Source organism: Xenorhabdus doucetiae, assembly GCF_000968195.1.
Lineage (GTDB): Bacteria > Pseudomonadota > Gammaproteobacteria > Enterobacterales > Enterobacteriaceae > Xenorhabdus > Xenorhabdus doucetiae.
The window spans coordinates 1,211,099-1,268,769 of record NZ_FO704550.1 but is presented as its reverse complement, the minus strand read 5'-3'; the positions used below and the strand labels follow the sequence as shown (position 1 = coordinate 1,268,769).

At 44.9% G+C, this 57,671-nt stretch carries 43 protein-coding genes, 1 tRNA gene, 3 rRNA genes and 2 pseudogenes (2 of these 49 running past the window's edge); 27 read left to right on the top strand and 22 right to left on the bottom strand.

Features of this window, described 5'->3' with window-relative positions; translation table 11 throughout:
• From leuS to ybeD, 11 genes and pseudogenes are all read left to right on the top strand, one after another.
• Positions 1–1,050, top strand: the final stretch of a protein-coding gene (gene leuS / locus XDD1_RS05925; RefSeq protein ID WP_045969538.1) for a leucine--tRNA ligase. The gene continues 1,533 nt to the left of window position 1, outside the view; 1,050 of the gene's 2,583 nt are visible here — the last part of the coding sequence; its start codon lies beyond the left edge, outside the window; it ends in the stop codon at positions 1,048–1,050.
• Positions 1,051–1,082: 32 nt separating this feature from the next.
• The gene (gene lptE / locus XDD1_RS05920) at positions 1,083–1,667 is read left to right on the top strand and encodes an LPS assembly lipoprotein LptE (protein WP_045969536.1); all 585 of its coding nucleotides are present in this window, start codon (positions 1,083–1,085) and stop codon (positions 1,665–1,667) included.
• Positions 1,664–2,695, top strand: coding sequence for a DNA polymerase III subunit delta (holA, locus tag XDD1_RS05915; RefSeq protein ID WP_045969534.1), 1,032 nt, complete (start codon positions 1,664–1,666; stop codon positions 2,693–2,695). The genes lptE and holA overlap by 4 nt, the downstream gene beginning before the upstream one ends.
• A complete protein-coding gene (gene nadD / locus XDD1_RS05910; protein ID WP_045969532.1) occupies positions 2,688–3,395 on the top strand; it encodes a nicotinate-nucleotide adenylyltransferase in 708 nt (235 codons plus the stop codon). Before holA ends, nadD begins: the two co-directional genes overlap by 8 nt.
• 95 nt (positions 3,396–3,490) lie before the next feature.
• A complete protein-coding gene (gene rsfS / locus XDD1_RS05905; RefSeq protein ID WP_084720958.1) occupies positions 3,491–3,817 on the top strand; it encodes a ribosome silencing factor in 327 nt (108 codons plus the stop codon).
• A gap of 2 nt (positions 3,818–3,819) precedes the next feature.
• The gene (gene rlmH, locus XDD1_RS05900; RefSeq protein WP_045969528.1) at positions 3,820–4,290 is read left to right on the top strand and encodes a 23S rRNA (pseudouridine(1915)-N(3))-methyltransferase RlmH; all 471 of its coding nucleotides are present in this window, start codon (positions 3,820–3,822) and stop codon (positions 4,288–4,290) included.
• Between the two features lie 36 nt (positions 4,291–4,326).
• Positions 4,327–6,186, top strand: coding sequence for a peptidoglycan DD-transpeptidase MrdA (gene mrdA / locus XDD1_RS05895; protein ID WP_045969526.1), 1,860 nt, complete (start codon positions 4,327–4,329; stop codon positions 6,184–6,186).
• A gap of 8 nt (positions 6,187–6,194) precedes the next feature.
• The gene (mrdB, locus tag XDD1_RS05890) at positions 6,195–7,307 is read left to right on the top strand and encodes a peptidoglycan glycosyltransferase MrdB (RefSeq protein WP_045969524.1); all 1,113 of its coding nucleotides are present in this window, start codon (positions 6,195–6,197) and stop codon (positions 7,305–7,307) included.
• A 12-nt stretch (positions 7,308–7,319) separates the two neighbouring features.
• Positions 7,320–8,278: pseudogene (gene rlpA, locus XDD1_RS05885) on the top strand (endolytic peptidoglycan transglycosylase RlpA).
• A 102-nt stretch (positions 8,279–8,380) separates the two neighbouring features.
• On the top strand, positions 8,381–9,589 hold the full coding sequence (gene dacA, locus XDD1_RS05880; protein WP_045969522.1) for a D-alanyl-D-alanine carboxypeptidase DacA: 1,209 nt from the start codon (positions 8,381–8,383) through the stop codon (positions 9,587–9,589).
• A gap of 110 nt (positions 9,590–9,699) precedes the next feature.
• Positions 9,700–9,963, top strand: coding sequence for a DUF493 family protein YbeD (ybeD, locus tag XDD1_RS05875; protein WP_012989589.1), 264 nt, complete (start codon positions 9,700–9,702; stop codon positions 9,961–9,963).
• Positions 9,964–10,096: 133 nt separating this feature from the next.
• On the opposite strand, the gene XDD1_RS05870 is transcribed toward ybeD, so the two are convergent.
• Positions 10,097–11,557, bottom strand: a complete 1,461-nt coding sequence (locus tag XDD1_RS05870; protein ID WP_045969520.1) for a TrkH family potassium uptake protein — start codon at positions 11,555–11,557, stop codon at positions 10,097–10,099.
• A 170-nt stretch (positions 11,558–11,727) separates the two neighbouring features.
• On the opposite strand from XDD1_RS05870, the gene lipB reads away from it, so the two are divergent.
• From lipB to crcB, 3 genes are all read left to right on the top strand, one after another.
• Positions 11,728–12,402: a lipoyl(octanoyl) transferase LipB gene (gene lipB / locus XDD1_RS05860; RefSeq protein ID WP_408068288.1), complete on the top strand. Its 675-nt coding sequence runs from the start codon at positions 11,728–11,730 to the stop codon at positions 12,400–12,402.
• A 104-nt stretch (positions 12,403–12,506) separates the two neighbouring features.
• Entirely contained in the window at positions 12,507–13,472 is a 966-nt protein-coding gene (gene lipA / locus XDD1_RS05855) for a lipoyl synthase (protein ID WP_045973358.1), read from the top strand.
• A gap of 15 nt (positions 13,473–13,487) precedes the next feature.
• A complete protein-coding gene (gene crcB / locus XDD1_RS05850; protein WP_045969516.1) occupies positions 13,488–13,859 on the top strand; it encodes a fluoride efflux transporter CrcB in 372 nt (123 codons plus the stop codon).
• An 80-nt stretch (positions 13,860–13,939) separates the two neighbouring features.
• Here the strand turns inward: crcB and cspE are convergent, their stop codons facing one another.
• From cspE to XDD1_RS05835, 3 genes and pseudogenes are all read right to left on the bottom strand, one after another.
• Positions 13,940–14,149, bottom strand: a complete 210-nt coding sequence (cspE, locus tag XDD1_RS05845) for a transcription antiterminator/RNA stability regulator CspE (protein WP_045969514.1) — start codon at positions 14,147–14,149, stop codon at positions 13,940–13,942.
• 188 nt (positions 14,150–14,337) lie between these two features.
• The gene (locus XDD1_RS05840) at positions 14,338–14,823 is read right to left on the bottom strand and encodes a methylated-DNA--[protein]-cysteine S-methyltransferase (RefSeq protein WP_045969512.1); all 486 of its coding nucleotides are present in this window, start codon (positions 14,821–14,823) and stop codon (positions 14,338–14,340) included.
• 1,041 nt (positions 14,824–15,864) lie between these two features.
• Positions 15,865–16,908: pseudogene (locus tag XDD1_RS05835) on the bottom strand (IS630 family transposase).
• 181 nt (positions 16,909–17,089) lie between these two features.
• Here XDD1_RS05835 and proV point away from each other — a divergent pair.
• From proV to emrB, 8 genes are all read left to right on the top strand, one after another.
• A complete protein-coding gene (gene proV, locus XDD1_RS05830; RefSeq protein ID WP_045969510.1) occupies positions 17,090–18,292 on the top strand; it encodes a glycine betaine/L-proline ABC transporter ATP-binding protein ProV in 1,203 nt (400 codons plus the stop codon).
• On the top strand, positions 18,282–19,430 hold the full coding sequence (gene proW / locus XDD1_RS05825; RefSeq protein WP_084720956.1) for a glycine betaine/L-proline ABC transporter permease ProW: 1,149 nt from the start codon (positions 18,282–18,284) through the stop codon (positions 19,428–19,430). Before proV ends, proW begins: the two co-directional genes overlap by 11 nt.
• 34 nt (positions 19,431–19,464) lie before the next feature.
• Complete coding sequence (gene proX / locus XDD1_RS05820; protein WP_408068280.1) at positions 19,465–20,427, top strand: glycine betaine/L-proline ABC transporter substrate-binding protein ProX; 963 nt, start codon at positions 19,465–19,467, stop codon at positions 20,425–20,427.
• Positions 20,428–20,633: 206 nt separating this feature from the next.
• On the top strand, positions 20,634–21,425 hold the full coding sequence (locus XDD1_RS05815) for an AzlC family ABC transporter permease (RefSeq protein WP_084720952.1): 792 nt from the start codon (positions 20,634–20,636) through the stop codon (positions 21,423–21,425).
• Positions 21,426–21,432: 7 nt separating this feature from the next.
• Entirely contained in the window at positions 21,433–21,768 is a 336-nt protein-coding gene (ygaH, locus tag XDD1_RS05810; RefSeq protein ID WP_045969507.1) for an L-valine transporter subunit YgaH, read from the top strand.
• 129 nt (positions 21,769–21,897) lie between these two features.
• Entirely contained in the window at positions 21,898–22,413 is a 516-nt protein-coding gene (gene mprA, locus XDD1_RS05805; protein ID WP_045969505.1) for a transcriptional repressor MprA, read from the top strand.
• Between the two features lie 242 nt (positions 22,414–22,655).
• Complete coding sequence (gene emrA, locus XDD1_RS05800) at positions 22,656–23,927, top strand: multidrug efflux MFS transporter periplasmic adaptor subunit EmrA (protein ID WP_045969503.1); 1,272 nt, start codon at positions 22,656–22,658, stop codon at positions 23,925–23,927.
• A gap of 9 nt (positions 23,928–23,936) precedes the next feature.
• Positions 23,937–25,478, top strand: coding sequence for a multidrug efflux MFS transporter permease subunit EmrB (emrB, locus tag XDD1_RS05795; RefSeq protein WP_045969501.1), 1,542 nt, complete (start codon positions 23,937–23,939; stop codon positions 25,476–25,478).
• A 190-nt stretch (positions 25,479–25,668) separates the two neighbouring features.
• Here emrB and XDD1_RS05790 read toward each other — a convergent pair whose 3' ends face one another.
• From XDD1_RS05790 to XDD1_RS05740, 11 genes are all read right to left on the bottom strand, one after another.
• Entirely contained in the window at positions 25,669–28,080 is a 2,412-nt protein-coding gene (locus tag XDD1_RS05790; RefSeq protein ID WP_045969499.1) for a GNAT family N-acetyltransferase, read from the bottom strand.
• Positions 28,080–29,393 (bottom strand): lysine N(6)-hydroxylase/L-ornithine N(5)-oxygenase family protein, encoded by a 1,314-nt coding sequence (locus tag XDD1_RS05785; protein WP_045969497.1) that lies wholly within the window; start codon positions 29,391–29,393, stop codon positions 28,080–28,082. Before XDD1_RS05785 ends, XDD1_RS05790 begins: the two co-directional genes overlap by 1 nt.
• A gap of 57 nt (positions 29,394–29,450) precedes the next feature.
• Positions 29,451–30,983 (bottom strand): pyridoxal phosphate-dependent decarboxylase family protein, encoded by a 1,533-nt coding sequence (locus tag XDD1_RS05780; protein ID WP_408068287.1) that lies wholly within the window; start codon positions 30,981–30,983, stop codon positions 29,451–29,453.
• Between the two features lie 261 nt (positions 30,984–31,244).
• The gene (gene fhuF / locus XDD1_RS05775; RefSeq protein WP_045969493.1) at positions 31,245–32,012 is read right to left on the bottom strand and encodes a siderophore-iron reductase FhuF; all 768 of its coding nucleotides are present in this window, start codon (positions 32,010–32,012) and stop codon (positions 31,245–31,247) included.
• Between the two features lie 89 nt (positions 32,013–32,101).
• Positions 32,102–32,917: an ABC transporter ATP-binding protein gene (locus tag XDD1_RS05770; RefSeq protein WP_045969491.1), complete on the bottom strand. Its 816-nt coding sequence runs from the start codon at positions 32,915–32,917 to the stop codon at positions 32,102–32,104.
• On the bottom strand, positions 32,917–33,912 hold the full coding sequence (locus XDD1_RS05765; protein WP_231854465.1) for a FecCD family ABC transporter permease: 996 nt from the start codon (positions 33,910–33,912) through the stop codon (positions 32,917–32,919). Before XDD1_RS05765 ends, XDD1_RS05770 begins: the two co-directional genes overlap by 1 nt.
• Before the next feature lie 42 nt (positions 33,913–33,954).
• The gene (locus XDD1_RS05760; RefSeq protein ID WP_045969489.1) at positions 33,955–34,965 is read right to left on the bottom strand and encodes a FecCD family ABC transporter permease; all 1,011 of its coding nucleotides are present in this window, start codon (positions 34,963–34,965) and stop codon (positions 33,955–33,957) included.
• Complete coding sequence (locus tag XDD1_RS05755; RefSeq protein WP_231854464.1) at positions 34,952–36,037, bottom strand: iron-siderophore ABC transporter substrate-binding protein; 1,086 nt, start codon at positions 36,035–36,037, stop codon at positions 34,952–34,954. Before XDD1_RS05755 ends, XDD1_RS05760 begins: the two co-directional genes overlap by 14 nt.
• Before the next feature lie 20 nt (positions 36,038–36,057).
• Positions 36,058–38,235, bottom strand: coding sequence for a TonB-dependent siderophore receptor (locus XDD1_RS05750; protein WP_197541004.1), 2,178 nt, complete (start codon positions 38,233–38,235; stop codon positions 36,058–36,060).
• 100 nt (positions 38,236–38,335) lie between these two features.
• Positions 38,336–40,156, bottom strand: coding sequence for an IucA/IucC family protein (locus XDD1_RS05745; protein WP_045969486.1), 1,821 nt, complete (start codon positions 40,154–40,156; stop codon positions 38,336–38,338).
• A gap of 651 nt (positions 40,157–40,807) precedes the next feature.
• Entirely contained in the window at positions 40,808–41,848 is a 1,041-nt protein-coding gene (locus XDD1_RS05740; RefSeq protein WP_045969484.1) for a tRNA/rRNA methyltransferase, read from the bottom strand.
• A gap of 134 nt (positions 41,849–41,982) precedes the next feature.
• On the opposite strand from XDD1_RS05740, the gene XDD1_RS05735 reads away from it, so the two are divergent.
• From XDD1_RS05735 to XDD1_RS05720, 4 genes are all read left to right on the top strand, one after another.
• Positions 41,983–42,654 carry a tRNA-uridine aminocarboxypropyltransferase gene (locus XDD1_RS05735; protein ID WP_045969482.1) on the top strand — a complete coding sequence of 224 codons (672 nt, stop codon included), beginning with the start codon at positions 41,983–41,985 and terminating at the stop codon, positions 42,652–42,654.
• Positions 42,655–42,781: 127 nt separating this feature from the next.
• Positions 42,782–45,424, top strand: coding sequence for a bifunctional acetate--CoA ligase family protein/GNAT family N-acetyltransferase (locus XDD1_RS05730; protein WP_045969479.1), 2,643 nt, complete (start codon positions 42,782–42,784; stop codon positions 45,422–45,424).
• A gap of 204 nt (positions 45,425–45,628) precedes the next feature.
• Complete coding sequence (pssA, locus tag XDD1_RS05725; protein WP_045969477.1) at positions 45,629–46,987, top strand: CDP-diacylglycerol--serine O-phosphatidyltransferase; 1,359 nt, start codon at positions 45,629–45,631, stop codon at positions 46,985–46,987.
• Between the two features lie 117 nt (positions 46,988–47,104).
• On the top strand, positions 47,105–47,458 hold the full coding sequence (locus XDD1_RS05720) for a YfiM family lipoprotein (RefSeq protein WP_045969475.1): 354 nt from the start codon (positions 47,105–47,107) through the stop codon (positions 47,456–47,458).
• 71 nt (positions 47,459–47,529) lie between these two features.
• Here the strand turns inward: XDD1_RS05720 and rrf are convergent.
• From rrf to rluD, 7 genes are all read right to left on the bottom strand, one after another.
• Positions 47,530–47,645: ribosomal RNA gene (gene rrf, locus XDD1_RS05715) — 5S ribosomal RNA — on the bottom strand.
• Positions 47,646–47,742: 97 nt separating this feature from the next.
• Positions 47,743–50,653: ribosomal RNA gene (locus XDD1_RS05710) — 23S ribosomal RNA — on the bottom strand.
• A gap of 192 nt (positions 50,654–50,845) precedes the next feature.
• A tRNA-Glu gene (locus XDD1_RS05705) sits at positions 50,846–50,921 on the bottom strand.
• Between the two features lie 82 nt (positions 50,922–51,003).
• Positions 51,004–52,546 (bottom strand): 16S ribosomal RNA (locus XDD1_RS05700).
• The 16S, 23S and 5S rRNA genes sit together here with 1 tRNA gene alongside, the layout of an rRNA operon.
• A gap of 491 nt (positions 52,547–53,037) precedes the next feature.
• Positions 53,038–55,611: an ATP-dependent chaperone ClpB gene (gene clpB / locus XDD1_RS05695; RefSeq protein ID WP_045969473.1), complete on the bottom strand. Its 2,574-nt coding sequence runs from the start codon at positions 55,609–55,611 to the stop codon at positions 53,038–53,040.
• 129 nt (positions 55,612–55,740) lie between these two features.
• On the bottom strand, positions 55,741–56,472 hold the full coding sequence (gene yfiH / locus XDD1_RS05690) for a purine nucleoside phosphorylase YfiH (protein WP_045969471.1): 732 nt from the start codon (positions 56,470–56,472) through the stop codon (positions 55,741–55,743).
• A 4-nt stretch (positions 56,473–56,476) separates the two neighbouring features.
• Positions 56,477–57,454, bottom strand: a complete 978-nt coding sequence (gene rluD / locus XDD1_RS05685; RefSeq protein ID WP_045969469.1) for a 23S rRNA pseudouridine(1911/1915/1917) synthase RluD — start codon at positions 57,452–57,454, stop codon at positions 56,477–56,479.
• A 147-nt stretch (positions 57,455–57,601) separates the two neighbouring features.
• Here rluD and bamD point away from each other — a divergent pair, with 147 nt between their 5' ends.
• Positions 57,602–57,671, top strand: the beginning of a protein-coding gene (gene bamD, locus XDD1_RS05680; protein ID WP_197541018.1) for an outer membrane protein assembly factor BamD. The gene runs 653 nt beyond the window's last position; only the first 70 of its 723 coding nucleotides appear in the window; it begins with the start codon at positions 57,602–57,604; its stop codon lies off the right edge, out of view.

Here is a 57,671-nt window from a genome sequence, read left to right as displayed (position 1 = left end):
ATGCTGGACCCGGCGGCGGCTAACTATTGGTTGCCCGTGGATCAATACATTGGTGGTATTGAACACGCCATCATGCACCTGATGTATTTCCGTTTCTTCCATAAATTGATGCGCGATACTGGTCTGGTCAACTCGGATGAACCCGCTAAGCGCCTGCTGTGCCAAGGCATGGTTCTGGCTGAAGCCTTCTACTACACAGGTAACAGCGGCGAGAAAGTCTGGGTATCTCCGGCTGATGCCATTGTTGAGCGTGATGAGAAAGGCCGCTTTGTGAAAGCAACGGATAAAGATGGCCATGAACTGGTTTATACCGGCATGAGCAAGATGTCGAAATCCAAGAACAACGGCATCGATCCCCAAACGATGGTCGATAAATACGGCGCGGATACCGTCCGTCTGTTCATGATGTTCGCGGCACCACCAGAGCTAACGCTGGAATGGCAAGAATCTGGCGTGGAAGGGGCTAACCGCTTCCTGAAACGTGTTTGGCGTCTGGTTTACGAACACAGCAACAAAGGGGCAACTCAGCCACTGGATGTTAATAACCTGACGACAGAACAGAAAGATCTGCGCCGTGACTTGCACAAAACCATCGCGAAAGTCACTGATGATATTGGTCGCCGTCAAGCGTTCAATACCGCCGTTGCCGCCATCATGGAGCTGATGAATAAACTGACGCGTGCGCCACAGGAAACAGAGCAAGATCGCGCTCTGATGCAGGAAGCACTCATTGCGGTTGTCCGTATGCTTTCACCTATCACGCCACACGCTTGCTTTGTGATGTGGAGAGCGCTTGGCAATGAGGGCGATATTGACACGGCGGCATGGCCACAAGCTGATGAGCAGGCCATGGTAGACGATACTAAGCTGGTCATTATTCAAATTAATGGTAAGGTGCGTGGTCGCATTACTGTACCCGCAGATGCAGCAAAAGAGCACGTCCAAGAGATGGCGACACAAGAACACAGTGTGAAGAAATATCTTGAAGACGTCAGTATCCGCAAAGTCATCTATGTTCCAGGTAAATTACTGAATCTGGTTGTAGGTTGATAATTGTAGGCTGATAACAGGAGATTCTATTTGTGGTAAAACGTGTGGTAAGAAATGGTGTAGGTAATCATCTACGGCATCATATTTTCACGTTGTTGCTCGGGTTGGCGGTGCTGGTCACCGCTGGCTGTGGTTTTCATCTTCGGGGCACAACACAAGTACCAAAAGAGCTTCAAACATTGCAATTAAGTTCTGGTGACCCTTACGGGCCTCTGGCACGAGCAGTGCGTCAGCAACTTCGTCTTAATGATGTCAAAATTATTGAAAATGGCGATGCTTCACTACCTATCCTGAAACTGGTTGGCTCTAATGAAAATAAAGAGACAGTTTCTGTCTTTCAGGATGGCAAATCGGCAGAACGTCTGTTGGTACTGAGTGTTGATGCTCAGGTTCTGATGCCGGATGGCAGCATCTATCCATTGCGGGCAAAGGTTGATCGTTCTTTCTTCGATAACCCGTTGGAAGCGCTGGCAAAAGATGCAGAAAATGAACTGGTTCAACAGGAAATGCGCGAACAGGCTGCCCGTCAGCTAATGCGCCAATTATTGACCGTTCATAGTGCTGAGCTGCTGAAAGCCGAAGAAAAACAGAAAGCGGTGGCTACACAGAAACCATGATCCGACTTTATCCTGAACAACTTTTCTCGCAGCTCAATGAAGGGCTGCGAGGCAGCTACCTGTTGTGGGGCAACGAACCCTTACTCTTGCAGGAAAGTCAGGACAACATCCGCAAAGTGGCTGAACAGCATGGATTTATGGAGCATTTCACCTTCGCATTGGATAACCATACCGATTGGGATGAAATTTTCAGTCTCTGTCAGTCACTTAGCCTGTTTGCCAACCGTCAGTCCCTTAACCTGCTGCTGCCGGAAAATGGTCCTAATGCCGCAATGGCAGAACGGCTGACCAAACTGTCGGGGCTGCTGCATGCTGATATCTTGCTGATATTGCGTGGACACAAGCTCACCAAGGCGCAAGAAAACAGCCCGTGGTTCAAGGCGATTGGGCAAAATGGCGTATACGTCAGTTGCCTGACACCTGAGCAGAATCGCCTGCCACAATGGGTGGCACAACGCGCCAAAAACAAGGGGCTCTTACTGGAAAATGAAGCCAATCAGCTACTGTGCTATTGCTATGAAGGAAACTTATTGGCACTGGCTCAGGCTCTGGAACGTCTTTCCCTGCTCTATCCTGATAATCGATTGACACTTCCTCGTGTAGAAGAAGCCGTCAGTGATGCGGCTCACTTTTCCCCCTATCATTGGGTTGATGCTTTGCTGGCCGGAAAAATAAAACGGGCATGGCATATATTGAAACAACTTCGGCAAGAAGATACTGAGGCGGTTATTTTGCTGCGTACTGTACAGCGGGAGCTCATGCTACTTCTGGTACTTAAACGTCAATATACCACTACTCCGTTGAAGGCTTTGTTTGATCAACACAAGGTTTGGCAAAATCGCCGGGCATTGCTGTCAACCGCATTACAGCGTCTGTCACAACGAGAACTGCAATCTGCCATCCATTTGTTGACCCAGATGGAACTGCGTGTCAAACAGGATTATAGCCAATCCATTTGGGCTGACCTGGAAACGCTTTCTATGTTGTTATGCGGAAAACCATTACCAGAGAACTTCCTGAATGCCTGACTCTATTGATTCCATCAAGACCGACGCTCAAAATATTAACTCAGCAAATACGGCCTCTCCGGTAATTCAGGCGCTATTCGGGGGTACGTTCGATCCCATCCATTATGGTCATTTGCGGCCTGTGGAAGCCTTGGCTCAATTAGTGGGACTCAAACAGGTTATCTTATTACCTAATCACGTTCCCCCACACCGCCCTCAACCAGAAGCAACGGCCCAACAACGGCTGGAAATGGTTCGTCTGGCCGTGCGGGATAACCCGCTGTTTACGGTGGACACCCGTGAGCTGGAACGACAATCGCCCTCTTACACCATAGAAACGCTGAAATCCTTTCGTCAGGAAATCGGTGAACAACACCCACTGGCATTCATTATTGGGCAAGACTCATTACAAACTCTCCATACCTGGTATAAGTGGGAAGAACTGCTCGATATTTGTCATCTGTTGGTCTGCTCCCGCCCCGGTTATCAAAGCCAACTTTCGGCTCCGGGCATGCAATCATGGCTTGAAAAGCACCAAATAAGTTCTCCACTCCCATTAAGCCAAAAACCACACGGTTATATTTACCCGGCCACCACTCCGTTATTAAACATTTCAGCAACGGATATTCGCCAACGTCATCAGCAAGGGATAAGCTGTGATGATTTGCTTCCTCCATCGATACAAAATTATATCGATGCACAGGGGCTATATAAGAAATAACAAGACTATGCGGTGACTTGCAGCTAACTCGCTTACTTTTATAGAGATTGGCATGCTATTATTCTGCGTTACTTAACCAATTTGATGAAATAAAGGTGATCCTTTTGCAAGGCACAGAACTACAACAATTTGTTATTGATAAGCTTGAAGATTCCAAAGCACAAGATATTGTTTCTATAGATGTTCGCGGAAAATCCAGCATTACTGACTGTATGATCATCTGCACCGGAACATCAAACCGCCACCTGATGTCTGTGGCTGATAATCTGGTGGATGACTGCCGCGAAGCTGGCATCATGCCGTTAGGTGTTGAAGGACAAGGCATTTCAGACTGGATAGTCGTCGATCTTGGCGAAATCATGGTCCATGTGATGCAGGAAGACAGCCGCCGTATGTACGAATTGGAAAAACTCTGGAGCTGAGTTTGAAGTTACAACTGGTCGCTGTAGGAACAAAAATGCCGGACTGGGTACAGACCGGCTTCATGGATTATTTGCATCGTTTTCCCAAGGATATGCCTTTTGAGCTGATTGAAATCCCCGCGGGAAAACGGGGCAAAAATGCGGATATCAAGCGCATTCTGGAAAAAGAAGGCGAACAGATGCTGGCCGCTGTTGGTAAAGGCAACCGTATTGTGACACTGGATATTCCAGGCGCTCGCTGGGATACCCCACAATTAGCACAGCAGCTTGAACGCTGGAAGCTGGATGGCAGAAATGTCAGTCTGTTGATTGGTGGCCCTGAAGGTTTGGCGCCAGCCTGCAAAGCCGCCGCGGAACAAAGCTGGTCACTTTCTCCCTTAACCCTGCCACATCCTCTTGTACGGGTTCTGGTTGCGGAAAGCCTTTATCGAGCGTGGAGCATCACGACTAACCACCCTTATCATCGGGAATAAATTGGGTAATCTAACACCGTGAATTCTGGCAATGGGATGAAGAATCAACGAACCCCTTTTCGCGATCACTCGGCTGAATCGGCCTTATTCATACGCCGCGCACTCGTGGCGTTTGTCGGCGTTATCATTTTAACGGGCATCCTGATTGCCAATCTCTATCATCTCCAGATTACACGCCATGAAGATTACCAAACCCGCTCGAATGGCAATCGGATTAAGCTCGTTCCCATCGCGCCAAGCAGGGGCATTATTTATGACCGTAATGGCACACCGCTGGCAACTAACCGAACCATTTATCAGCTAGAAATCGTGCCACAAAAAGTCGCTGATCTTGATAAGACACTCAATGAGCTGCGCTCTGTCGTTGGGCTTACCGATGAAGATATCGAGACCTTCCAAAAAGAGCGTCAACGTGCACGTCGTTTTACTGCCATTCCCCTGAAAACATCATTGAACTCAGTTCAGGTTGCCCGGTTCTCCGTCAATCAATATCGTTTTACCGGGCTGGAAATCAAGGGCTACCAACGTCGTTATTATCCTTATGGCTCCGCCCTCACCCATGTGATCGGCTATGTTGCCAAAATCAACGATAAGGATGTCGAACGGCTGGAAAAAGAAGGTATTCTGCCAGACTACTCCGCTACCCATGATATCGGGAAACTGGGCATTGAACGTTATTATGAATCCATCTTGCATGGCAAACCCGGTTATGAAGAAGTCGAAGTCAACAATCGGGGGAAAGTGATCCGCCAACTGCATGAACAGCCGCCACAGGCTGGCAAAGATATTTACCTGTCAATCGATTTAGAACTGCAAACCTATATTGAAGAGATACTGACAACCAGCCGTGCTGGTGTCGTGGTTACCGATCCCCGTACCGGGGAAGTGTTAGCGATGGTGTCCAACCCCAGCTACGATCCGAATCTGTTTGTCGATGGCATTTCGAGCAAGGACTACAAATCCCTGCTCAATGACCCCAATCGCCCCTTAATTAACCGGGCCACACAAGGGGCTTACCCACCCGCATCAACGGTAAAACCGTTTATTGCCGTTGCCGCCCTCAGCAGTGATGTGATTACCAAGAACACCACGACCAATAATCCCGGTTGGTGGCAACTGCCAGGCTCAGACAAACGTTACCGTGACTGGAAACGCTGGGGGCATGGCAAGCTGAATGTCCATAAAGCCATTGTCGAATCAGCGGATACTTTTTTCTATCAACTCGCCTATGATATGGGTATCGATAGACTGTCTGAATGGATGACAAAATTTGGCTATGGCGAATTTACGGGCATTGATTTGAAAGAAGAAAATCCCGGCAATATGCCTAACCGTGAATGGAAACTCAAACGCTATAAAAAGCCGTGGTATCAAGGCGATACGATTTCCGTAGGTATCGGCCAGGGATACTGGACGGCAACGCCTATGCAGATGGTTAAGGCCCTGATGATCTTGATTAATGATGGTGAAGTGAAAACACCGCATTTCCTGATGAATACTCGCGTCAATGGCGAAATGCAACCTTACCAGCCCCCAGTCCAAGAGCCTATTGGGGATATTCATTCTGGCTATTGGGAAATCGCCAAAGATGGCATGTATGGTGTTGCCAATGCCCCAAATGGCACAGCCCGCCGATCCTTTGCCGGTACGCCCTATAAAGCGGCTGTTAAATCAGGGACGGCTCAGGTTTTCAGTTATGAAACCTACAATGCCAGCAAACTGGCTGAACATCTGCGTGATCACAAGTTGATGATTGCCTTTGCACCCTATGACAATCCAACGGTTGCCGTTTCCATCATCCTTGAAAATGGGGGATCTGGACCGCCTGTCGGCACGATCGTTCGTCAAATTCTGGATCATATTTTACTTAGGTCTACCAAAAAAGATGCTAATTGAGTAATACCATGACAGACTCATCAAACAAGGTTCCTTTCTGGACCCGGCTACATATCGATATTCCATTACTGTTATGCGTAATGGCATTGCTGGCCTACAGTCTTTTCATTATGTGGAGTGCCAGTGGGCAAGACGTTGATATGATGGAGCGTAAAATAGGGCAGGTCATCATGGGGCTTATCGTGATGATCGTCTTCGCTCAGATCCCGCCACGCATATACGAAAATTGGGCACCTTATCTCTATATTGCCTGTGTCATTCTGCTGATCTTTGTTGATGTTTTTGGCCAGATTAGTAAGGGAGCGCAGCGTTGGCTGGATCTGGGTATTGTGCGTTTCCAACCATCAGAAATTGCCAAAATCGCCGTCCCCCTGATGGTCGCTCGCTTTATGAATCGGGATCTCTGCCCACCCACACTGAAAAACACCGGCATTGCACTGGTTTTGACCTTTGTCCCTACCCTATTGGTCGCAGCGCAACCCGATTTAGGCACCTCGATTCTGATTGCCGCTTCCGGGGTCTTTATCCTGTTTTTAGCGGGAATGAATTGGAAGCTCATCGGCGTTGCCGTGTTACTGCTGGCCTGTTTTATTCCCATATTGTGGTTTTTCCTGATGCACGATTACCAGCGTGCCCGCGTGATGATGTTATTGGACCCAGAAAGTGATCCCTTGGGCAAAGGCTATCATATCATTCAGTCCAAAATTGCCATTGGCTCAGGGGGAATATTTGGCAAAGGTTGGCTACAAGGCACCCAATCACAGTTGGAATTCCTGCCGGAACGACATACCGATTTTATTTTCGCGGTTCTGTCTGAAGAGTTGGGGTTGATTGGCGTGCTTATTTTGCTCGGCCTCTACTTGCTGGTGATTGTGCGTGGTTTGTTTATTGCCACCAAAGCACAGAATACCTTTGGCCGGGTGATGGTCGGCGGGTTGATACTGATTTTCTTTGTCTATGTTTTTGTCAATATCGGCATGGTAAGCGGTATCCTGCCGGTCGTCGGTGTTCCCCTGCCGTTGATCAGTTATGGGGGATCAGCATTAATTGTCCTGATGGCGGGGTTCGGCATTATCATGTCGATACATACGCATCGTAAGTTATTGTCCAAAAGTTTATGAGGAAGAAGTTTCATGCGTCAACAGTGGCTTATACTTAGCGTCGTAGCAGTATTGATGTCAGGCTGTACTATCACCGATAACGATCGGACCTCTTCCCTTCCCCCCATTCCAACGCGGGATGTTTTGGGTGCTGAACCCCAATATGAGCCTTATCACCCCAGCGCGAATCAAGACTATCAGCGGGATGGGCAAACCTATCACATCGTGCAAGACCTTGCTCACTTTAGCCAAACCGGTTATGCCAGTAAGTTCGGTGAAGAATCCACTGGAAAACTCACTGCCATTGGTGAACGCGCCAGCCCCTACGCTTTAACGGCAGCACACCCGACACTGCCTATTCCAAGTTATGTTCGTGTCACTAACTTAAGCAACGGACGCATGATGATTGTTAGGGTCAATGATCGAGGCCCTTACAATAAGCCGGGAAAAATCATTGAATTATCTTATGCCGCAGCAGAACGTCTCAATTTGATGCCGCAAAGCAAAGTGAAATTGGAGGGTATTCTCGTTTCACCTGATGGTTCGCTTTCCGGGCTGGGAACAAAAGGATCAACGATTGTTAAGCAGAGCTTTGCATTACCTGAAAGGCCTAATCTTACTTCCCAAATATCAACTCCTCCTGAGATGACAGACAATTCTGCCGGCGAAAATACCGTAAAGCAGCCACCAGCCGAACAAAACTTGACTGAAAGTACAACACGCCAGCCTGTTACACCTCCTGCAACGACATCACCTGCCCCTGAATCAACAAACGGTTACATGGTGCAAGTCGGCGCTGTCAGCGTTGAACAAAAAGCCAAAGATGGCAACAATCATTGAGCCAGCGCTTTAATGTACAAGGGCGCATTACCCAATTTGGTAACGTCTATCGTGTTCAATTGGGGCCGTTCAATAACCGTCAGCAAGCGCAGGAACTACAGAAAAAATTAACCGATCAGATGCAGCAATCCTCTTTTATTGTTGCTCCTTGATTGATGAAACTTAATCGCGATAATAAAATGTCAGCTTTTTTTTCATTTGTTATTATATCGCCTACTATCAATCCTTCTCTCACGGATGTTATCTAATCAATCATGAAATACCTAGTTACTTCCCGTTTTATCAAAAGTGCCACTTTTGGCATTGCCCTGGCTGCCAGCATTTCTGCATCTGCCAACGCGGATGATAATTTCAAGACCATGATCCCCGGTGTACCAGAACTGGATTCAGAAGCCTATATTCTGATTGATTACAACTCAGGAAAGGTATTAGCTGAAAAGAATGCGGATATCCGCCGCGATCCCGCCAGTTTGACCAAAATGATGACCAGCTATGTTATTGGTCAGGCCATCAAATCAGGAAAAATCGGCCCGAATGATATCGTTACAGTAGGTAAAGATGCTTGGGCAACGGGTAATCCGATCTTTAAAGGCTCATCCTTAATGTTTTTAAAACCGGGTGACCAAGTTTCTGTCGCGATGCTCTCCCGCGGTATCAACTTGCAATCTGGCAACGACGCCTGTGTCGCTATGGCAGATTATGTGGCAGGCAGCCAAGATGCCTTCGTCAACCTGATGAATCAATATGTGCAAAGTCTGGGGCTGAAAAACACCCATTTTCAAACTGTTCACGGTCTGGATGCTAACGGTCAATATAGCTCTGCCCATGATATGGCACTGATTGGGCAGGCTCTCATCCGCGATGTACCGGATGAATATTCTATTTACAAAGAAAAAGAGTTTACTTACAACAATATCCGTCAGCCTAATCGTAATGGCTTACTCTGGGATCAGAGCCTGAATGTTGACGGTATTAAAACAGGCCACACCAGCGGCGCAGGATATAACCTGGTTGCTTCTGCTACCGAAGGCAATATGCGCCTGATTTCTGCGGTGATGGGCAGTCCAACCTTCAAGGGACGTGAAACCGACAGCAAAAAATTACTGACATGGGGCTTCCGTTTCTTCGAAACAGTTTCACCACTGCAAGTTGGTAAAGAATTCGCCTCAGAACCCATTTGGTTTGGTGATACAGATAAGGTTCAACTGGGTGTTGACAAAGATGTTTACCTAACGATCCCTCGTGGCCGCTTAAAAGACCTGAAAGCCAGCTATGTATTGGATAATACCGAACTACATGCACCACTGGCTAAAAATCAAGTTGTTGGCACGATCAACTTCCAGCTTGATGGCAAAACCATCGAACAACGTCCATTGGTCGTGATGCAGGAAGTCCAAGAAGGTGGTTTTTTCAGCCGCATCATCGACTATATCCGACTGATGTTCCATCACTGGTTCGGTTAATTGCTTGAAAGACAAGGATTAAACCTTATATTCATTCAATATCGTTAGAAAATTATCACGCCACGGCAAATCCATCGTTATGCCGTGGCAAATCTATTTTAGGAGCGCCCATGAAAACAAAATTAAATGAACTCCTTGAGTTCCCCTGCTCATTCACCTACAAAGTGATGGGCTTGGCTCAACCTGAGCTGGTGGATCAAGTTATTGAAGTCGTTCAGCGCCATGCACCGGGCGACTATTCTCCAGTGGTGAAACCAAGCAGCAAAGGTAACTACCATTCCGTATCCATTACCATTAATGCAACGCATATTGAGCAAGTTGAAACGTTGTATGAAGAGTTGGGTAATCTGGAACTGGTGCGTGTTGTACTGTAATTGCGTTTCCTGTCTGAACACGCTTTACTCTCTTAACATCATATGCTGATGTACAAATCAGCAAAGTTTGATGTCTCTAATGCCAATGGCAGGAAAATAGCCGAATATAGGGAAACCATATTCGGCTATCTGTTTAAAAACGCCAAAACGCTTTTGAGCATAAAATCAATATGGGATAAATTTCAAGTCTTCCCAATAACATAGCTGCGCACATCATCCATTTTGCTATCGGGTCAAGCGCACCGAAACCTTGTGCCGTCACACCCCACCCTATTCCCATGTTATTGATACACGCCGCAGCGGTGGCAAATGACGTCATAAAATCATAACCGAGCAGGTTCAAAGCCCAGATAAAGAAACAGCTAAAAAAGACATAGAGAAAGAAGAAGCCCCAGACAGAGCGCAGCACCCTTTCCTGAACCACCGATTTGCCCACTTTAATCGTTGAGATGGCATTTGGGTGAATGAGCTGGTTAATTTCACTGACACTCTGTTTTGTCAGGATCATAAAACGCAGGGCTTTAATGCCTCCACACGTTGACCCCACGCAGCCACCAAAAAAGCTCACGGCCAACAGCAGCAATACCGTATGCGGGGGCCATTGGGCGTAATCAGAGATCGACAAGCCGTTATCCGTCATCATGGAACTGGTCATGAAAAAACCGTGAACAAAGGCTTCTTTCACGCCATACATGCCTGAACGGTATAATTCTATCCAGATAATGGCGACGATCGCCGCCAGTACCAGTAAGAAAAATTGCAGTTCCGCATTCTTTAGCAAGGGTTTTAAACTTCTGCGCGTTAAAGCAACAAAATAGAGTGCAAAGTTAACCGCTGACAATACTGAGAAAATGCCCCCTACCATTTCAATGGCAGCGCTGTCGTAATAACCGAGGCTTTCATTACGGGTAGAAAATCCCCCCAAGGAAACCGTCGAAATCCCATGACAGACAGCATCAAACCACGACATTCCTGCCGCCCAGAAACTGGCTGAACATAGCCCTCCCAACAACAGGTACACGACCCACAGGCTCTTGGCACTGTCTGCAAGCCGTGGGGTTAATCGCTCTTCTTTGAAGGGGCCCGGCATTTCTGATTGGTACAGTTTGGCGCCACCAATCCCCAGTAAAGGCAAGATAGCAACGGCAAGCACGATGACGCCCAATCCGCCGATAAAATTGAGTTGAGCACGATAATAGAGCACGGAATTCGGCAAGGCTGAAACATCATTCAATACCGTGGCACCGGTGGTCGTGATACCCGAAATACCTTCAAACATCGCATCCACCAGATTGATGTTTAAACTTTTATCGAGCACAAAAGGCAAGGCACTGAGCAACGAGAACAACAACCAGAAGAGTACAATAATAAGAAATCCATCTTGCGTACTGGGTTGTGCCTTGGTTTTACGAGTAAAGTACCAGCCTATTCCTCCCGTAACCAAGCCAATGATAAATGTCTCAAAAAAGGCAAAAACGCTTTTTTCTTTATAAAACAAAGCCACAAAAATAGGCAGCAACATGGAGAGGCTGTAAAGGAGCACCAAAAAACTACAAAGATGCCCAACAATGAGAAGTTGGTTTTTTTTGACCATCTGTTAGCTCAAACAGAGATTAAAGGGAAAATCATCAAAATATATGACCATGATAATATAAAATTAAAACATATTCGTCTAATTAACAATATTATCGCATTAAGGCATTCTCAAACTGGTGGGAATCCTCTTACGGCGTTATACTGGCGGGCACTTTTTGTTAACGAATGATGAAATTCCCATTGCAACATAACACCGTTATTTTACGCCAGTTAGGTATTCAACCTTACGAACCGGTTTCTGATGCTATGCACCAGTTCACCGAGCAGCGTACTGCGGAAACACCTGATGAAATCTGGCTTGTCCAACATGAAAAAGTCTTTACGCAAGGTCAGGCCGGCAAAGCCGAGCATATCCTTGCAGCCGGTGATATCCCTGTCATCCAGTCAGACAGGGGAGGACAGGTGACTTATCACGGCCCCGGACAGCAGGTCATGTATGTTTTGATTGACTTGAAGCGGTCAAAAATCGGGGTTCGCCAATTGGTCACTTCTATTGAAAATACGGTGATAGAAACATTGGCACATTTTGGTGTGGAAGCCTATGCCCGCCCAGATGCCCCCGGCGTTTATGTTGCAGGTAACAAAATCTGTTCCCTTGGGCTGCGTATCCGCAAAGGATGCTCTTTTCACGGTCTGGCACTGAACATTGCCATGGACTTACACCCCTTTTTACGCATAAATCCTTGTGGTTATGCCGGAATGCAAATGATCCAACTCAGTGACTTTGTTGCCGGAGTAACCATCGAAGATGTACAACCTGTTCTGGTGGAAAAATTCTGTCAGATCTTGGGATTCCAACTAATCGATACCAACTCGTCGATAAAAGATGATATAATTTTTTAACAATTTTCAAAAAAATTTGAATGGATTTATCTGCCTTGACATTTTTTCATCATTATCAGGCAGTAAATCAAAATCTGAAGAATATAACTGGAACCAGCACGATTATGAGTAAACCAATTCAGATGGAACGCGGTGTCAAATACCGCGACGCAGACAAGATGGCTTTGATCCCTGTGAAGACAATCGCCACAGAACGTGAAGCACTCTTGCGTAAACCTGAGTGGATGAAAATCAAACTTCCTGCGGATTCCAGCCGCATTCAAGGTATCAAAGCAGCAATGCGCAAAAATGGGCTGCATTCCGTCTGTGAAGAAGCCTCCTGCCCTAACCTTGCAGAGTGTTTTAACCACGGAACCGCCACCTTTATGATCCTTGGCGCCATCTGTACCCGTCGCTGCCCATTCTGTGACGTCGCCCACGGCCGCCCGAATGCACCTGATGCCAATGAACCGACTAAGCTCGCACAGACCATCCAGGATATGGGATTGCGTTATGTCGTTATTACCTCGGTTGACCGTGACGATTTACGTGACGGTGGGGCGCAACATTTTGCTGACTGTATCACGGCTATTCGTGAAAAAAATCCATCAATTAAGATCGAAACTTTAGTACCTGATTTTCGCGGCCGCATGGATCGTGCACTGGAAATTCTGACCGCAACACCTCCCGATGTCTTCAACCACAATCTGGAAAATGTGCCACGGGTTTATCGTCAAGTTCGTCCGGGGGCTAACTATGATTGGTCGTTGAAACTACTGGAGAAATTTAAGGAAGCGCATCCAGATATCCCAACGAAATCAGGTTTGATGGTGGGGTTGGGTGAAACCAACGAAGAAATTTTAGCGGTTATGCGCGATTTGCGCAGCCACGGGGTCACGATGCTGACCCTGGGGCAATATTTACAGCCAAGCCGCCATCACCTGCCAGTACAGCGTTATGTCAGCCCTGCTGAATTTGATGAAATGAAAGAAGCCGCATTAGAAATGGGCTTTACCCATGCGGCTTGTGGCCCGTTTGTGCGCTCTTCTTACCATGCTGACTTGCAGGCTAAGGGCGTAGAAGTCAAATAAGCTGTTGCCACCATCATGATGAATCTTATTGCCGTATTTATCGGTGGTGGCTTGGGTAGTGTACTACGCTGGCTCATCAGTCTCCGCCTGAACAATCCATCTTCCCCAATCGCCGTTGGTACGCTGACGGCGAATTGCATTGGCGCATTTATTATTGGGTTAGGTTTGGCCTATTTTAATAAAGCCACACATCTCAATCCGGTTTTGAGGCTAATGCTAATGACAGGTTTTTGCGGCGGGCTAACAACCTTTTCCACTTTTTCGGCTGAAGTCATTGACTTATTACAGACGGGAAAAACAGATTGGGCACTGTTCACTATTCTGGCAAATGTGATCGGTTCATTGCTGATGACTGCACTGGCTTTCGCGGTAATAAGCAAACTCTAATGATTTGATAAGACGCTAGAAGTTAATAAGAATAAAAAAACCCGTTATCAAAACGGGTTTTCAAAATGCGGGATTTGAAATTAGATTGCGACAACGTTCGCAGCAGATGGACCTTTCGCACCCTCAGTGATTTCAAACTCTACTTTTTGGCCTTCAGCCAGAGTCTTGAATCCGTTAGACTGAATGGCGGAAAAGTGTACGAAAACATCTTTGCTACCATCTTCTGGAGTGATAAAACCGAATCCTTTGGATTCATTAAACCACTTAACGTTACCTTTAATTTTAGACATCAAAACTTACCTTTATAAAAAAGACACGAACTCAGTGTCGCGTACAGTACAACAAATAATATCGTCCACTGTCTGCAACATAGATCACGAAATATATAACCGAATGTAAAAAAACACACTTTTTGTTTAATTACACTGATTGATTTTATACGCCAATGGTGATTTCACAAATAAATTAGCGTTTTATTTTAATTCTGTTTACTTTTCTCCTTTCTGTTTTTTTCATGATCGAGTAGCCACCCTTTGATATCCAGCCCACCGGTATAGCCAACCAATTTACCGTCATGCCCAATCACTCGATGACAAGGCACAATTAATGAAATAGGATTGCGTGAATTCGCCATACCGACTGCACGACAATAATTTACCGATCCCAACGTGAGTGCCAATTGTTTATAACTCCACATTTCGCCATAAGGAATGTGACAAAGCTGCTGCCAAACGCGCTTTTGGAATTCAGTTCCCTGCATACTTAAAGGAACGGTAAATGTGAGCCGCTTCCCTTTGAAATATTCCTGTAATTCTTTCGCGCACTGCTTGGTAATCGTACTTTTTGATTCTGATGCTTTCTTTTCGTTGACGAAATAGATACTGGTTACTCCTTCATCGTCCGCAGTGATATGTACATAAGGCTTGGGAAATCCTTCTGGAGTATTCAGGTAATGATGATACATAAACTACCTCCATTTAATTTATTATTAAAAATTTCTGTACTAGCCTAAAGCTCTCATTCATCAATTTGCAATGATGAATTCGGTTACACATCTGACAATTTGATAAAGAAACCATCGCGCCCTCTGACAATTAAAATTATGGCTCTGCCAATAAGTTATGACACTTTATTTTTAATGTCACCTGTTTAAAAAAGACTTAAACACTATATATAGACAAAATAATTAAATTCACCACTACATACAGTGTAAATTTCACAAATAAATTACCTCAATACAATACACATATATTATATTTTATTATTACTAATTAATATTATACCCAGAAATTTTACCAAAAGCGTTATCATTTATGGCAAACAGAAACAACGATCAGGGGATAATTCCCCTAAAAGAGATACACTACACTGCCGGCGATGAACACAATGGTGCGAACAAGCCCGTTATACCCAATCATTAAAAGCGTTAACGCACAAACTGTGTGAAACCCATCCGATATAATGGATTTCAATTCACAATGTGTGATTCTACATAACCATTTAACTATGTAATTATAGATAATTTCTAAAGTTTTTATCTATTTTTTCAGTTCTCTATCCATAAAGTATACCGCTTGACGCAGCAAGAAATAATTTGTAGCTTACAGTCAGTTTATCCGTTATTTCACCGACCCTTAGATATTAAACTCTGTTCTATTAACGTATTGCTTAATATCAGATATACTGATAACCTGATAATTAAAACAATTCATGATCATCTATTTTAATTTTCTGAAAAATTTTAAAATAAGCTAAAAATATAAATTAAACGCTACTGAACAATATTATAAATCCACTTCACATTACAAAAAACCTTTTATAACAAAAAGATAGAATAAATGACCCTAAAAAACCTCATATTCAAAGTTTAATTTGATAAATTAATATCAAAAAAATCACTTTCTAATTCCAATATTACGTCACGAGAAAACATCACTTTTTTATTAATGACTTTTAAATAAGGGGTTGTCAACATATTTCAATATGCTAGGGTATAAATAGGTTTTCATAATTGTGATACACCCATTTTTCTCATCCCCGGTTTCTGCTGTTGTAAGGAAGCGGTTTCCATGAAGATTTTGACATGGTGAAGCAACTGCCACATAAATTGGCAGCAGTGGTTTCGTGTCACGGTTTCATGCAAGGATTGCCATAGACGTTCCCTTTTATTCAACCACGGGGAATAGGACGGTAAAAAGAGAAGGTTAAATTGGGGATTTTTTGCCAGCCAAACCCTGACCTTCCGGCTCTTATGAATGCAATAGTTATCTAAAATTAACGTGATTGTCTTGGCACTGGTATATTGATGATTAATTTCATCTAACAATTTGATAAATAAATCTGAGTTCTTTCTCAAGCCACCGACATACGTGATTTCTTTCGTTTTCGCATTGAGGCAACCCGCAAGGTAGTGTTTTTGGTTCTTTCCGGGGGTAACAACACGCTTTTGCTGTCCTTTGAAGCACCAGTCTGCACCGATTTTCGGGTTAAGGTTGATGTCCACTTCATCCTCATATAAGACAGGATGTTTCCCTGAGGCATTGGATAACGCCTCGCTGATTTTGGCCATTTTTTCATCATACTCAGGGTCCAGGTAATTTTAAGGTGGGCGCGGCCCTTCGCCAAACAATGCCCGCCCGAACAAAGTAGCAATTGAGTGTACTTTGAGAAAGCGATATATTCAGAATCTCATTGATTTTAAGTGTAATCAGTTCAAGGCTCCATCGGAAACGGGGATAGCCAAAATTTTGGGGAAGGTGTTTAATAAGAAAGAAATGACGGAGAGAAGCGGGGCTAAATTCCAGATGGCAGGCCTTCCCGCAGGGAGGCTTTTAAGCCCTTCCAACCCGTATAATGTTAACCAATTTACCCAACGATTAACTGAAGAACGTGAACAGTGAAGCGTTCTGGAAACGTGAGAAACCGTACTCCCTTCATGCAACATCAAGAGCGCGGTGAGGCGACGTGCATAGTTCTTATCCCGGGTTTTCTGGATAGCTTTTTTCATTTGACGTCGTTCATTTCGGGGTATTGATGTTATGATTGGCATGACTCAGTCCATTTTGGGATTTGTTTTGATTTGGCGATTAATCAGATCGCGAAAATCGGACTGAGTTCCCTTCAAGTGATCTACTATTTTGAAAACCTATTTATATTGGTAAAATAGCGCTGGAGTAATTGACCGAAATATATCAACAACCTATCATCAACAACAGGAAAATATTTATTTCATGACAATTAAACTTGAAGTTAAAAATCTCTATAAAATATTTGGTGATAACCCTGAGCCGGCATTTCAGCTATTAGCGTCTGACCTCAGCAAAGAGCAAATATTTGAAAAAACAGGTCTCACCGTCGGTGTTCAAGATGTCAATCTGGCCATTGAAGAAGGCGAAATATTTGTGATCATGGGATTATCGGGTTCAGGTAAATCCACACTAGTACGTCTTCTCAATCGTCTGATTGAACCCACCAAAGGCCATGTACTTATCGACGGAGAAGATATTTCTGCCATCACAGAAACTCAGTTACGGCATGTTCGCCGTAGTAAGATCAGCATGGTTTTCCAGTCTTTTGCGCTGATGCCGCATTTGAATATTCTGGAGAATACGGCATTTGGCATGGAGCTTGCGGGCATTCCCAAAGAAGAGCGCCATCAAACAGCACTTGAAACGCTGAAACAAGTCAACTTGGAAAGCTACGCCCTATCCTATCCCGATGAACTTTCCGGTGGTATGCAGCAACGTATTGGGTTAGCCAGAGCCTTAGCCAACAATCCCGATATTCTGTTAATGGATGAAGCCTTCTCAGCCCTCGATCCGCTTATCCGTACCGAAATGCAGGATGAATTATTGCGCCTGCAAGGGGAACATCAACGTACGGTAGTTTTTATTTCCCACGATTTGGATGAAGCCATGCGTATCGGCGATCGCATTGCCATCATGCAGGGCGGTGTTGTCGTTCAGATCGGCACACCCGATGAAATCATGAATAAGCCAGCTAATGATTATGTCAAAACTTTTTTCCGTGGTGTGGATATCAGCCATGTTTTCTCAGCGAAAGATATTGCCCGCCGTCAGCCGGAGACTCTGCTTCATGTCGCAACAGGTTTTGATCCTCGTTCTGCGTTAAAAGTGCTGGATAATGAAGACAGAAACTATGGTTATTTGATCGAAAAAGGCCAGAAGTTTGTTGGCGTAGTCTCTGTCAACTCCCTGCAACAAGCATTGGCAGAAGAAAAATCCATTAAACATGCCATATTGGAAAAACCAACCGCCGTTGCGGCTGATATTCCGCTGAATGAATTGATATCCACCGTCGCACAATCTCCCTGCGCCGTTCCTGTCGTCAGTGATAATAGTCGTTATTTAGGTGTCATTTCCAAAGGAATATTACTACAGGCCTTAGATAAGGAGGCACCCAATGAGCAATAACTCACCACAGACAGTCACTGATCCCACGGCTGGCAGTGATCCCTGGATGGACAGTACCACGACTTCTCCCCCATCAAACTCTGATTGGCTAAATCCATCTGCAACCGATATCCCGCCCGAACATTTTAGCCTCATGTCACCTTTTCAGCATAAGCTCATTCCGTTTGATTCATGGGTGACCCAGATTGTTGATTGGGTTGTCGTACATTTCCGGCCTGTTTTTCAAGTCATCCGCGTTCCGGTAGATTTTGTCCTCAGTGGTTTTGAGCAATTCCTGACAACCTTGCCGCCGCCCATCACCATTTTGTTTTTTGCATTACTGGCCTGGCAGCTTGCCAGTGCAAGAATCGGCGTGATTTCCTTCATTTCACTGATCATGATCGGCGTAATTGGCGCATGGTCAGAAGCTATGATCACCATGGCTCTGGTGCTGACTGCCCTGCTGTTCTGCATTATCCTTGGGCTGCCCCTGGGCATCGGTTTAGCGCGCAATGAACGGCTAGCCAACATTGTTCGCCCCTTACTGGATGCCATGCAAACTACGCCTGCTTTTGTTTATCTGGTTCCCATCGTCATGCTGTTTGGCATAGGTAACGTTCCCGGCGTCATGGTCACAATAATTTTCGCTTTGCCACCCATTATTCGCCTGACAATTTTGGGCATAAAACAAGTTCCATCAGATTTAATTGAAGCCGCCAGATCATTTGGTGCAAGCCCACGGCAGATGTTGTTCAAAGTTCAACTTCCGCTGGCGATGCCCACGATTATGGCGGGTGTGAATCAAACATTGATGTTAGCCCTTTCTATGGTCGTCATTGCTTCCATGATTGCGGTTGGCGGCTTGGGGCAGATGGTATTGCGCGGTATTGGCCGTCTTGATATAGGATTGGCCGCCGTTGGTGGTACAGGGATCGTCATTCTTGCCATTATCCTTGATCGCCTGACCCAATCTCTGGGAAAAAACCACCGAACCCGAGGAGGACACTGGTATCACTCCGGGCCAATAGGGTTACTTAACCTGCTTTTTTTTAAAAATCATGCCAGTCAAAATAATCCCCCCAAAACGATATCCGACCTGGCAACAAAAGGAGGAAACCATCATGCGCATAATCACCTTATGCAAAAAGACCATAAATAAGAGGATAATTTTCGGCGCACTCTTAATGGCATTCATGAGTCTTTCCCTATCACCTGCGGCATCTGCGACTGAACTGCCGGGCAAAGGTATCAGTGTGCAACCGCTACAAAGTACCCTCAGCGAAGAAACATTTCAGACGTTGATTGTCTGCAAGGCCCTGGAAAAACTCGGCTATGACGTTAAACCAATCAAGGAGGTTGATTATAACGTCGCTTATACTTCCATTGCTTCTGGTGATGCCACATTCATGGCCGTCAATTGGGTGCCACTCCATAATGCCCCATATAAAGCTGCGGGAGGAGATAAAGTCTTCTATCGCAAGGGAAATTATGTCGTCAATGCGGCACAAGGATATCTGATTGATAAGAAAACAGCCGAAAAATACCACATCACCAATATCGCCCAATTAAAAGATCCTAAACTGGCCAAATTGTTTGATAGTAACGGCAATGGAAAAGCCGATTTAACCGGCTGTAATCCAGGGTGGGGATGTGAAAAAGCAATCAACCGCCAATTAGAAGCTTATGGATTGAAAAATACCGTAAAACATAATCAGGGCAATTATGCCGCCATGATGGCTGATACGATTGCCCGTTATCGGGAAGGTAAGCCGATCCTCTATTATACTTGGACACCTTACTGGGTGAGTGATGTACTGAAACCCGGAAAAGACGTTATCTGGCTCCAAGTACCTTTCTCTGCCCTCGGTGAGGGAGAAACCATCGATACGCAGTTGCCCAACGGCCGTAACTATGGCTTTCCGCCCAGTACCATGCATATCGTGGCAAACAAACTATGGGCAGAAAAGAACCCGGCTGCGGCGAAACTTTTTGCGGTGATGACCTTACCGATTGCGGATATCAATACGCAAAATCGGAATATGCATAGCGCTAAAACGTCAGAAGCTGATATTGAACGCCAGGCTGAGGGCTGGATCGAATCGCATCAGAAAACGGTGGATAGTTGGCTAAAAGCAGCCAGAAAAGCCGCGGATTAAAGTATAAATTCACTTTTCTTTCACGCTGTACAGATAGCCGTGTAAACGTTAACAAAAATTCACGGCTATTTCCCCCTACTCTTTTTTCACGGCTAATCTCTTTGTTCTCAATGATGTTATTTAAATAATTTATCTATTTCATATTTTCACTTTCACCATATTTTGTTAAGGTTGTTTTATCTGTTAACAAAAAAACAAAATATTCCATGCCAATGCCTGATAAATCTGCACCTGATATACCAGTATCTGAAGTATCAGAATCCGGAACCCCCCTACCAAACACCGTTTCTTCATTTAGAGAAGGTATTTTTGATAGTCTCCCTATCGCGATTGGCTATATTCCCATTGCTTTTGCATTTGGCTTAAGCGCCACTAAACTGGGGTTTACGCCCATAGAAGCCATATTCTTTTCATGTGTCATTTATGCCGGAGCCAGCCAGTTTGTTATCACGGCCTTACTGAGTGCAGGCATGTCATTGTGGATTTCTGCCCTGACGGTAATGGCAATGGATATTCGCCATATTTTGTATGGCCCTGCCTTGCGCTATCGCATCAAACAGCAACTGTCGAACAAGAAAACCGTGATTTGGGCTTTTGGTTTGACTGATGAGGTTTTTGCCGCAGCAACCACCAAACTGATTAAAGACCAACGGAGCTGGAGTGAAAACTGGATGGTCGCCATCGCCATATGCTCTTGGCTTTCATGGGTGTTGGGAACTGTAGCAGGCGCCATATTGGGTAATGGCTACCTGAGCTCTTACCCTGCTGTTGAGGCCGCGATGACATTTATGCTTCCGGCGCTATTTTTAAGTTTTTTATTGGCATCCTTCAAAAAACAAAATACCTACTGTGTTACCGCTTCCTTATTGGGCGCTTTAATGGGTATCACCTTTTTTTCAATACCCATCGCCATTCTTGCGGGGATCGTGGGGGGATGTCTAGCCGCTCTTCTGCAAACGAAAAACGCACAATTAAATATCAATACTTCACATGATTAGTCCATTTATGATTGATAATAAGATACTTTTTATCGGCTTGGTTGTCGGTGCCGCCAACTTTTTATTCCGCTATCTTCCCTTGCGTTTGGGAAACAACCACTCACCGACAGGAAATAAGGGGAAAATAGGGATCATCCTCGACAGCATTGGTATTGCATCGATTTGCTCGCTTCTCATCGTTTCAAGCATTCCTGACGTCATGAAAGAGCACAACAAACTTTTTCCGACACTCATTGGCTGCCTAACTATCTGCCTGTTTTTCTACAAAACACGAAGCATCATCATTTCAACACTGTCTGGTGCCGTCGTTTTTGGAGTAATATTCAAGGTATTTATGAATTAGGTATCAATATTAAAAGAAATGTGATGATAATAAATAACTATAATTGCTAAATTTAACTTTTAATATAGTATTCGTATGGTTTTTAACAGAAGTTACTTTACCGGTTGAAACTAATAAGGTATCTAAACAATGGAAAGTTCATTCACTCCCACAGAAGAGTTACTTAATTGCCGTGTAGCACAGCAAAAAAGTCTACCCTATCAAGAGATATTACTGACTCGCTTATCCATGCATGTCCAGAGTAAACTTCTGGAAAATCGCAACAACATGCTGAAAGCACAAGGAATCAATGAAACCTTGTTTATGGCTCTGATGATTCTGGATACCAAACAAAGTCGTAGCATTCAGCCATCAGAACTGAGTGCTGCATTAGGCTCTTCCCGTACAAATGCAACCCGGATTGCAGATGAATTAGAAAAGCAAGGTTGGATAGAGAGAAAAGAGAGCCAGAACGATCGTCGTTGTCTCCATCTTCATCTCACAGAGAAAGGTTCAAATTTCTTGAATAGTTTACTTCCACCTCAGCATGATTGCTTGGTTAAACTTTGGTCTATCTTGGATCTTGAGGAGAAAAAACAGTTAGAAAAATTGATGAGAAAAATCTTGGGACAATTAGATACTATTGGGGATTGTTTAAATAAGTGATTATCATTTTTCTGAACCGTTTCGCATCAAAAAAACATGTTATAGCAACATAATCTAAAAAAACTTTCCTGCTAGCCTGTATCATCAGATACTTCGTATGGCTGGCTATTATCTCCAGATAATAAATAAATCCATATCGTTCGCCCCTTCCAGTAGTGTATGCGCACACTACTGGAAGCATGTTTCGTCCTGTTGAAACCACACAATTAATAATGAGTTAAGAACAAATACGGAGAATCTCCATGAGTGTTAGTGAGAAAGCATCACTTCCGTCCAGTGAAAAAATACCATCCTCCAGCGAAGAACCGTCATCTGAAAAGCCGTCACCTGAAAAACAATCACCTTCAAAGGTGAAAAAAGGGACTAAAAATAGGACTAAGAAACAGCAACGCCGCCGTATCATGACATCATTAACGTTATTCTTCCTTCTGCTTGGGGCAGGTTATACCGTTTACTGGCTTCTCACTTTACGATACCACCAAGAAACCGATAATGCCTATGTCACAGGTAATCAGATACAAGTGATGTCACAAATTGCGGGCAGTGTTGTGACTGTCAACTTTGACAATACTGATTTTGTGAAAAGTGGTCAGTTCCTCGTCCAACTCGATCCCCGTGACGCCGAATTAGCCTTAAAAAGAGCTGAAAATGAATTAGCTAATACTGTCCGAATCACTCATCAGCAAATGATCGACAGTAAACGATATCAAGCCATCATTGAATTGAAAAAAATTGCGCTGAGAAAGGCTCAAAATGACCTTAACCGAAGGGAAATATTAGGCACTCAAGACTTGATTGGTAAAGAAGAGTTGCAACATATGCGCGAAGCTGTCTCTGCTGCCCAAGCTGATCTGGATGTCGCGATCGCCCAATACCAAAGTAATCAAGCCATTATTCTGGATACGCCGCTGGAAAAACAGCCAGCCATTGAAAAAGCCGCTTCTGGTGTTCGTGATGCCTGGCTTGCCTTGCAGAGAACCCATATTGTCAGCCCGATTGATGGTTATGTCGCTCGCCGCAGCGTTCAGGTAGGTTCCCGTATCAATTCAGGAACGCCATTGATGGCGATCGTGCCTGCCAACAATATGTGGATTGAAGCTAATTTCAAAGAAACCCAACTGGCAAACATGCAGATTGGGCAACCCGCTAAAATCATCAGCGACTTCTATGGTGATGATGTTGTCTATACTGGCAAAGTTGCAGGCATTGATATGGGAACCGGTAGCGCCTTTTCCCTATTGCCAGCGCAAAATGCCAGCGGAAACTGGATTAAGGTTGTACAACGTCTGCCAGTCCGTATTGAGCTTGATCCTGAACAATTAAAACAGCATCCCCTGCGAATTGGGCTATCAACAAAAGTCACCGTGGATACAGCAAACCGTGATGGAACTGTACTGGCGGCCACTGAACGTACCCTCCCCGCCTATCATACCAATGCCTTAACCATAGATATGGCTCCTGCAAGCAAAATAGTGACTGACATTATTAATAGTAATTCAGGGAACCAAATTTAAGGGGGAGTCATGGTAACAAGAGAACCGTTTACAGGCGCGAAACTCGCCTTTCTGACCCTTTCACTTTCCATGGCGACTTTCATGCTGGTTCTTGACTCTACCATTGCCAACGTCGCCATACCGACGATTGCGGGTAATTTAGGTGCGTCAAGCTCCCAAGGAACCTGGGTAATTACCTCTTTTGGTGTCGCAAATGCCATTTCCATTCCCATTACTGGTTGGCTGGCGAAGCGCATTGGCGAAGTGAAACTGTTCCTCTGGTCTACCGCAATTTTTACTCTGGCATCTTGGTTGTGTGGTCTTTCCAACAGCCTCAGCATGTTGATTTTTTTTCGTGTGATGCAAGGGTTGGCCGCAGGTCCCGTCCTCCCTCTTTGCCAAAGTTTGTTGCTGAATAACTATCCACTGGCGAAACGGAACATGGCATTAGCACTGTGGTCGGTAACGATTGTTGTTGCCCCCATTTGTGGACCTATCCTTGGCGGCTATATTAGTGATAACTACCATTGGGAATGGATCTTTTTTATCAATATCCCGATTGGTATTGCCATTATCTTTGTCGTCATGCAGCTATTGCGTGACCGCGAAACCAAAACCGAAATCCGCCCCATCGATATTACCGGATTGTTTTTGCTGGTAATTGGCGTAGGCAGCCTGCAAATTATGCTTGACCAGGGCAAGGAACTTGATTGGTTTAATTCCACCGAGATTATTGTCCTTGCTATTACTGCGGTTATCGCACTTATTTTCCTGATTATATGGGAACTGACTGATGATCATCCGATTATCGATCTATCCCTGTTTAAGCAACGCAATTTTTCCATTGGTACACTGAGTATTAGTCTCGGCTTCATGATGTACTTTGGTACGATTGTTTTATTGCCACAACTATTGCAAGAAGTTTTCGGTTATACCGCAACTTGGGCCGGCTTTGCGGCCGCACCTGTAGGGTTTCTGCCCCTGTTACTGTCACCCGTTATTGGCAAGTTTGGCCATAAGATAGACATGCGCTATATCGTAACATTCAGTTTCATCACTTATGCTATTTGCTTCTATTGGCGGGCTTATGCCTTTGAGCCGGGCATGGATTTTGCAGCCGTTGCATGGCCTCAGTTTATTCAGGGACTTGCCATGGCATGTTTCTTTATGCCTTTGACAACCATTACATTATCAGGGTTAACGCCGGAACGCATGGCTTCCGCTTCCAGCCTGTCAAATTTTACCCGTATATTGTCGGGTTCAATTGGAACATCCCTCACAACCACATTGTGGACACAGCGTGAATCGATGCACCACTCGCATCTGACAGAATACATCAATCCATATAACCCTAATTATCAGCAAGTACACCAGCAACTGACCCAACTGGGCATGAATAATGAACAAATATCAGTTTATCTGGCAAAACAGATTACTCATCAAGGATTAATTATCTCTGCTAATGAGATATTCTGGCTTTCAGCGGGTATATTCTTGGCCTTGACGCTATTGATCTGGCTGGCAAAACCACCTTTTTCTCCTGGCGGTAAAGATCACGGGGGAGCACATTAACTGATTACCTTGAATCTATTCAGTAAACTGACTTTAACGGGAGTATTTGCTCCCGTTATGAAACATGTGGGTTTAAACATATTAGAAGAAAAACAATTGCTCAATCACATAATCTTTCTAAATAAATTTTCATAATAGTGCGAATTTGCAATCTTGTCCCGCGCGCCGCGCGGGACAAGATTTACTCCTATCATTTTGAAACGCTATTTAGGTTCTTAGCAAATTGAGCTATTGGATTCACTAAATTATCCGCAAACTTAAAACTCTGAGCCGGATCAGACAAATCGAGCATCTGACGATTGTTAGCAATTTGCAGGCGATTCAAACAACAACGTTTAATTTCTGGAGTAAACAGATCATAACGCTCAAACTGTTGGCTAAATTCTGGATGCTGAGATTGGTAACTCAAAATACAATCCGCCACCCTCTGCCAAAATTGTTCTTGCGCATACCCTGCCTGTTCATCAAGGATTGCCGCTAGATAACGAAATACACCATCGAATACATCGGACAAAATCGTCAGTGTTTTCATTTCTTCCGGCATATTAACTTTCACGCGGCTGGCTTTTTCTGGCAATTCTGCGTCAGGGTCCATAACCAGGATCTCTTCTGCCAAATCTTTCATAAAAATATATTGTGGAATGTGGTTTTCCAACACCATAATAATATTTTCGCCGTGCGGCATAAACATCAGGTCATAAGCATATAAACAATGCAATAAGGGTAAGAAATAGCAATTTAGATAACGACGAATCCATTCGTCAACTTGCAAACCAGATGCCGATATCAAGGCGGGTAAAAAAGCCTGTCCATGTTGATCGTAATGTAATAATGCAGCCATCGTCATCACATTTTGGTTCGGCTCAATCAATTGCAATGGATTTTCTCTCCACAATGCCGCCATCATTTTCTTATAAGGCGTATCCCCCTGAATAGCTTGCTCATAATAACTATTTCTGAACCCTATACTGGCAACTTCTCGCAAAATTCGGAAGCCACATCCTTGTAAAACTTGGTCTTTTTGTACCAAATCAAATAGCCAATCGTTGATACCGGGTGTTGTCGCCATGTAATAAGGTGATAACCCCCGCATAAATCCCATATTAAGGATAGAGAGAGCCACTTTGACATAGTAACGTTGAGAATGACTACGATTAAACAGAGTTCGTATTGACTGCTGCGCCTGATAAGTATCAGTTCCCTTGCCTAAGTACACCAATTTCCGACTGGCAAGATCGTGAGCAAACACCGAGGGTAATTTATTTTGCCATTGCCACGGATGGAAAGGCATCAATAGATATTCTTCCGGGTTCAGCCCCAACAAAATAAGTTGATGGTTAAATTTATCAATCTCAGATTGCCCCAATTCCTGCTCTAGCAGTTGTTGGTAACTGAGTTGTTCAATGCAGGCAAAATGGGCTTTACTCTTATGGGCAGCCAGCCATATCAAATGCATTTCTGAAGCAGATTCAGGGCTAAAATTCTGGAAATCTTCTGCATCAAAGCCAATACGCCCATTATTGGCAACAAAAATGGGATGTCCTTCCATCATTTCAGCTTCAATCGTCTGAAAGTCCGCATTAACCAGATCTTCAACACTGATGCCATCACGACGATGCTTAAATGCGCTGCTATGCAGGGTACTGGTCAATTCTTCCAAATAAGTCGGCATCACACTATCACTGATACCCAGTTGCGTTTTGAATTCTATGACAAAAGCAATGAGATCCGGTTCAACCCAATCACCTGCTTGCATTTTTCGCAATGAATCAGCATCAATAAACCAGTGATCCAAAGCAAGTCTGCGTGCTCGAAAGTAATAGTTAACGGTGTGTTCATGGTTATCTAAACGATAACAGTGATAACCTTCTTTATCGGTTTCTTCTGTCACTTGCTCTGGAGACAATAAACATTCATGGGTAAATTCCGAAATAGCTTTGCGTAAATGCAGACGATTAACTTTCTGCCAAATAGCCGGATTTAAATGATTCACAAAGGAATGGTTTTGGTTTGTCAGTTCTGATAATACATCTGTATTTAATGCCATTTGATGCTGTTCCCTCGTGCAAAATGCCAATCCTGCCATTTTGTGTGGCAACTGTACGGCTCTTTCGTAAACAAAACCCGCTCGTAAATTAAGACGATGAATTTTTTCATTTCGGATATTTGGTTCAACGACAATTCGTTTAGTCGCAGGGTTACTGAAAATAAAAGCAATGACTGTCTGGAAAATTCCCCACGTAAACTGTCTGATTTTTCGTTCTGACGGGGCAACCAGAATATGCATCCCCATATCACCAGAACGAGCTGGGTAATATTTTCCTATCAGATCTTCTTGTGCACGGTAGCATTCCAATAAAAAAGCAGGTTGCCCTTGATATATTCCAATGAAGACAGAATTAGGCTGACGAGTCAGCAGCTCTTGATAAAAATCATTGACTTGCTGTTTAGTTTGACCCTGCATTCCCCAATAATAGGCATAATCCCGATTAACCCAATCAGTAATCACTGCAATATCATTTGCTAAAGACAGCGGACGCAAGGAAAATGTCCCCAACTCAGGAAACGTTTTTTCAAATAATACAGTAGCAACAGTAGACATCAGATAACCTCTTCACTAACAACACCAAATTGTTGGAATGCAATGCTTTTCTCTATCACATAATGTTCATTTCCCGTGATTTCTTGAATTAAACGAGAGTTTCGGTAGCTCGCCATTCCCAAATCAGGTGTCACAAAACCGTGGGTATGAAGTTCAACATTCTGTACGAAAATTTCATTGTTACGGTCAATGCTATAATTGCGTTGAACATCATAGCGCCCTTTCTCATCCCAACGGATAAGATGCCGTATATCCTCGATAAAATCAGGCGTTTGATATTGATAACCTGTAGCAAGCACGAGACCCTCTGTTGCCAAAGAAAATTCGGCTTCCTGTTCTCGCTGGAATAAATCCAGTACTAACTTTTCTGGTGTATCTGAACCTGTTGCTATATGACGTACTTGCCGTAATTCACTATTGGTATACAACGCGGCATTCAATTTCCCATTCAGCCGCTTAGTGTACATCAAATCGAAAATTTCATTGATGAGTGAGCTGTTAATACCTTTGTACAGCGATTTTTGCGTACGATTCAGCGCATCACGCTTGTTTTCTGGCAAACCATAGAAATAATCCACATATTCAGGTGACGTCATTTCCAATGTTAGCTTGGTATATTCGAGAGGGAAGAAACGCGGGGAACGCGTTACCCAATTGAGCTGATAGCCGTAAACATCAATGTCCCCAAGCAAATCATAAAAAATTTCCGCTGCACTCTGCCCACTTCCCAACACAGTGATGGATTTCTTCTTCTGTAAAGCGGATTTATTTTTCAAATAACTTCCTGATGTCGCTATCCATTGGGTAAAAGGTCTACAACATTTTGGAATATAAGAGGAAGGACCTGTCCCCAGTACTAACTTTTTGCAAAAGAATTCATGTTTTTCTCCCGTTATTGTATCTGCGCAGTGCAAAACATAATGCGAAGATGCAACGTCATGACTGATACTTTCAACACGGGTATTAAAACGCAGATTAGACAACTGCTCTGCTGCCCACTGGCAATATTGGTTATACTCTTTGCGCATCAGGAAAAAACTTTCCCGAATGTAGAATGAGTAAATACGACCTTTCTGCTTAATATAATTAAGGAAACTCAATGGATGCGTCGGAGATGCCAATGTCACCAAATCCGCCATAAAGGGCGTTTGCATTGTTGAATTTTCCAACATCATACCTGGGTGCCAATCAAAAGCAGGTTTCTGATCAATAAACAGGCTGCTAACCCCTGATATTGGCTGTACCAAACAGGCTAATCCCAGATTAAATGGGCCAATTCCAATCGCAATAAAATCATAAATTTTGGTTGTCATAATCACTCCTCATCAATGCCATTTATTTGGAAAACAACTTAATTTGAAAAATAACAATCATTGTTTTCCAACGAATTCACTACTGGAGAACACAATATCTGTCAGTAACAGATTTCCCTGAGCAACTATCTCATTCACAATTTCTTGCAAGTGCTGCTGAGTCGTTGCTGGATTAAGAAAAGTAAATTTCAGATATTGCCTCCCCTCGATTTTTGTTCCGGCAATAATGCAATTTCCTTCTCTAAGCAACGCCTTACGGATATCAGCATTGAGGCGATCAAGATGATCTTCAGAAAGTGGTTGCATTGGCATAAAGCGAAAAACCAATGTACTCAACACAGGTTGATGAACGAGTTCAAAACAAGCGTATTCTTTCATCAAACGATATGCGGTCTGCGCCGTATCCAGTACCTTGTCAAATGCCTGACCAAGTTGTTTAGCCCCCATAATTCGCAAAGTCAGCCACATTTTTAGGGCATCAAAACGACGGGTCGTCTGAATACTTTTATTCACCAGATTGGGGGTGCCTTCCTGAACTGCGCTCAGAGGATTCAAATACTCTGCGTGGTAAGTCAGATGGGAGAAATGTTGTTTATTTTTGATAAAAAAGGCACTGCAACTCACTGGCTGGAAAAAAGATTTATGGTAATCCACTGTGACAGAGTCTGCCCGTCCTATCCCCTGAAGCAAATGCGTATGGCGGGATGAAACTAATAACCCACCTCCATAAGCCGCATCAACATGCAACCATACACCATACTGTTGTGCCAGATCAGCAATCGCAGGTAATGGATCAATACTACCGAAATCAGTTGTGCCTGCCGTTGCCACAATGGCAAAAGGAATATTTCCTTCCTCAAGACACTGTTTGATACAAGCCTCCAACATCTGAGGTGACATACAAAATTCATGATCATGCGGAACCGAAATAACAGAGTGATATCCTAATCCCAGTATCGCCGCTGCTTTCTGTGTGCTGAAATGGCTAACAGATGAAGTGAATATACGCAATTTATGAAAATCAGCGGGCAAACCATGCAATTGATTTTTATGCTCTGGATTACGCTGATGACAGAACCAATCCCGTGCCAATAACATCGCCATTAGATTTGATTGGGTTCCACCACTCGTGAATATTCCATCGGCTTCTTTTCCCAACCCTAATTTCTCCAGCGTCCAATCAAGGATTTTTTGTTCTATCAATGTCCCACCAGCACTTTGATCCCATGTATCTACTGATGAATTGATAGCGCCAATTATTGTTTCCGCAATCACGGCGGGTAAGACAAGTGGACAATTCAGGTGAGCGACATATTTAGGATGATGAAAATAAACCGCATCTTTAATATAAAGATGTTCTAATTCTTCCAAAGCCAGATCCCAAGAATCCAATGGATTATCCAGATTGACACTGGAAAATAATGGTGATAATTCCTTTGGAAGGACTCCACTAAATGGTTTGTTTGTCTGTCGTAATATTCTTTTAATCTTAACAATAGCCTCATAAGCATTTTCTAAATAACGCTCGGTATTATCCCCATTAAACAAATATTGATAAAAATGGCCATCTTCCAAATAACCACTTCCCATTAAAGGTGTCTTTTTAGCCAACGGTTCGGCAATAATTTGAACTTTGTCAGGCATTATATATCCTTAATTTTTATATTCTCTATATTTCAAGTTGTCAATTTTCTGGCTGTGAACCTAAGAACATTAAATATCTTAGATAATTGCTCGACATTATTTTTAAAACATTAAGTGCCTTCATTAGCTAATGAGGGCAAAGATATATCATCAATCCATGATGATTTTTTATTTTCGTAATAAATAGATATAGATAGTTTTTACTATTTATGCCGTCGATTCAAGAGGACAGTCGTGACAATTTCCCACTCCGGGTAGTTTATTTCTTTGGCAACAACAGCGGCGTTGTATTACATTGTTTTTCATAATCACAGTTCGATAAAGCGGGTTGTCCCTGCCATCAGGCAAAGTTTGTTCAAAGAAAAGATCCTGGATTAATCTATCATATTGTTCTTTATCCATTCTTTCTTTAAAATTATTTAAGTACCAATGCATAACATAACCAATGTTATTCCACAATAAACGTCCATTTATTCCTCGATAAGATTCAATCTTCTCACACACAGGTATAATGTGCCGATCTAACATAGAATGATAACGTTCCAATAAAGAAGCAGATTCATTCAACCATGTTAATTGGTAATAAACAACATTTGGCCGGCCTGTTTCATGAAACTCAATTTGAAAGAGACTATAATCTGTATCAACAGGCTGCGGGTATTCCAATAACATGAGCATCATTGGCGGAACAATTAATCCAAAATACCACTGAGCCCATAAAGAATAAAGTCCTTTCTGATTTGGCTTTAACTCATTATGACTATAATATGAATCTTGGTAGCTTTTTATCAATAATGGGAAATTTTCATCATTCGACCATTGGTAAAACCCCATACTTTCTGACGGAATATTTTCTGAGTTTATTTTTATTGATGAATTAAAATGATCAAATGCACCACCAAATAGGTTAGTGATATCTTCAATTGTTATTTCAGATGCCACTTCAATAGAGTTCTGATTATTTTCGTTTATCATTCCATACTCTCCTATCACCTATTATCAACCTTAACCTATACCTAATAAACTTCAAGTTGCATCTTCAAGTACGCTGAGTCTATATCCCATCATTCATTGATTTTATATTTAGGGATAATCAATGGCTTATTAGATTCAGGATCACGAATAATCCGGCATGCCAAACCAAATACAGCGGCAATATTCTGTACTGTGACAATTTCCTCTGGAACACCTTCAGCATAAACCTGACCTTCTTTCATCATAATTAGGCGCGAGGCATAGCGCAGAGCCAGATTAATGTCATGTAAAACCAATACCAGCGTTTTGCCTTGTTGATGCAAACGCTGACAAAGGTCAAGCAGTTCAATCTGGTGAGAAATATCCAAATAAGTGGTTGGTTCATCTAACAAAATAATCGGCGTCTGTTGTGCCAACGTCATCGCAAACCAGGCACGCTGACGCTGGCCTCCTGACAGCTCACTCACTAAACTTTGCGACATATCCCATAAATCCACTGCTTTCAGCGCATCATTAACCACTTTCTCATCTTCTGCCGACCACTGGCGCAGGAAAGATTGATAAGGATAGCGCCCGCGAGAAACGAGATCATAAATAGTCAGTGCCTCAGTGATGGCGGTACCTTGCGTCAGCAATGATAACTCTCGCGCAACGGATTTAAGTTTATAACGGTGGATATTGGTTCCATCCAGCAAAACTTCACCACGTTGAGGCGGCATACTGCGACTGATCGCCCGCAATAGTGTTGATTTCCCACATCCATTCGGGCCAATGATGACACTGAATTCACCGTCATGAATGGCGAGGTTAACGCCATCAATAATGGTTTTTTTACCATATGCCAGTGAAAGATCATGGGCTTTTAACCGTGAAGTCACTTCTGGGGAATAAGCATCCGATGACATTATCGCGTTCTCCTTAATTCGGCATACAGTAAATACATCAAATAAACACCACCCACCACCGCCGTAATCACACCGACGGGCAAACGCGCTGTCGTTGGTAATAACAGGGTCATTAAATCAGAAACCAGCATCAACAAAGCGCCTACCAGTGCCGTGCAAAATAGTGCAGAGCCTTTATTCCGTACCAGTCGTCGGGCAATTTGCGGGGCAGATAAAGCGATAAATGCTACTGGCCCGACAACCAATACCGACATGGTGGCAAAAGTCACTGCGAGTAATATGCTGGCTATCTGGATAAAGCGCACAGGTACACCAAGGGTATTGGCGATATCATGGCCCAAATGGGTATAGTTCAATTGCCTGCCCAGCCAAAATAAAACGGGAATAAACAACACCATGCCGCTGATCAGTGCCACATTTTGCCAGTTTTGACTGGCAAGGCTGCCTCTCAATAATGCTTTCAGTTGTTGAGCTTGCTCAAGGCGAATATTCGAAGAGGCAAACTCGACAACCGCCGTGCACAGTGCAGCAATCGCAATTCCCGAAATAATAATCTTGTTAGCCTGCATATTGCCAATGCCGGCACCACTACCGAGATAGATCAACAATACGGCAATCATAGCGCCTGATAATGCCCCCACTGGAACAGGCAATACATCAGGCCAAACCACCATTGCCATGACAATACCGACTGCCGCTCCACCATTCACACCGATAATATCTGGACTACCGAGTGCATTACGGGTCGTAAGCTGAAACAGGGAGCCGGAAAGTGCCAATGTTATTCCGGCTCCGATTGCGACTAAGGCTCTCGGTAAGCGGATCTCTGTTAAGATAAACGCTTGATAAGGGGTTTCGGTCAGTAAAAAAGGATTATCCATCCCTTCCCTGCCCATCGCTAAAGAGAGATAAAAAAGCCCCACAATCAGCAACAACATGGAAAAAACGATTCTGCTGACCTGCCACTCAGGTGCGATAAAAACAGCATTTCCCATCTTGAATGTTTTCGTTTTTGGCGAATGAATCAATGTCATCATTTACTCCGCCATCATCTTTTGGGAGCGACTTTTCGCCACTAGATAAAGGAGAGGCGCCCCAATACTCGCCGTAATAATACCAACCATGATTTCTTCCGGCGCTATCAGTAATCGGGCAACGATATCGGATATCAACAACAAACAAGAGCCAGCCAGCAGGCAATAAGGCAGCAACCAGCGAAAATCATTACCCACCAGCGCCCGCATTAAATGAGGGGCCGCCAGACCAACAAAAGCAATTGGCCCCGCCATTGCCGTCGCTGCCGCCGCTAGCATGGTGGCACTGAGCAAAGACACGATTCGGGTTCTGGCAACATTAGCCCCCAATGAACCCGCGATCCCTTCGCCAAAAACCATCACATTCAGGGAAGCTCCCAAGGAAAGCGCCAATATCACGGCCAATAACAAATACGGGATCAACAAACTGGCTTCATTTAATGACATGGAGCTTAATGAACCAATCGACCAAAAACGATAGCTGTCCATTACCTGTGGAGACAGCAAGATGACGCCTTGTACCAGTGCAAACAGGCAAGTATTAATGGCGGCGCCAGTTAAAACCAATCGGACGGGGTTGGTATGACGTGATCCCCCACTAAGCAAGTAAAATAAAAGCGTGGACAGGCCTGCACCGATAAATGCTGTCCAGAATCGAGGTATGCCATCTAGAACCGGAATAAAAGAGAAACATACCACTGTTGCCGCAGCGCCCGCATTGACGCCCAACAACCCAGGATCGCCCAGTGGATTACGCAATAATCCTTGTGTGACTGCCCCCGCTAATGCCAACGCTGCACCCGCCATTAACCCAATCAGGGTGCGCGGTTCACGCGTATTGATCACTAAATCGTAATAACTGCCACTCTCTCCCCACCAGTAATGGTGCCAAACGGCCGACAGAGGCAATGATTTGGAACCCAGACTTAAGCTGGCAGCCATGCAAAAACAGGTCAACACGACCATGAATACTAACCCCAAAATAAGGGCGGTTCGCCGTTTAGGGTTCATCATGTTTGGCTATCTCCTGCTTCAATAATTCCTGTTTTAACAGCGGCATAAATTTCGGCAATCCCCAGCGTAAACTCAGCGGGGAACCATAGGACATAGACATAACAATTGATTGATCGGTCAACGGAATATATCCCCCCTGCTTAACCGCACGAATGGAACGAAATAGGGGTTGGGCTTCCGTCTCTTGACGCTCTTTTTCACTGTTATACCAAGTGACCAGAATATCTGCTCCATTCAGTAAGTCGGCGTTCTCCAAACCGATATTGGCGGCAAAATTGCCGAAAGGGGCAGTCAAAGAATCGACCAATGAAAGCAGGGATAAACCAAGGTGCACCAACGTATCAACACGGGGGTCATTTTTAACGTAGATCGATAAGGTATTACTGGTCGTTCCCGCTTTAATATAGGCAAAATGATAACGTGCAATATTCGGAATAGCGTTTCCTGTCTGAGTCAGCATACTATCCAGTTCAGCAATCAGTTTCTTACCTTGTTCTGTTTTATCCAACACTTGCGCTGCCAGCGCAATCTGCTGCCGGGGTGTTGTTTGCCACGGTTTTTCTGGATAGGCAATGACGGGGACAAAATGGGATAAGTGATCGTAATTTTCCTGCGTAATACCCGATTGTGTTGCCAGAATGAGATCCGGCTGCAAATTGATGATCTTTTCAATATCCAATTCAGGATACATTTCAATAATGGCGGGCAATGTTGCACCACGACGTTCAATTTCTTCCCTGAACCACGGCAAATAGCCGTCAAAATCTCCACCCCAGCGATGGGACTCAATACCAATGGGAACAATGCCCAAATCCAATAGGATATCTTCCGACCCCGTTCCCAATGCCACAATCCGTTGTGGCGGTTGGTTAATCACCGCCGTGCCCAGCGCAGTGGTAACGGTTTTCGGATAACCCATGGTATTCGTCGGTAATTTGTCTGGCGTTGTCGCGTTATCACAACCTGCCAGCAAACTCACCAGTAATATCAACGGTACGGCGACCCGCATTTTGCAACGCGTCAAAGCCATTGCTTGTTGTCTAACTTGTTGCCCAAATAGATAAAAATACATTGTCGCCGTCCGTGATCTCATTAGAACTTGTAACTCAAGGTTGCTTCGACATTACGTGGAGCACCATAGTAGTACTGGGTGTAACTCCCATACGAGGTATAGTATTTCTTGTCAAACAGGTTATTCAGATTCACCGTCAGGGAGAGATCCGGTGTGAATTGATAACGTCCCATCAAGTTAACGGTAGCAAAACTGCTTTGGCCATCCTGACGATTTCCTTTCGGACTGCTCAGCTCCCGGCGTGTTTTATCCTGCCAGTTAATACCGCCACCCAACGTTAAATCATTCATCATGCCCGGCAAGGTATAAGTCGTGAATAATTTGAATAAGCGATTTGGGTCCTCCGTATTAGTACGTTTACCCCCTGGCATAGTGGCACGGAATTGGGTGTAACCCGCATAAATACGCCAGTCATCGGTAAGTTGCCCGCTAACTTCCGCTTCAAAACCACGGGTTTTTACGCCATTGGTGGCATAATAGACTCTGGCATTTTTAGGAATTCCGGGCGCTAATGGTTTTCCTGAATTATCTTCCGCCGTGTAGTTATTTTGGCGGATCTCAAAAACGGCCAATGAATAATCAAGGCCGTTATCAAAAGCGACACCTTTCAGACCCAACTCATAATTTTCGCCTGAAACCGGTTTAAGCAGTTGGTTATTGCGATTAATTCGACTTTCCGGGTCAAAAATTTTGGTATAGCTGCCATAAACAGAGAAATCTGGCGTGATGTTGTAAACCAATCCACCGTATGGCACAAATTCATGTTTATAGTCTGCATTTTGCGGTGTACCAAAACTATCACCACGGGTTTTCCAAGAGGTGAGACGTCCGCCGAGGATCAATGTCACAGGTTCTGCCAGAGAGAGCTGAGTGACGGCATAACCGGCGGTTTGTTCGATATAGCCATGAGATCCAGTATTTCTCGTTTTACTCCATGTGGGTTCTGGATAACCCCAGGAAGACCGGGTAAAGTCACCTATTGGAAAATCCGGGCAACGACGTGATTTCATACATGGCGCCCAGTAATAATCATTCTGGAAATTCTGCTTTTGGTAATTCAAACCAAAGCTGGCGTGGTGGTTACGCCCCAATAACCCATAATCACCATTGAGTTGTAAATCAACATTACGCTGGCGACGAGACCCATCAATCAAGGTTATATTACCCGGATACATACCCACATTAGTGACCGGATCAGGATATCCCGTTGCCCATAATACTTTCTGATCAAGCACGTTGCTGTCATAAGTAAAGGTGCCTTTCACGCTCCAGCCATTATCAAATTTGTGCTGCAAGCTGGTAAAAGCAGAGAACGACCGTACCTTAGAGAAGGTCCAATCAGGTGCATAGCTATTACTGCGTTTGTAATCCGTTTTGCTGCCATCGTTAAAATAAATCGGCAAACCACCAGACATCCCACCACGAGTATGGTTGATTTGGTAATCAGTCCCAATAGATAACAAGGTATTCTCTGTCAGATCGGCTTCCAGGATGCCGTAGAAAGGATATTTTTCATGCTTGTCACGGTCAATAAATGAATTGGAACGCTCATAGGCGGTGACAAAACGTCCCCTGATTGTCCCGTTTTCATTTAATGGACCCGATAAATCAAGGCTAGTTCGCCACTTATCCCAAGAACCACCACCTAACGTAGCTTCACCCCGAAAATCACGGGTAGGACGTTTGCGGATCACGTTCACTGCCGCAGAAGGCGTACCTGGCCCTACCATTAAACCCGCAGCACCACGCACCACCTCAAGACGATCAATGATGGCCGTATCCAGCAGGTTATCACCATAGTTAAAACGGATGTCGTAAAAAGTCGGGACACCATCACGCAGCATATTTTTGACCGTCATTCCTCTTGAAGAGAAAGTGAAACGATCGCTGTCAGCTTGATGGACAGTCATACCTGTGATGCTGTCGATAGCACTTTTCACGCTATTCAGGTTTTCATCCAGCATACGTTGCTTGGTCATGACGCTGACGCTCTGTGGTGTTTCACGCGCAGATAAATTCAAACCTGTCGACGTTACCATAGAAGAGGTGTTATACATGCCGGTGTCTTCCGTAATACCTTCATGCCCTGACGATATGGGTGCTGCCGTTACGATAATTTTATCGTTCTTTCCTTGTGTTTCTTCTGCCATAGCCACACTATTTCCCGCCAAAATCAGCGGGATTATCAAAGAAAGCATGGTTCTTTTGGTCAAATGATTCTGTTGCAAAATTAAATTTGTCACTCTATTTATCCCGTTACCAAAATGATTTGTTGTTATGTTTACCTTGATATTTCCATCATCCATCTGCCTCAAATACGACAGAGTATTTTTCTCGCAAAGCGTGAAGCGGATTCACTAAAGTTCCAGCAAATTTTAGATTTTTCTCGCGATCATCCAGATCGATCATCTGTTGGTTATTCGCCATTTGCAGGCGATTCAGACAAGTACGTACAAAATCGTGCTTAAACAGATCAAATTTGCGGAATTTTTCTATCTGATGCAGATGTTGTGATTGATAGCGGTGAACACAGTGGGCAACCAATTCCCAGAAACGTGCTTCTGGCAAGGCGAGATGTTTTTGCAACAACGGAATCAAATAGCGGAAGAAACAGTCAAAGATATCGAGGAAGATATAGTTAATCTTCATCTCATCCTTGATAGTGACATGCAGGAAATCAATCTCTTCGGGCAATTCAAGATCGCCATTCAAAATGGCAATTTCTTCGCCAATATCTTTCATCAGCATTTTTACCGGTACATTGTTTTCCAGTACCAGCATCAAGTTTTCACCATGTGGCATAAAGACCAAATCGTAGGTGAAGAAGGAACGCAACAGTGGAGAAAGGTAAGCATCCAGATAGCGTGATACCCAATCTTCTACGGATAGACTTGAATCCTGGACTAAAGCAGCAACAACCGAACCGCCTTCTCGGTCAATATGTAACAGTGATGCCATGGTCATTAGGCGTTGATTCTCTTTCAGAATCGTCATGGGACTTTCACGCCATAGTGCAGACAGCATTTTTTTATGCGGGTTATCCTTCTTGATGGCGGATTCAAAGTAGTGGTTGAAATAACCCATTGCTGCCCGTTCCCTCAATATGGTGAATCCCTTTTCCTGGAAGAAGGTATCAGCTTCAACCAAGTTGCCAAGCCACTCATTGACTTGAGGCGTCGTTACCATACTGTGTGGATCTAATCCACGCATAAATCCCATATTGAGAACGGACAATGCGGTTTTCACATAATTTTTCTTAGGCTGGCTAATATTGAAAAATGTGCGAATAGACTGTTGGGCTAAATAACGATCATGACCTTCACCAAGGTAAACAATTTCTTGTTTGGCAATATCCGCAGCAAAGCTAATGGCAATACGGTGCTTCCATTGCCAAGGGTGTAGAGGCATCAGATAATAATCAGACAGCTTTAATCCTAATGACTGCATTTGCCGTTCAAATTGGGCGGGCAGATATTTATCTAATTCTTCTGCTACTAACTGTGAGTAAGAAAGTGAAGACAGTGCAGAGAAAACGGTTTTCTTTCGATGTACTGCAATCCAAATTAATGTGACTGGATGGGCGCTTTCTGGCGCGTAATCCAAATAGTCATCAGCATCAAAACCAATGCGGCCATTATTAGCAATAAAGACCGGATGCCCCTCGTTCATTGATGTTTCTACTGTTTGATAATCTGCTTGTGTTAAATCCTGTGCAGTCAGTCGGTTTTTTTGATATTTAAAAGCATGACCATAGAGGGTACTGGAAATTTCATCGAGATAAATTGGCAGTAACTTCTCAGAAATATCCAGCAATGGGTGCAACTCAATAATCAACTCGATGGCATCTAAAGGTTGAAGTTGACCATGACTAACTTTGGATATTGATGCAGCATCAATATCCAAGTGATCAAGCTGGTAGGCTTGTGCTTGAAAACGGTATTGGAAATTATCTATTTCAACAGAATAGTCTTGCCCTTCACCATCATGGACTGGAGTAATCAGTTTTTCGTGACAAAGTTCGCGCAATATTTTTGCTACAAGATGTCGATTGGCATGCAGCCAGTTTTCCTTAGTTAAATGGGAGGTTTGATACCCCCAACAAGTATTCAACGAACGCATTTAATAAAGCCCTTTCATCCATATTCTGCATACCCCTGTTTCCATACAAGAACACGGCTAACGGGGTGATACATTTCTCTATAAATTTCTGGATATCACTATCCAATTAGTGGGGTATTAATTTTGGCTCACGAAAATTAGGGTATTTCTTCTTTGTTTAGTTAAATGATAATTAAAACCATTACCATTAACAACCATAAAAAAGTAAATTTTTTAGAGTAATTAGCTAACTTATTTAATAACACAGATTAATAATATGGATAAAACCATAAATGGCATGATTTTTATGTGTGTTATTTTAAATCTTATTGTATTAATCCAGCATCAAATTTAATAATTTCATTTTAAATAATAACAAATGTTTTTATTTAATTTGGTGAAACACTTTTCATTACGGTATTAAATGGATTTTCATCATAGTGATACATTCAAATTATGAAGACTCTTTACTCCTCGCGCCGCGAGGAGTAAAGAAGTAATCGACAATTTTGAATTGTTATTTAAAAACAAACTCAATAAATTAAAAAAAACAAAATAAAGCCCTGACTAAATAGTCAGGGCTTTATTAATAACGAAAATTGAACTATCTCTTCTATTTTCAAGTCACTATTCTTTGACAAATGGCAACTTGAAATCTATTCCAGAGATAAGTTAAACCTTATTCTGACGCCACCATTCCGCTAACATAATACCGGTTGCAACGGAAACATTTAGGCTTTCCACGCGCCCCGTTCCACCAATAGAAAGACGAATGTCACCATCTTCCCAAGTGCTGTCACTTAATCCGTCGCTTTCCTGACCCAATACCAAGACCATTTTTTCTGGTAATGTGGCTTGTGCCAGTGCTGTGCTGCCTTTATGACTGGATGTCGTCACAATGGTGTAGCCTTCATCGCGGAATTTATTCAGCGTAGCTGTAAACCCATCGGCATCAATGCCTTTGATGTGTTCAGCACCGCCTTCTGCGGTACGAACAGCCGCGCCTGATTCCAGCAGCGCGGTATCCTGCAAAATCACACCTTGTACACCAAAATGCGCACAACTACGCATAATGGCCCCAAGGTTATGTGGGTTACCCACGTTTTCCAATGCCAGCACACAATCTTTTGCCGGTGCCTGCTGCAAATAGGTTTCCGCATCCAAGCCATTGCGTTTCTTAATCAGGAAACATACGCCGCCGTGGTGCTCTGTGCCTGATGCTTTCGCCAGCTCTTCGTCATCCACCACATGGTAAGCCTTGCGATTTGCCGCCATCCATTTCAGGGCATCGCGAAAACGCGGGGTGACTGATTGCACAAACCAAGCCCGAACAATCGCATCAGGACGGCTCTGAAACATTGCCTGACACGCGTTTTCCCCATAGATACGGGTTTCCTCCAGACGCTGACGGCGAAGCTGTTCAGGATCAATGTGACTTTTGCCACTAATCCCATTGTGATCTGGTTTAAGCGATTCTCCCTCTGGACGGGAGATTGTTCTCCACGGAGAACGATCATCTGAGCGAGGCGGGCGCTCATTGCCACGACGGCGGTCACCCTGCTCACGCCCTTTGCCAAACGGACGGTTATCATTTTTACGGCCGCCACTGTTTCTACGACGATCTCCGTCCTTACGGCTATCGTTATTGTCCTCATTATTGCGGACATACATGACTTTGACTTTGCCGCTCTTACCACTATAGGAATCGTTCATTTATTTCTCCAACTGCGTTATGGCGCGAAGATTACCCGATGTGCGCGCCCGAAGCTACCTCTGGCAACGACAATCCATTAAAATATCCGCTAATTTTTTACTGGCTTTATTCACGAACATGTTTGAGTTCTTAAATGAGAAATAACAACGCCGTTTATCAGCTTCGCCAACACCGCCTTGCCCGCTCTACCCGCCCTTTTCAGGCAAGAGGGTGTCGGGTGCAGCGTTGCCTGCATTGTTTATTACCCCAAAAAAAATGTCTGTGTGAAATGATCTCACCTGCAAATGCGGCAAGCCGCTTCTGTCTCATCATGTTTGATACTGAGCCGATGAAGCCCAGCAATACCGGAAAGTTGATTGCAGATATCCTGCCCGATACACTTGCTTTTCTCTGGTCCAGAACCGAGCCTGATCCACACATGCTTGAAGCATTACGCGATCCAACCCGACAACCCTATCTGATCTTCCCAGACAGTTATGCTACGCCTCCCCGCATGGTGTACCAGAAGCTCCCTGCGAACCAGAAACCACCGCTGTTCATTATATTGGATGGTACTTGGCCTGAAGCAAGAAAAATGTTTCGCAAAAGCCCATATTTGGATGATATTCCCCTATTGTCCATTAATAGTATTGCCAAAATGGACTATTTACTTCGGATACCTTCCAGAATGGAGCAACATTGTACCGCTGAAGTCGCGGCGGCGGCACTGGAATTGGCAGGGGATGTTGGCGCATCGCAGTCATTGTTGGGCCATTTCAATCACTTTCGTGAACAATATCTGGCCGGAAAATCGAATCATCTGTAGGAATAAATCACAATAATGGTTGACAATCTGCGCTAAAGTCACTGATGGTGGCTAAAGTTATTCATGCTAATGGTTTAAGCAACAGTGATTGTTTATTGATGTAATAACTGATAAGGAACCCCCAGAAATGAGTCAGCGTGGACTTGAAGCATTATTGCGCCCTAAATCGATCGCCGTTATTGGGGCTTCTGAAAAGCCGGAAAAAGCCAGTTCAGTGTTGATGCGGAACTTGTTAATGGGTGGGTTTACGGGACCGATTCTTCCCGTAACACCAAACAAATATGCCGTTCTGGGTGTATTAGCTTATCCTTCTATCGATAAATTACCCCTGACGCCAGACTTGGCGGTGATCTGTACCCATCACAGTCGCAATTTGCCTTTACTGGAGCAACTGGCTCAACACGGATGTAAGACCGTCATTATTTTATCGTCTCCACCCTCACAATTCACGGAATTGAAGCAGTGCAGCCAAAAGCATCATATTCGGATTCTGGGGCCAAATAGCCTTGGCATTTTAGCCCCCTGGAGCGGACTGAATGCCAGTTTTTCGCCCATTCCTATCCTTAAGGGGAAACTGGCGTTTATTTCACAATCGGCAGCAATATCAAATACCATTCTGGACTGGGCTAATCATCGCAATATTGGTTTTTCGTATTTTATTGCCTTGGGTGACAGTGTTGATATTGATATCGATGACTTGCTCGACTTTCTGGCAAGAGACAGTAAGACCAGTGCTATTTTGTTGCATCTCGAACATATCAGCGATGCCCGACGTTTTCTTTCCGCCTCCCGCAGCGCTTCACGCAATAAACCCATTCTGGTCGTGAAAAGCAGCCGTACCCGAAAAGCACAACAGTTATTGGGAGAACAACAAAATTTCGATGTGGCTTATGATGCCGCCATTCAACGTGCCGGGTTACTGCGTGTACAGGATACACATGAAATGTTTTCCGCAGTGGAAACATTGAGTTTTATGCGGCCATTGCGCGGGGAACGTTTGTTAATCGTCAGTAATGGTTCCGCTCCGGCAGCCATGGCGCTGGATGAGCTATTCAGGAGGACAGGAAAACTCGCGATATTAGGAGAGGAAACGATAAACAGGTTGTCTGGCCTACTTCCCGACACGCTTCTTTTACGTAATCCCTTGGATATCGGTGATGACTCCTCAACCGAACGCTACATTGCGACACTCAAGCTACTTTTGGATAGCCATGATTATGATGCCTTGTTGCTAATCCATTCTCCTTGTGCCATATCCCACAGCCAAACTACGGCGGTTCGGGTGATACAGACCATTAAAGAGCATCCTCGTGGAAAATGGATCACTATTTTCACGAATTGGTGTGGAGAATATTCTTCACTGGAAGCCCGGCGTTTGTTTAGTGAGGCAGGTATTCCGACTTATCGGACCCCAGAAGGTGCCATTACCGCATTTATGCATATGGTGGAATATCAGCGCAACCAAAAACAACTCAAAGAAACCCCCTCCTTGCCAATTGGCATTACATCAAATACGGCCAGAGCCCATGAATGTATCCAGCAGGCCCTTGATAACGGGAATTTCCGGCTGGATACCCATGAGGTACAACCTATTCTTGATGCTTACGGTTTAAATACCTTACCCACTTGGATCGCTCATACCAGTGATGATGCCGTCAATATTGCAGAAAAAATTGGCTACCCCGTGGCTTTAAAACTCCGCTCACCGGATATCCCCCATAAATCAGAGGTTCAGGGCGTGATGCTTTACTTGCGTAATGCCGATGAACTGAAAACAGCAACGCAAGCGATCATTGAACGTGTCAAACAGAACTTCCCGCAAGCCAGAATTCATGGATTGTTAGTACAGAGCATGGCTAACCGGGCGGGTACACAAGAGCTGAGAATTTCTATTGAGCAAGATGAGATATTTGGCCCCTTAATCATGCTTGGGGAGGGAGGGGTTGATTGGGTACATGAAACACAGGCGGCTGTCGCCCTCCCGCCTCTTAATATGGCATTAGCCCGTTATCTGGTGATTCAGGCAATTAAGGGCGGCAAAATAAAATCAGGGGGGTCATTTTTGCCACTGGATATTCCGGCTCTCAGCCAGTTATTGGTCAGAGTATCCAATCTTCTGATCGATTGTCCCCAAATTACTCGCATGAATATTCATCCACTGCTTGCATCAGGCAATGAGTTCACCCTATTGGATGTGGCCATGGAGTTGACGCCTGTAACAGGCGATCCTCGCAAAAGACTGGCTATCCGGCCTTATCCCAACGAGCTGGAAGAAACTATCCATATAAAAGATAGTCTCGAATGTTTGCTACGGCCAATCCTGCCAGAAGATGAACCTCTGCTGAAGGAATTTATCGGCCAAGTGACAAAAGAAGATCTCTATTACCGCTATTTCAGTGAGATCAGCGAGTTTACTCATGACGATCTTGCCAACATGACCCAAATTGACTATGACCGAGAAATGGCCTTCGTGGCGATCCGTCATCCATCAACAACCCCTGAAATTATTGGTGTCGCTCGTGCCATGGCCGATCCCGATAATATCGAAGCAGAATTTGCGGTATTAGTCCGTTCAGATCTCAAAGGGGTTACGTTAGGCTATCAACTCATGACAAAGCTGATTCACTACGCAAGAGAACATGGTATTCAAACACTGACTGCTATCACCATGCCTGAAAACCGTAATATGATCCAACTGGCAAAAAAACTTGGATTTAACATTGATATACAGTTAGAGGATGGCATTGTTAATCTGATGTTGACGCTCTAGCAAAAAATAAATTCAGCATACATTTCATGATAAGTAGGAAAAATTCTCACTTCGTGATTAATCGCACAGACTTAACGCAATCAGCTTAAGAAAGTTAATTCATACTCACAATGAGCCAAACTAATGGTATCATCACCGGATCATTTTGATTCATACACCTTATGATGGTATTGATTCCATCTAAACTAAGAGAAAAAACGCACTGTGATGTTGTCCAAATTTAAACAAGCAAAACACCAACAACACCTTGCACAACTGCCTAAGCTATCGCAATCAGTTGCTGACATTGAGACACTTTATCAAACTAAAATGTTTCGCAGCACCTTATTGGAGCGTATAGCAAATGCCCAACAGCATATTTATATTGCCGCATTGTATTTAGAAAATGATGATGCAGGGCGGGATATTCTGACCGCATTATATACCGCTAAACAAAAACGCCCTGAGCTGGACATAAAAATCCTGGTTGATTGGCACCGTGCTCAACGTGGTCGTATTGGCGCAGAAGCAGTGGCAACAAATGCAGATTGGTACTGTTCTTTGGCTGAAAGCTACCCTGATGTCAACATTTCTATTTTGGGTGTTCCCGTCAACACGCGGGAAGCACTGGGCGTTTTACATCTAAAAGGCTTTATCTTTGATGATACGGTTATTTACAGCGGAGCCAGCATTAACGATGTCTATCTGCACCGCCATGAAAAATATCGCTACGACCGTTATCATTTGCTGCATAATGCTAAACTTGCCGCGATCATGAAGCAATTTATTGATGACAGCATTATTAGCGCTGAAGCCGTAAAAAATTTAACCAGCCACAATCGCCCTCGTAGTCTTGAAATTAAAAATTTGATCCGTCAATTTCGTGCTTCATTGAGAAATGCTGAGTATCACATTGAAAATCAAGCATCAAATGAAGAATTGGCGGTAACCCCTCTTGTTGGATTGGGCAAAAAGAATTTGCTGAATAAAACAATTTGCCATCTGATATCTTGTACCGAAAATAAGTTGGTTATCTGTACCCCTTATTTTAATTTACCTGCCGTGTTGGTGCGTGCAATATCGCGGCTGCTCCGCCAAGGGAAACAAGTTGAGATCATCATTGGTGACAAAACCGCTAACGATTTTTATATCCCACCAGAAGAACCCTTTAAGATCATTGGTGCGTTGCCTTATCTGTATGAAATTAACTTGCGTCGATTCACGAGCCGGCTGCAAAAGTTCATCGATAACCAGCAACTCACTATCCGGTTGTGGAAAGATCAAGAGAATACTTATCACTTAAAAGGGGTCTGGGTAGATAATAAATGGCAATTAATTACGGGTAATAATCTTAATCCTCGCGCATGGGGATTGGATCTGGAAAATGCCATTCTTATTCACGATCCCCATCAAGAGATGAAAGAGCAACGGGCAATGGAGTTGGATTGTATCCGTACTCATACAAAAATCATCCATAATTATCAGGAATTGGAGAGTATCCAGCTCTATCCTGTTAAGGTACGTAAACTGATACGGCGCTTACGCCGCATTCGGGTAGACCGATTAATCAGTAGAATACTGTAAAATAGATAATTAATTATCATTTTTTTGAATCCCCTCTCGCTATTGCCAGAGGGGATTTTTGTATCTTATTTATCAAGGCGCTATGATTTTAAAAAATAAATCATGGCGTAAATGACGATGAAAAAAGACATCATCACCTCGATAAAAAATATATTAATAATCTTCCCTATTTTGTTGAATACTTCTTGCTCTAATATACGTCAAGCAAATGATAACTGGACAGGGAAAGATAAAGCACAACATTTCCTGTTTTCTGCAATTGCAGCCACCGCAGGAAATGCTTATGGTGATCGTCAACATTGGGGACATCGTGAAAGTGCACAATTTGGTGTATTACTATCAGTCAGTCTTGGTGCGGCAAAAGAACTTTATGATAGCCGCCCATCAGGAACAGGCTGGAGTTGGCATGATATTGCTTATGATATAGCTGGGGCGATAGCAGGCTATAGTGTATATCAGTCTATGAAGTAATTTTCACATTTTCTTATTTCTAAACGCAAAAAAGCCACCCGGTGACGGATGGCTTTCCTGACTAAAATAATATCTGGCAGTGCCCTACTCTCGCATGGGGAGGCCCCACACTACCATCGGCGCAACGGTGTTTCACTGCTGAGTTCGGCATGGGGTCAGGTGGGACCACCGCGCTATTGCCGCCAGACAAATCCTGTTTTCAATCCCGAACAAGCTGTGACATTCTTTCATCTGAAACTTTTCGTCTTTTTCTCAAAATCACCCCAAAACACCTTCGGTGTTGTCAGGTTAAGCCGCACGGGTCATTAGTACCGGTTAGCTCAACGTCTCGCGACGCTTACACACCCGGCCTATCCACGTCCTCGTCTCGAACGTTCCTTTAGTGCCCTCAAAGGGACAAGGGAAGACTCATCTCAAGGCAAGTTTCCCGCTTAGATGCTTTCAGCGGTTATCTCTTCCGCACTTAGCTACCGGGCAGTGCCATTGGCATGACAACCCGAACACCAGTGGTGCGTCCACTCCGGTCCTCTCGTACTAGGAGCAGCCCCTTTCAATCTTCCAGCGCCCACGGCAGATAGGGACCGAACTGTCTCACGACGTTCTAAACCCAGCTCGCGTACCACTTTAAACGGCGAACAGCCGTACCCTTGGGACCTACTTCAGCCCCAGGATGTGATGAGCCGACATCGAGGTGCCAAACACCGCCGTCGATATGAACTCTTGGGCGGTATCAGCCTGTTATCCCCGGAGTACCTTTTATCCGTTGAGCGATGGCCCTTCCATTCAGAACCACCGGATCACTATGACCTGCTTTCGCACCTGCTCGCGCCGTCACGCTCGCAGTCAAGCTGGCTTATGCCATTGCACTAACCGCATGATGTCCGACCATGCTTAGCCAACCTTCGTGCTCCTCCGTTACGCTTTGGGAGGAGACCGCCCCAGTCAAACTACCCGCCAGACACTGTCCGCAGCCCGGATAACGGGCCCACGTTAGAACATCAAACATTCAAGGGTGGTATTTCAAGGATGGCTCCGTGCAGACTGGCGTCCGCACTTCACAGCCTCCCACCTATCCTACACATCAAGGCTCAAGGTTCAGTGTCAAGCTATAGTAAAGGTTCACGGGGTCTTTCCGTCTTGCCGCGGGTACACTGCATCTTCACAGCGAGTTCAATTTCACTGAGTCTCGGGTGGAGACAGCCTGGCCATCATTACGCCATTCGTGCAGGTCGGAACTTACCCGACAAGGAATTTCGCTACCTTAGGACCGTTATAGTTACGGCCGCCGTTTACTGGGGCTTCGATCAAGAGCGTCGCCTTGCGGCTAACCCCATCAATTAACCTTCCAGCACCGGGCAGGCGTCACACCGTATACGTCCACTTTCGTGTTTGCACAGTGCTGTGTTTTTATTAAACAGTTGCAGCCAGCTGGTATCTGCGGCCGGCTTCGGCTCCGTGAGCAAGTCACTTCACCTAGTGCCGGCGTGCCTTCTCCCGAAGTTACGGCACCATTTTGCCTAGTTCCTTCACCCGAGTTCTCTCAAGCGCCTGAGTATTCTCTACCTGACCACCTGTGTCGGTTTGGGGTACGATTCAATGTTACCTGGTGCTTAGAGGCTTTTCCTGGAAGCAGGGCATCTGTCACTTCAGCACCGTAGTGCCTCGTCGTCACGCCTCAGTGTTATCAGCAATCCGGATTTACCAGGACTGCCCACCTACACGCTTAAACCGGGACGACCGTCGCCCGGATGACATAGCCTTCTCCGTCCCCCCTTCGCAGTAACACCGAGTACAGGAATATTCACCTGTTTCCCATCGACTACGCTTTTCAGCCTCGCCTTAGGGGTCGACTCACCCTGCCCCGATTAACGTTGGACAGGAACCCTTGGTCTTCCGGCGAGCGGGTTTTTCACCCGCTTTATCGTTACTTATGTCAGCATTCGCACTTCTGATACCTCCAGCCAGCCTCACGACCAACCTTCAACGGCTTACAGAACGCTCCCCTACCCAACAACATAAAAATGTCGCTGCCGCAGCTTCGGTGCATGGTTTAGCCCCGTTACATCTTCCGCGCAGGCCGACTCGACCAGTGAGCTATTACGCTTTCTTTAAATGATGGCTGCTTCTAAGCCAACATCCTGGCTGTCTGAGCCTTCCCACTTCGTTTCCCACTTAACCATGACTTTGGGACCTTAGCTGGCGGTCTGGGTTGTTTCCCTCTTCACGACGGACGTTAGCACCCGCCGTGTGTCTCCCGTGATAACATTCTTCGGTATTCGCAGTTTGCATCGGGTTGGTAAGCCGGGATGGCCCCCTAGCCGAAACAGTGCTCTACCCCCGAAGATGAGTTCACGAGGCGCTACCTAAATAGCTTTCGGGGAGAACCAGCTATCTCCCGGTTTGATTGGCCTTTCACCCCCAGCCACAAGTCATCCGCTAATTTTTCAACATTAGTCGGTTCGGTCCTCCAGTTAGTGTTACCCAACCTTCAACCTGCCCATGGCTAGATCACCGGGTTTCGGGTCTATACCCTGCAACTTAGCGCCCAGTTAAGACTCGGTTTCCCTGCGGCTCCCCTATGCGGTTAACCTTGCTACAGAATATAAGTCGCTGACCCATTATACAAAAGGTACGCAGTCACACCCCAAAGGGTGCTCCCACTGCTTGTACGTACACGGTTTCAGGTTCTCTTTCACTCCCCTCGCCGGGGTTCTTTTCGCCTTTCCCTCACGGGACTGGTTCACTATCGGTCAGTCAGGAGTATTTAGCCTTGGAGGATGGTCCCCCCCATGTTCAGACAGGATACCACGTGTCCCGCCCTACTCATCGAACTCCCGGCTGATGCATCTTCGTGTACGGGACTGTCACCCTTTACTGTGCGCCTTTCCAGACGCTTCCACTGACACACAAGCCGTTGTTGGTTCTGGGCTGCTCCCCGTTCGCTCGCCGCTACTGGGGGAATCTCGGTTGATTTCTTTTCCTCGGGGTACTGAGATGTTTCAGTTCCCCCGGTTCGCCTCATTCACCTATGGATTCAGTGAATGATGGTGCAACGGATTGCACCGGGTTTCCCCATTCGGACATCGCCGGCTGATAGCGCTTCATATCAGCTCACCGGCGCTTTTCGCAGATTAGCACGTCCTTCATCGCCTCTGACTGCCTAGGCATCCACCGTGTACGCTTAGTCGCTTAACCTCACAACCCGAAGGTGTCTTCAGGTCGGAGTGTGTTGAGAGACTCATCAATATCGCCATTAATGACCATACTGATTGTTTCAAATTTTCAGCTTGTTCCAGATTGTTAAAGAGCAAATATTGCTAAACTGACTCGCAAGTCACGCTTAACAATATCGGTGGCCGCCGCCTTTCACCCAGGGCCTTGAGCAGATGGCGTCCCCTAGGGGATTCGAACCCCTGTTACCGCCGTGAAAGGGCGGTGTCCTAGGCCTCTAGACGAAGGGGACATCGAGTCTTCTTCGCAGACGCTGCTCATTTCTTCTTTCATCAGACAATCTGTGTGAACACTCACATTTCACCATCTCAGGTTAAGGAGGTGATCCAACCGCAGGTTCCCCTACGGTTACCTTGTTACGACTTCACCCCAGTCATGAATCACAAAGTGGTCAGCGCCCTCCAAAAAGGTTAAGCTACCGACTTCTTTTGCCACCCACTCCCATGGTGTGACGGGCGGTGTGTACAAGGCCCGGGAACGTATTCACCGCAGCATTCTGATCTGCGATTACTAGCGATTCCGACTTCATGGAGTCGAGTTGCAGACTCCAATCCGGACTACGACAGACTTTATGAGTTCCGCTTGCCCTCGCGGGGTCGCTTCTCTTTGTATCCGCCATTGTAGCACGTGTGTAGCCCTACTCGTAAGGGCCATGATGACTTGACGTCATCCCCACCTTCCTCCGGTTTATCACCGGCAGTCTCCCTTGAGTTCCCACCCGAAGTGCTGGCAACAAAGGATAAGGGTTGCGCTCGTTGCGGGACTTAACCCAACATTTCACAACACGAGCTGACGACAGCCATGCAGCACCTGTCTCACGGTTCCCGAAGGCACCCCGGCATCTCTGCCAGGTTCCGTGGATGTCAAGAGTAGGTAAGGTTCTTCGCGTTGCATCGAATTAAACCACATGCTCCACCGCTTGTGCGGGCCCCCGTCAATTCATTTGAGTTTTAATCTTGCGACCGTACTCCCCAGGCGGTCGATTTAACGCGTTAGCTCCGGAAGCCACGCCTCAAGGGCACAACCTCCAAATCGACATCGTTTACAGCGTGGACTACCAGGGTATCTAATCCTGTTTGCTCCCCACGCTTTCGCACCTGAGCGTCAGTCTTCGTCCAGGGGGCCGCCTTCGCCACCGGTATTCCTCCACATCTCTACGCATTTCACCGCTACACGTGGAATTCTACCCCCCTCTACGAGACTCTAGCCAACCAGTCTTGGATGCCGTTCCCAGGTTAAGCCCGGGGATTTCACATCCAACTTAATTGACCGCCTGCGTGCGCTTTACGCCCAGTAATTCCGATTAACGCTTGCACCCTCCGTATTACCGCGGCTGCTGGCACGGAGTTAGCCGGTGCTTCTTCTGCGGGTAACGTCAATCATAAGCTGTATTCGAGCTTACGCCTTCCTCCCCGCTGAAAGTACTTTACAACCCGAAGGCCTTCTTCATACACGCGGCATGGCTGCATCAGGCTTGCGCCCATTGTGCAATATTCCCCACTGCTGCCTCCCGTAGGAGTCTGGGCCGTGTCTCAGTCCCAGTGTGGCTGGTCATCCTCTCAGACCAGCTAGGGATCGTCGCCTAGGTGGGCCATTACCCCGCCTACTAGCTAATCCCATCTGGGTTCATCCGATGGCGTGAGGCCCGAAGGTCCCCCACCTTGCTCCACAGAGATTATGCGGTATTAGCCACCGTTTCCAGTGGTTATCCCCCTCCATCGGGCAGATCCCCAGACATTACTCACCCGTCCGCCACTCGTCAGCAAAACAGCAAGCTGTTTCCTGTTACCGTCCGACTTGCATGTGTTAGGCCTGCCGCCAGCGTTCAATCTGAGCCATGATCAAACTCTTCAATTCAAAGTGTTTGATGCTCAAAGAATTTCACTGTTAGTTCGTAATGAATTAACTGTTGTTCACTCTTCAAGACTTTAATATTTTCCGCCTTTCGGCGTTGGATAGTGTCTTGCGAGTGCCCACACAGATTGTCTGATTAATTTGTTAAAGAGCGTTGGCAACCGGGCGTTTCTGCCGGGTTGCGAGGCTGCGTATCTTACGCTTTCCTCTTATTGTGTCAAGCCTTATTTTCCAAGGCTTTTCACTTTGTCATCCCGACAGGTTTGTGTGTTTGTCGTGACAACGGAAGCGCATTATAGGGAGTTTTGTGATACTGGCAACCGTTATTTTAAAAAAAAGACTCAATCGCTTATTTATCACCCTAAACACCCTAATTTGATGCTTTCCTAATCGACAAAAACAAAAAAGAGATGCAAAAAACACCTCTTTTTATATTCACGTGGCTCTGGTTTCTTATGTGTTTTTATATTTAAAAACTTTCCAGGCAATCAATATCATTGTTTTGCAACAATACGATTATCTTCCAGCGCCAAAGTGACTAATTTACCTGGGATCAACTGACCAGAAAGAATTTGCTGCGCCAGCGGGTTTTCAATCTCTTGCTGGATAGCCCGTTTCAATGGGCGCGCCCCATATACAGGATCAAAACCAGTTTCACTGAGTTTTTCCAATGCAGGAGGGGTTATCTCCACCTGATAACCACGTTCTTCCAGACGCTGATATAAACGCTGCAATTGAATATTCGTAATCGATTTCAGATGTTCTTTTCCTAATGGATGGAACACAACAACTTCATCTACTCGGTTGATAAACTCAGGCCTGAAATGATGACCAACCACTTCCATCACCATATTTTTCATCCCCGTATAGTCCAGTGTACCAAAGCGTTCTTGGATCATATCGGAGCCTAAGTTAGAGGTCATGATCACAACCGTGTTACGAAAATCAACGGTTCTGCCCTGACCATCAGTCAAACGGCCATCATCTAATACCTGTAGCAAGATATTGAAAACATCCGGATGGGCTTTCTCAACTTCATCCAGCAAAATGACAGAATAAGGACGACGGCGCACCGCTTCTGTCAGATATCCGCCTTCTTCGTATCCAACATATCCCGGAGGAGCCCCCACCAGCCTTGAAACTGCGTGTTTCTCCATAAACTCCGACATATCAATGCGCACCATAGCCTCATCACTATCGAACAGGAAATTAGCCAGCGCCTTGCACAATTCTGTTTTACCCACCCCAGTCGGCCCCAAGAACATGAAAGAACCGATTGGGCGATTGGGATCAGACAACCCTGCTCTGCTACGACGAATGGCATTCGATACGGCATCAACGGCTTCATTCTGCCCTATCACGCGTTTATGTAATTCTTGCTCCATGCGCAGTAACTTATCTTTTTCACTTTCCAACATTCTGGAGACAGGAATACCTGTCCAACGCGCAAGTATTTCAGCGATTTCAGCATCTGTGACTTTGTTACGCAGCAACTTCATATGGCGATTTTCTGTTGTCGTTGCCGCTGCCAGACGTTTTTCCAATTCTGGAATTTTTCCGTACTGAATTTCAGACATTTTAGCTAAGTCACCGCTACGGCGCGCTTTTTCTAATTCAATACGGGTATTTTCTAATTCCGCTTTAATATTCTGAGTACCGCTAAGTTCCGCTTTCTCCGCTTTCCACTCTTCTTCCAATTCAGAATATTCACGTTCTTTCTCTGCCAATTCTTCGTTCAGCATCTCTAAACGTTTTTTACTGGCATCATCAGACTCTTTTTTCAGTGCCTGTTGCTCAAGCTTTAATTGAATAACGCGGCGCTCAAGGCGATCCAATGCTTCTGGTTTAGAGTCCATCTGCATACGCAGGCTTGCCCCTGCTTCATCAATCAGGTCAATTGCCTTGTCAGGCAACATACGATCTGAAATATAGCGATGAGATAATGTTGCCGCCGCCACAATTGCCGGATCGGTAATTTGGACGTGATGATGCAATTCATATCGCTCTTTCAGTCCACGTAAAATAGCAATTGTGTCCTCAACAGTCGGTTCCGCCACATAAACTTTCTGGAAACGACGCTCCAAAGCTGCATCTTTTTCTATATACTGACGATACTCGTCAAGTGTTGTTGCCCCAACGCAATGCAATTCGCCCCGCGCCAGAGCGGGTTTCAGCATATTACCGGCATCCATTGCACCTTCGGCTTTACCTGCCCCTACCATGGTATGCAATTCATCAATAAACAGAATGATAGAGCCTTCCTGTTTGGCAAGATCGTTCAAAACACCTTTCAAACGCTCTTCAAATTCACCACGATATTTAGCACCTGCTAATAATGCTCCCATATCAAGCGACAGAACACGTTTGTTTTTCAGTCCTTCTGGCACTTCACCATTAACAATACGTTGTGCCAAACCTTCAACGATAGCGGTCTTCCCAACCCCAGGCTCACCAATGAGAACTGGATTATTTTTGGTTCTGCGTTGCAATACCTGAATCGTTCGACGAATTTCTTCATCGCGCCCAATCACAGGGTCCAATTTGCCTTGTTCAGCTCGTTCAGTCAGATCAATGGTATATTTCTTTAAGGCTTGACGCTGATCTTCTGCGCCTTGATCATTCACTTTTTCACCACCGCGCATTTGTTCTATTGCCTTAGTGATTTTATCTTTAGTTGCCCCCGCAGCTTTCAGCATGTCACTTAATGTTCCACGCTCTTCTATCGCTGCCAACACAAAGAGTTCAGAAGAGATAAAGTTATCACCCGTTTTTTGTGCAAGTTTGTCACACAGGTTTAAATGACGACCCAATTCGTTGGACACCTGCACATCGCCCCCATTGCCCTCGACTTTCGGCAATCGGTTTAGAGCCTGATTCAGTTGATGATTGAAATTTCCCGTATCCACCCCTGCCGAGGCCAATAAAGGACGTATTGAACCGCCTTCTTGATTGATTAATGCACTCATCAAGTGAAGAGGTTCGATGAATTGATTATCACGCCCTAATGCGAGGGATTGGGCGTCAGCGAGAGCAAGCTGGAATTTATTGGTAAGACGATCCAGACGCATAACACCTCCAATACTGGTCAGAATTTGCTACTGGAGACTAGATAAGGTCATTCCTTAAATATTCAAGGTCTTCTGAAAAGTTAATTGGAAACTGACCGCCATACGCCAAAGATCGTCCTGTGAAGTAGGTTATCGCAACCAGATTAACGTTGCCATTCGCCCTGTATTGCCATCACGACGATAGGAGAAAAAGTTTTTTTCCTCCGTGACAGTACATGCGGTTCCACCAAAAATCTCTGTTATTCCTATTGACTGCAACTTTAATTTAGCCAGTAAGTAAATATTTGCCAGAAACTTATCACCATAAGGTACGAAAGCTTGTTCCAGATCAGAATTAATTGTGGTGAAAGCGTCCCTCACTTCGCTTCCCACCTCAAATTGCTCAGGGCCAATAGCAGGCCCCAACCATGCACGGATCATGTCAGGTTTTGCACTAAATCGGGACACAGTATTCTCCAATACCCCTGCACATAATCCGCGCCATCCGGCATGGGCCGCAGCAACTTCATCACCAGAAATACTGCAAAAAAGCACCGGCAGGCAATCTGCTGTCATCACAGCACAAACCTGCCCTGGCTTATTCGTGTAAACGGCATCGGCCTGATTATTTACCAATGACTGACCATCAAGTGTAATAACACGCGTTCCATGTACTTGTTCTAACCATGTAGGTTGCTGTGGTAATTGGGCATATTCAACCAACAACGCTCTATTTCGTTCCACGTATTCTGGAACGTCCCCAACATGATTACCCAGGTTTAAGCTGTCATACGGAGGTTGGCTTACCCCGCCCAAACGAGTGGTACTGCAAGCACCAACACTATCAGGCTGTGGCCAATCAGGAAAAATCAGTGGTGTCATTTACCTACCAATCCATCTCATCTTTGAAAGTTTCGGCATCCGCTTTCATCACTTCAATCAATTTAACCATGTCATCCGGTAATGGAGCATGCCATTCCATCTCAATTCCCGTAATCGGATGGTAAAGACGTAACATGGTTGCATGCAATGCCTGGCGATCAAAATTGCGCATCACTTCGCGAAATTCATCAGAGGCGCCTTTTAAAGGACGAGGCCGCCCACCATACAAAGGATCTCCCACCAACGGGTGTTTTATATGTGCCATGTGCACACGAATTTGGTGTGTTCTGCCCGTCTCCAAACGCAGACGCAGACGAGTATGCGCCCGGAAATGCTCCATAACGCGATAATGGGTAACAGCAGGTTTCCCCATAGGATGCACCGCCATGTGTGTCCGTTTTGTCGGGTGACGGGAAATGGGCTCTTCTACCATTCCTCCCGCCGTCATACATCCCAACGCAACAGCCTCGTATTCACGGGTTATTTCACGTAATTGCAAAGATTCCACCAAACGGGTCTGTGCCGGAACGTTTTTTGCCACAACCATTAACCCTGTCGTATCTTTGTCAAGGCGATGAACAATACCTGCGCGGGGAACATCTGCGATTTCAGGATAACGATATAGCAAGGCGTTCAATACCGTGCCGTCAGGATTACCTGCTCCCGGATGAACGACCAAATCACGTGGTTTATTGATGACCAAAATATCGTCATCTTCATAGACAACATTCAGTTCGATATCCTGAGGCTCCCAACGGACATCCTCTTCAATGATAGCATCGATGAAAATTTCTTCACCGCCCAGGACTTTTTCTTTTGGCTTGCTAATTAATTTGCCATTCACTTGAACTTTATTATCCAAGATCCACTCTTTTATACGTGACCTTGAGTAATCAGGGAACAATTCAGCCAAAGCCTGATCTAAACGTTGACCAAGCTGAGATTCAGCGACTATTGCATTAAGTCGGATTTTTTGTGCCATATATAACTTCTATATTTTACGTTGAGTTTTGACGGCGAGGCCGTTTCATTTAAAATAATGTGCTATTGTAACCCCATATTTTGCCGGGAGCTTCACGGACAGTCTCCCAGAAAACACTCAGAGGATAATCAACACGTGATGATTCGCATGAAATATCTGGTGGCAGTGACCACATTGAGCCTGGTTCTATCTGGATGCTCCAGCAATAAGGATGCGG

What these genes read in the sequence shown, in the direction of transcription:
- crcB (WP_045969516.1), top strand. Translation starts at nt 13,488, where the DNA reads ATGATGAATCTTATTGCCGTATTTATCGGTGGTGGCTTGGGTAGTGTA.
- mprA (WP_045969505.1), top strand. Translation starts at nt 21,898, where the DNA reads ATGGAAAGTTCATTCACTCCCACAGAAGAGTTACTTAATTGCCGTGTA.
- holA (WP_045969534.1), top strand. Translation starts at nt 1,664, where the DNA reads ATGATCCGACTTTATCCTGAACAACTTTTCTCGCAGCTCAATGAAGGG.
- proV (WP_045969510.1), top strand. Translation starts at nt 17,090, where the DNA reads ATGACAATTAAACTTGAAGTTAAAAATCTCTATAAAATATTTGGTGAT.
- rluD (WP_045969469.1), bottom strand. Translation starts at nt 57,454, where the DNA reads ATGGCACAAAAAATCCGACTTAATGCAATAGTCGCTGAATCTCAGCTT.
- emrA (WP_045969503.1), top strand. Translation starts at nt 22,656, where the DNA reads ATGAGTGTTAGTGAGAAAGCATCACTTCCGTCCAGTGAAAAAATACCA.
- proX (WP_408068280.1), top strand. Translation starts at nt 19,465, where the DNA reads ATGAGTCTTTCCCTATCACCTGCGGCATCTGCGACTGAACTGCCGGGC.
- XDD1_RS05735 (WP_045969482.1), top strand. Translation starts at nt 41,983, where the DNA reads ATGAGAAATAACAACGCCGTTTATCAGCTTCGCCAACACCGCCTTGCC.
- cspE (WP_045969514.1), bottom strand. Translation starts at nt 14,149, where the DNA reads ATGTCTAAAATTAAAGGTAACGTTAAGTGGTTTAATGAATCCAAAGGA.
- dacA (WP_045969522.1), top strand. Translation starts at nt 8,381, where the DNA reads ATGAAATACCTAGTTACTTCCCGTTTTATCAAAAGTGCCACTTTTGGC.
- XDD1_RS05765 (WP_231854465.1), bottom strand. Translation starts at nt 33,912, where the DNA reads ATGGGAAATGCTGTTTTTATCGCACCTGAGTGGCAGGTCAGCAGAATC.
- XDD1_RS05840 (WP_045969512.1), bottom strand. Translation starts at nt 14,823, where the DNA reads ATGTATCATCATTACCTGAATACTCCAGAAGGATTTCCCAAGCCTTAT.
- XDD1_RS05730 (WP_045969479.1), top strand. Translation starts at nt 42,782, where the DNA reads ATGAGTCAGCGTGGACTTGAAGCATTATTGCGCCCTAAATCGATCGCC.
- XDD1_RS05740 (WP_045969484.1), bottom strand. Translation starts at nt 41,848, where the DNA reads ATGAACGATTCCTATAGTGGTAAGAGCGGCAAAGTCAAAGTCATGTAT.
- XDD1_RS05760 (WP_045969489.1), bottom strand. Translation starts at nt 34,965, where the DNA reads ATGATGAACCCTAAACGGCGAACCGCCCTTATTTTGGGGTTAGTATTC.
- mrdB (WP_045969524.1), top strand. Translation starts at nt 6,195, where the DNA reads ATGACAGACTCATCAAACAAGGTTCCTTTCTGGACCCGGCTACATATC.
- XDD1_RS05790 (WP_045969499.1), bottom strand. Translation starts at nt 28,080, where the DNA reads ATGTCTACTGTTGCTACTGTATTATTTGAAAAAACGTTTCCTGAGTTG.
- mrdA (WP_045969526.1), top strand. Translation starts at nt 4,327, where the DNA reads ATGAAGAATCAACGAACCCCTTTTCGCGATCACTCGGCTGAATCGGCC.
- ygaH (WP_045969507.1), top strand. Translation starts at nt 21,433, where the DNA reads ATGATTGATAATAAGATACTTTTTATCGGCTTGGTTGTCGGTGCCGCC.
- fhuF (WP_045969493.1), bottom strand. Translation starts at nt 32,012, where the DNA reads ATGATAAACGAAAATAATCAGAACTCTATTGAAGTGGCATCTGAAATA.
- ybeD (WP_012989589.1), top strand. Translation starts at nt 9,700, where the DNA reads ATGAAAACAAAATTAAATGAACTCCTTGAGTTCCCCTGCTCATTCACC.
- XDD1_RS05780 (WP_408068287.1), bottom strand. Translation starts at nt 30,983, where the DNA reads ATGGGAAGTGGTTATTTGGAAGATGGCCATTTTTATCAATATTTGTTT.
- XDD1_RS05745 (WP_045969486.1), bottom strand. Translation starts at nt 40,156, where the DNA reads ATGCGTTCGTTGAATACTTGTTGGGGGTATCAAACCTCCCATTTAACT.
- XDD1_RS05750 (WP_197541004.1), bottom strand. Translation starts at nt 38,235, where the DNA reads ATGCTTTCTTTGATAATCCCGCTGATTTTGGCGGGAAATAGTGTGGCT.
- emrB (WP_045969501.1), top strand. Translation starts at nt 23,937, where the DNA reads ATGGTAACAAGAGAACCGTTTACAGGCGCGAAACTCGCCTTTCTGACC.
- XDD1_RS05815 (WP_084720952.1), top strand. Translation starts at nt 20,634, where the DNA reads ATGCCAATGCCTGATAAATCTGCACCTGATATACCAGTATCTGAAGTA.
- clpB (WP_045969473.1), bottom strand. Translation starts at nt 55,611, where the DNA reads ATGCGTCTGGATCGTCTTACCAATAAATTCCAGCTTGCTCTCGCTGAC.
- proW (WP_084720956.1), top strand. Translation starts at nt 18,282, where the DNA reads ATGAGCAATAACTCACCACAGACAGTCACTGATCCCACGGCTGGCAGT.
- XDD1_RS05720 (WP_045969475.1), top strand. Translation starts at nt 47,105, where the DNA reads ATGAAAAAAGACATCATCACCTCGATAAAAAATATATTAATAATCTTC.
- lipA (WP_045973358.1), top strand. Translation starts at nt 12,507, where the DNA reads ATGAGTAAACCAATTCAGATGGAACGCGGTGTCAAATACCGCGACGCA.
- XDD1_RS05785 (WP_045969497.1), bottom strand. Translation starts at nt 29,393, where the DNA reads ATGACAACCAAAATTTATGATTTTATTGCGATTGGAATTGGCCCATTT.
- XDD1_RS05870 (WP_045969520.1), bottom strand. Translation starts at nt 11,557, where the DNA reads ATGGTCAAAAAAAACCAACTTCTCATTGTTGGGCATCTTTGTAGTTTT.
- yfiH (WP_045969471.1), bottom strand. Translation starts at nt 56,472, where the DNA reads ATGACACCACTGATTTTTCCTGATTGGCCACAGCCTGATAGTGTTGGT.
- XDD1_RS05755 (WP_231854464.1), bottom strand. Translation starts at nt 36,037, where the DNA reads ATGTATTTTTATCTATTTGGGCAACAAGTTAGACAACAAGCAATGGCT.
- lipB (WP_408068288.1), top strand. Translation starts at nt 11,728, where the DNA reads ATGAAATTCCCATTGCAACATAACACCGTTATTTTACGCCAGTTAGGT.
- nadD (WP_045969532.1), top strand. Translation starts at nt 2,688, where the DNA reads ATGCCTGACTCTATTGATTCCATCAAGACCGACGCTCAAAATATTAAC.
- XDD1_RS05770 (WP_045969491.1), bottom strand. Translation starts at nt 32,917, where the DNA reads ATGTCATCGGATGCTTATTCCCCAGAAGTGACTTCACGGTTAAAAGCC.